Source organism: Caballeronia sp. INDeC2 (assembly GCF_023631325.1).
Lineage (GTDB): Bacteria > Pseudomonadota > Gammaproteobacteria > Burkholderiales > Burkholderiaceae > Caballeronia.
This window is the reverse complement of the sequence record NZ_JALQDG010000033.1, coordinates 55,946-112,158: the sequence shown is the minus strand read 5'-3', so window position 1 is coordinate 112,158 and position 56,213 is coordinate 55,946. Positions and strand designations below refer to the sequence as shown.

The 56,213-nt window shown below is 63.0% G+C and carries 53 protein-coding genes and 1 pseudogene (2 of these 54 running past the window's edge); 25 read left to right on the top strand and 29 right to left on the bottom strand.

The annotated features are described in order from the left end of the window. On the bottom strand, nt 1-1,129 hold the 5' portion of the coding sequence (locus tag NCS28_RS22475) for a porin (protein WP_250515983.1). Its footprint begins 26 nt before the window's first position; the window shows 1,129 of its 1,155 coding nt (coding positions 1-1,129); the start codon lies at nt 1,127-1,129; its stop codon lies beyond the left edge, outside the window. A gap of 395 nt (nt 1,130-1,524) precedes the next feature. On the opposite strand from NCS28_RS22475, the gene NCS28_RS22470 reads away from it, so the two are divergent. Then, the gene (locus NCS28_RS22470; RefSeq protein WP_250515982.1) at nt 1,525-2,142 is read left to right on the top strand and encodes a hypothetical protein; all 618 of its coding nucleotides are present in this window, start codon (nt 1,525-1,527) and stop codon (nt 2,140-2,142) included. A gap of 15 nt (nt 2,143-2,157) precedes the next feature. On the opposite strand, the gene NCS28_RS22465 is transcribed toward NCS28_RS22470, so the two are convergent. From NCS28_RS22465 to NCS28_RS22420, 10 genes are read right to left on the bottom strand one after another with little or no spacing between them, the layout of a single operon-like run. Next, nucleotides 2,158-3,189: a GlxA family transcriptional regulator gene (locus NCS28_RS22465; RefSeq protein WP_250515981.1), complete on the bottom strand. Its 1,032-nt coding sequence runs from the start codon at nt 3,187-3,189 to the stop codon at nt 2,158-2,160. Between the two features lie 3 nt (nt 3,190-3,192). Then, complete coding sequence (locus NCS28_RS22460; protein WP_250515980.1) at nt 3,193-4,524, bottom strand: MmgE/PrpD family protein; 1,332 nt, start codon at nt 4,522-4,524, stop codon at nt 3,193-3,195. 3 nt (nt 4,525-4,527) lie between these two features. Next, nucleotides 4,528-5,328 (bottom strand): crotonase/enoyl-CoA hydratase family protein, encoded by an 801-nt coding sequence (locus NCS28_RS22455; protein ID WP_250515979.1) that lies wholly within the window; start codon nt 5,326-5,328, stop codon nt 4,528-4,530. Beyond that, complete coding sequence (locus tag NCS28_RS22450; RefSeq protein ID WP_250515978.1) at nt 5,325-6,899, bottom strand: class I adenylate-forming enzyme family protein; 1,575 nt, start codon at nt 6,897-6,899, stop codon at nt 5,325-5,327. The genes NCS28_RS22455 and NCS28_RS22450 overlap by 4 nt, the downstream gene beginning before the upstream one ends. A gap of 15 nt (nt 6,900-6,914) precedes the next feature. Then, nucleotides 6,915-8,087: an acyl-CoA dehydrogenase family protein gene (locus NCS28_RS22445; RefSeq protein ID WP_250515977.1), complete on the bottom strand. Its 1,173-nt coding sequence runs from the start codon at nt 8,085-8,087 to the stop codon at nt 6,915-6,917. An 18-nt stretch (nt 8,088-8,105) separates the two neighbouring features. Further along, the gene (locus NCS28_RS22440) at nt 8,106-8,924 is read right to left on the bottom strand and encodes a nitrilase-related carbon-nitrogen hydrolase (protein WP_250515976.1); all 819 of its coding nucleotides are present in this window, start codon (nt 8,922-8,924) and stop codon (nt 8,106-8,108) included. A gap of 33 nt (nt 8,925-8,957) precedes the next feature. After that, nucleotides 8,958-9,842, bottom strand: coding sequence for a glycine betaine ABC transporter substrate-binding protein (locus NCS28_RS22435; RefSeq protein WP_250515975.1), 885 nt, complete (start codon nt 9,840-9,842; stop codon nt 8,958-8,960). Between the two features lie 46 nt (nt 9,843-9,888). Continuing rightward, nucleotides 9,889-10,593, bottom strand: a complete 705-nt coding sequence (locus NCS28_RS22430) for an ABC transporter permease (protein ID WP_250515974.1) — start codon at nt 10,591-10,593, stop codon at nt 9,889-9,891. Then, nucleotides 10,590-11,708, bottom strand: coding sequence for an ABC transporter ATP-binding protein (locus NCS28_RS22425; RefSeq protein ID WP_250515973.1), 1,119 nt, complete (start codon nt 11,706-11,708; stop codon nt 10,590-10,592). Before NCS28_RS22425 ends, NCS28_RS22430 begins: the two co-directional genes overlap by 4 nt. Before the next feature lie 3 nt (nt 11,709-11,711). Next, the gene (locus tag NCS28_RS22420) at nt 11,712-12,437 is read right to left on the bottom strand and encodes an ABC transporter permease (RefSeq protein WP_250515972.1); all 726 of its coding nucleotides are present in this window, start codon (nt 12,435-12,437) and stop codon (nt 11,712-11,714) included. Between the two features lie 84 nt (nt 12,438-12,521). Between NCS28_RS22420 and NCS28_RS22415 the strand changes: the two genes are divergently transcribed. The 3 genes from NCS28_RS22415 to NCS28_RS22405 all read left to right on the top strand — a co-directional run bounded on the left by NCS28_RS22415 (nt 12,522) and on the right by NCS28_RS22405 (nt 14,488). Next, complete coding sequence (locus NCS28_RS22415) at nt 12,522-12,968, top strand: hypothetical protein (RefSeq protein ID WP_250515971.1); 447 nt, start codon at nt 12,522-12,524, stop codon at nt 12,966-12,968. A gap of 93 nt (nt 12,969-13,061) precedes the next feature. Next, entirely contained in the window at nt 13,062-13,922 is an 861-nt protein-coding gene (locus NCS28_RS22410; RefSeq protein ID WP_250515970.1) for an oxidoreductase, read from the top strand. A 2-nt stretch (nt 13,923-13,924) separates the two neighbouring features. Further along, entirely contained in the window at nt 13,925-14,488 is a 564-nt protein-coding gene (locus NCS28_RS22405) for a M48 family metalloprotease (protein ID WP_250515969.1), read from the top strand. A 71-nt stretch (nt 14,489-14,559) separates the two neighbouring features. Here NCS28_RS22405 and NCS28_RS22400 read toward each other — a convergent pair whose 3' ends face one another. After that, complete coding sequence (locus NCS28_RS22400) at nt 14,560-14,739, bottom strand: hypothetical protein (RefSeq protein ID WP_250515968.1); 180 nt, start codon at nt 14,737-14,739, stop codon at nt 14,560-14,562. A 281-nt stretch (nt 14,740-15,020) separates the two neighbouring features. Between NCS28_RS22400 and NCS28_RS22395 the strand changes: the two genes are divergently transcribed. The 10 genes from NCS28_RS22395 to NCS28_RS22350 all read left to right on the top strand — a co-directional run bounded on the left by NCS28_RS22395 (nt 15,021) and on the right by NCS28_RS22350 (nt 24,049). After that, the gene (locus tag NCS28_RS22395; RefSeq protein ID WP_250515967.1) at nt 15,021-15,800 is read left to right on the top strand and encodes an acetoacetate decarboxylase; all 780 of its coding nucleotides are present in this window, start codon (nt 15,021-15,023) and stop codon (nt 15,798-15,800) included. A gap of 31 nt (nt 15,801-15,831) precedes the next feature. Next, nucleotides 15,832-16,614: a 3-hydroxybutyrate dehydrogenase gene (locus NCS28_RS22390; RefSeq protein WP_250515966.1), complete on the top strand. Its 783-nt coding sequence runs from the start codon at nt 15,832-15,834 to the stop codon at nt 16,612-16,614. A 9-nt stretch (nt 16,615-16,623) separates the two neighbouring features. Then, nucleotides 16,624-17,892 carry a patatin-like phospholipase family protein gene (locus NCS28_RS22385; RefSeq protein WP_250515965.1) on the top strand — a complete coding sequence of 423 codons (1,269 nt, stop codon included), beginning with the start codon at nt 16,624-16,626 and terminating at the stop codon, nt 17,890-17,892. A 55-nt stretch (nt 17,893-17,947) separates the two neighbouring features. Continuing rightward, nucleotides 17,948-18,328, top strand: a complete 381-nt coding sequence (locus NCS28_RS22380) for a VOC family protein (protein ID WP_250515964.1) — start codon at nt 17,948-17,950, stop codon at nt 18,326-18,328. A 205-nt stretch (nt 18,329-18,533) separates the two neighbouring features. After that, the gene (locus NCS28_RS22375) at nt 18,534-18,842 is read left to right on the top strand and encodes a DUF4148 domain-containing protein (protein ID WP_250515963.1); all 309 of its coding nucleotides are present in this window, start codon (nt 18,534-18,536) and stop codon (nt 18,840-18,842) included. Between the two features lie 270 nt (nt 18,843-19,112). After that, complete coding sequence (locus tag NCS28_RS22370) at nt 19,113-20,813, top strand: DNA-binding protein (RefSeq protein ID WP_250515962.1); 1,701 nt, start codon at nt 19,113-19,115, stop codon at nt 20,811-20,813. Between the two features lie 13 nt (nt 20,814-20,826). Continuing rightward, nucleotides 20,827-21,222 (top strand): SRPBCC family protein, encoded by a 396-nt coding sequence (locus NCS28_RS22365; protein WP_250515961.1) that lies wholly within the window; start codon nt 20,827-20,829, stop codon nt 21,220-21,222. A 74-nt stretch (nt 21,223-21,296) separates the two neighbouring features. Then, nucleotides 21,297-22,133, top strand: coding sequence for an AraC family transcriptional regulator (locus NCS28_RS22360; protein WP_250515960.1), 837 nt, complete (start codon nt 21,297-21,299; stop codon nt 22,131-22,133). A gap of 94 nt (nt 22,134-22,227) precedes the next feature. After that, complete coding sequence (locus NCS28_RS22355) at nt 22,228-22,617, top strand: cupin domain-containing protein (RefSeq protein WP_250515959.1); 390 nt, start codon at nt 22,228-22,230, stop codon at nt 22,615-22,617. 106 nt (nt 22,618-22,723) lie between these two features. Continuing rightward, nucleotides 22,724-24,049, top strand: a complete 1,326-nt coding sequence (locus NCS28_RS22350) for an NYN domain-containing protein (protein WP_250515958.1) — start codon at nt 22,724-22,726, stop codon at nt 24,047-24,049. Nucleotides 24,050-24,061: 12 nt separating this feature from the next. Here the strand turns inward: NCS28_RS22350 and NCS28_RS22345 are convergent, their stop codons facing one another. The 3 genes from NCS28_RS22345 to NCS28_RS22335 form a co-directional block, all read right to left on the bottom strand. After that, a complete protein-coding gene (locus NCS28_RS22345; RefSeq protein WP_250515957.1) occupies nt 24,062-25,471 on the bottom strand; it encodes an HdeD family acid-resistance protein in 1,410 nt (469 codons plus the stop codon). Between the two features lie 153 nt (nt 25,472-25,624). Further along, the gene (locus NCS28_RS22340; RefSeq protein ID WP_250515956.1) at nt 25,625-26,428 is read right to left on the bottom strand and encodes an alpha/beta hydrolase; all 804 of its coding nucleotides are present in this window, start codon (nt 26,426-26,428) and stop codon (nt 25,625-25,627) included. A gap of 49 nt (nt 26,429-26,477) precedes the next feature. Next, complete coding sequence (locus tag NCS28_RS22335; RefSeq protein WP_250515955.1) at nt 26,478-26,819, bottom strand: DUF4148 domain-containing protein; 342 nt, start codon at nt 26,817-26,819, stop codon at nt 26,478-26,480. A 475-nt stretch (nt 26,820-27,294) separates the two neighbouring features. On the opposite strand from NCS28_RS22335, the gene NCS28_RS22330 reads away from it, so the two are divergent. Both NCS28_RS22330 and NCS28_RS22325 read left to right on the top strand, forming a co-directional pair. Further along, entirely contained in the window at nt 27,295-28,221 is a 927-nt protein-coding gene (locus NCS28_RS22330) for a helix-turn-helix domain-containing protein (protein ID WP_250515954.1), read from the top strand. 39 nt (nt 28,222-28,260) lie between these two features. After that, complete coding sequence (locus tag NCS28_RS22325) at nt 28,261-28,638, top strand: DUF3331 domain-containing protein (RefSeq protein WP_250515953.1); 378 nt, start codon at nt 28,261-28,263, stop codon at nt 28,636-28,638. A gap of 73 nt (nt 28,639-28,711) precedes the next feature. Here the strand turns inward: NCS28_RS22325 and NCS28_RS22320 are convergent, their stop codons facing one another. Next, nucleotides 28,712-29,686, bottom strand: coding sequence for a cytochrome d ubiquinol oxidase subunit II (locus tag NCS28_RS22320; RefSeq protein WP_250515952.1), 975 nt, complete (start codon nt 29,684-29,686; stop codon nt 28,712-28,714). A 138-nt stretch (nt 29,687-29,824) separates the two neighbouring features. Between NCS28_RS22320 and NCS28_RS22315 the strand changes: the two genes are divergently transcribed. Further along, nucleotides 29,825-30,529: an FUSC family protein gene (locus NCS28_RS22315; RefSeq protein WP_250515951.1), complete on the top strand. Its 705-nt coding sequence runs from the start codon at nt 29,825-29,827 to the stop codon at nt 30,527-30,529. Nucleotides 30,530-30,534: 5 nt separating this feature from the next. Here NCS28_RS22315 and glcF read toward each other — a convergent pair whose 3' ends face one another. Genes glcF through glcD form a run of 3 tightly spaced genes read right to left on the bottom strand, consistent with a single transcriptional unit; the run spans nt 30,535 to nt 34,338 of the window. Then, nucleotides 30,535-31,752, bottom strand: a complete 1,218-nt coding sequence (gene glcF, locus NCS28_RS22310) for a glycolate oxidase subunit GlcF (protein WP_250515950.1) — start codon at nt 31,750-31,752, stop codon at nt 30,535-30,537. Nucleotides 31,753-31,771: 19 nt separating this feature from the next. After that, entirely contained in the window at nt 31,772-32,839 is a 1,068-nt protein-coding gene (glcE, locus tag NCS28_RS22305) for a glycolate oxidase subunit GlcE (protein WP_250515949.1), read from the bottom strand. Next, on the bottom strand, nt 32,839-34,338 hold the full coding sequence (gene glcD, locus NCS28_RS22300; RefSeq protein WP_250515948.1) for a glycolate oxidase subunit GlcD: 1,500 nt from the start codon (nt 34,336-34,338) through the stop codon (nt 32,839-32,841). Before glcD ends, glcE begins: the two co-directional genes overlap by 1 nt. A gap of 223 nt (nt 34,339-34,561) precedes the next feature. Between glcD and glcC the strand changes: the two genes are divergently transcribed. The 4 genes and pseudogenes from glcC to NCS28_RS22280 form a co-directional block, all read left to right on the top strand. Beyond that, nucleotides 34,562-35,323 (top strand): transcriptional regulator GlcC, encoded by a 762-nt coding sequence (glcC, locus tag NCS28_RS22295; protein WP_250515947.1) that lies wholly within the window; start codon nt 34,562-34,564, stop codon nt 35,321-35,323. A gap of 131 nt (nt 35,324-35,454) precedes the next feature. Continuing rightward, complete coding sequence (locus NCS28_RS22290; protein ID WP_250515946.1) at nt 35,455-36,576, top strand: MGDG synthase family glycosyltransferase; 1,122 nt, start codon at nt 35,455-35,457, stop codon at nt 36,574-36,576. Further along, nucleotides 36,573-37,082 (top strand): hypothetical protein, encoded by a 510-nt coding sequence (locus tag NCS28_RS22285; RefSeq protein ID WP_250515945.1) that lies wholly within the window; start codon nt 36,573-36,575, stop codon nt 37,080-37,082. Before NCS28_RS22290 ends, NCS28_RS22285 begins: the two co-directional genes overlap by 4 nt. Then, nucleotides 37,063-37,572: pseudogene (locus NCS28_RS22280) on the top strand (tyrosine-protein phosphatase); the annotation flags it as partial. The gene NCS28_RS22285 and the pseudogene NCS28_RS22280, both read left to right, overlap by 20 nt. 195 nt (nt 37,573-37,767) lie before the next feature. Here the strand turns inward: NCS28_RS22280 and NCS28_RS22275 are convergent. Genes NCS28_RS22275 through NCS28_RS22255 form a run of 5 tightly spaced genes read right to left on the bottom strand, consistent with a single transcriptional unit; the run spans nt 37,768 to nt 43,017 of the window. Beyond that, nucleotides 37,768-39,213 carry an efflux transporter outer membrane subunit gene (locus tag NCS28_RS22275; RefSeq protein ID WP_250515944.1) on the bottom strand — a complete coding sequence of 482 codons (1,446 nt, stop codon included), beginning with the start codon at nt 39,211-39,213 and terminating at the stop codon, nt 37,768-37,770. Further along, a complete protein-coding gene (locus tag NCS28_RS22270; RefSeq protein ID WP_250515943.1) occupies nt 39,210-40,163 on the bottom strand; it encodes an efflux RND transporter periplasmic adaptor subunit in 954 nt (317 codons plus the stop codon). Before NCS28_RS22270 ends, NCS28_RS22275 begins: the two co-directional genes overlap by 4 nt. Continuing rightward, nucleotides 40,160-40,369, bottom strand: a complete 210-nt coding sequence (locus NCS28_RS22265; protein ID WP_008348368.1) for a DUF1656 domain-containing protein — start codon at nt 40,367-40,369, stop codon at nt 40,160-40,162. Before NCS28_RS22265 ends, NCS28_RS22270 begins: the two co-directional genes overlap by 4 nt. 34 nt (nt 40,370-40,403) lie before the next feature. Then, on the bottom strand, nt 40,404-42,503 hold the full coding sequence (locus NCS28_RS22260; RefSeq protein ID WP_250515942.1) for an FUSC family protein: 2,100 nt from the start codon (nt 42,501-42,503) through the stop codon (nt 40,404-40,406). Between the two features lie 4 nt (nt 42,504-42,507). Further along, nucleotides 42,508-43,017 carry a MarR family winged helix-turn-helix transcriptional regulator gene (locus NCS28_RS22255; RefSeq protein ID WP_250515941.1) on the bottom strand — a complete coding sequence of 170 codons (510 nt, stop codon included), beginning with the start codon at nt 43,015-43,017 and terminating at the stop codon, nt 42,508-42,510. A 138-nt stretch (nt 43,018-43,155) separates the two neighbouring features. Here NCS28_RS22255 and NCS28_RS22250 point away from each other — a divergent pair, with 138 nt between their 5' ends. Continuing rightward, nucleotides 43,156-43,917 carry a YoaK family protein gene (locus NCS28_RS22250; protein ID WP_250515940.1) on the top strand — a complete coding sequence of 254 codons (762 nt, stop codon included), beginning with the start codon at nt 43,156-43,158 and terminating at the stop codon, nt 43,915-43,917. Between the two features lie 7 nt (nt 43,918-43,924). Here NCS28_RS22250 and NCS28_RS22245 read toward each other — a convergent pair whose 3' ends face one another. Continuing rightward, entirely contained in the window at nt 43,925-44,806 is an 882-nt protein-coding gene (locus NCS28_RS22245; RefSeq protein ID WP_284505529.1) for a LysR family transcriptional regulator, read from the bottom strand. A gap of 108 nt (nt 44,807-44,914) precedes the next feature. Here NCS28_RS22245 and ampC point away from each other — a divergent pair, with 108 nt between their 5' ends. Then, nucleotides 44,915-46,093, top strand: coding sequence for a class C beta-lactamase (gene ampC / locus NCS28_RS22240; RefSeq protein ID WP_250515938.1), 1,179 nt, complete (start codon nt 44,915-44,917; stop codon nt 46,091-46,093). Between the two features lie 7 nt (nt 46,094-46,100). Here ampC and NCS28_RS22235 read toward each other — a convergent pair whose 3' ends face one another. After that, complete coding sequence (locus tag NCS28_RS22235; protein ID WP_250515937.1) at nt 46,101-47,006, bottom strand: LysR family transcriptional regulator; 906 nt, start codon at nt 47,004-47,006, stop codon at nt 46,101-46,103. 103 nt (nt 47,007-47,109) lie between these two features. Here NCS28_RS22235 and NCS28_RS22230 point away from each other — a divergent pair, with 103 nt between their 5' ends. Both NCS28_RS22230 and NCS28_RS22225 read left to right on the top strand, forming a co-directional pair. Continuing rightward, entirely contained in the window at nt 47,110-50,646 is a 3,537-nt protein-coding gene (locus NCS28_RS22230; protein ID WP_250515936.1) for an indolepyruvate ferredoxin oxidoreductase family protein, read from the top strand. Between the two features lie 59 nt (nt 50,647-50,705). Then, nucleotides 50,706-51,641, top strand: coding sequence for a Gfo/Idh/MocA family protein (locus NCS28_RS22225; RefSeq protein WP_250515935.1), 936 nt, complete (start codon nt 50,706-50,708; stop codon nt 51,639-51,641). Here the strand turns inward: NCS28_RS22225 and NCS28_RS22220 are convergent. The 3 genes from NCS28_RS22220 to NCS28_RS22210 form a co-directional block, all read right to left on the bottom strand. Continuing rightward, nucleotides 51,638-54,103, bottom strand: a complete 2,466-nt coding sequence (locus tag NCS28_RS22220; RefSeq protein WP_250515934.1) for a glycosyl hydrolase 2 galactose-binding domain-containing protein — start codon at nt 54,101-54,103, stop codon at nt 51,638-51,640. The genes NCS28_RS22225 and NCS28_RS22220 overlap by 4 nt on opposite strands. A 70-nt stretch (nt 54,104-54,173) precedes the next feature. After that, complete coding sequence (locus NCS28_RS22215) at nt 54,174-55,172, bottom strand: DUF1839 family protein (protein WP_250515933.1); 999 nt, start codon at nt 55,170-55,172, stop codon at nt 54,174-54,176. Then, on the bottom strand, nt 55,169-56,213 hold the 3' portion of the coding sequence (locus tag NCS28_RS22210) for an amino acid--[acyl-carrier-protein] ligase (RefSeq protein ID WP_250515932.1). 23 nt of this gene lie beyond the right edge of the window; the window shows 1,045 of its 1,068 coding nt (coding positions 24-1,068); its start codon lies off the right edge, out of view; its stop codon occupies nt 55,169-55,171. Before NCS28_RS22210 ends, NCS28_RS22215 begins: the two co-directional genes overlap by 4 nt.

Here is a 56,213-nt window from a genome sequence, read left to right as displayed (position 1 = left end):
GCGTCACCAGCTGCGAATTCGCGCCCGCATTGCCGATGAACGACGACGACGAGCCGATCTCCGCCTGCACCGGCAGGCCGCGGTTGCTGCCCGACGCCTTCTGATACGCGCCGCTCAGATAGACATCGGTGCGCTTCGACAGCGCGTAATCCACCACGCCGTTGACCTGATGCCAGCGGCCGTCGAAGTTGCCGCTCAAATCGGAGAACGTATAGCCGATGCCCGCGCTCAATGCCGGCGTGAATGAGTACTTGCCGCCGATTTCGTAGTTGCTCAGCGTCGACGATCCGGTCGTGATCTGGTGGAACATCGTGTGCGTCCAGTTCGCCCAGATCACGGCGGCGGCGATCGAGTAACGCGCGCCGACGCCGAAGGTTTCGAGATCGTGCAGGCCGAGCGTGTTCACGTTGGCGATGCTCACGCTGAACGCCGGCGTCGCCGCGTTCGGATAGCGCAGCTTGGTATACGCCGCGCCGATGCCGAGCGGCCCTTGCGCGTAGTTCAAGCCGAAGCTGTACGCGCTCGACGAGCCTTGCACCGCGGTCGCGCCGGTTCCGGTCGTGGGCGAACCCGCGAAGTTCGTCGAGTTCGAGAAGCCGTACATTGCGCCGAACGTCAGGCCGTAGAAACTGGCGCTGCTGAACTTGACGGCGTTGTTGATGCGGCTCGACGTGAGCTGATCCAGATCGTTGATGTGATACGCGTAATTGCCCGCGGGCGTCTGGCTGCCCATCGTGTAGCCGCCGCCGAGATAGTCGGTCGAGAACGAGTATTGACGGCCGAACGTGAGCGAGCCGTATTCGTTCTTCGCAAGACCGACATACGCCTGACGGCCGAACAACGCGCCGCCTTGACCGAGCGTGCCGTCGCCGCTGTTGAAGCCGTTTTCGAGCACGAAGATCGCCTTGAGACCGCCGCCCAGATCTTCCGTGCCGCGCAGGCCCCAGCGGCTGCCTTGCGCGACGCCGTCGCCATACTTCACGACGCTGTCGTGGCCGCCGAGCACGGCGACCTTGTTCGCATACGTGATGCCGGCGTCGATGATCCCGTACAGCGTGACGCTGCTTTGCGCGTGCGCCGCGATGCCGAACATGCCCAATACCGCGGCCGCTACGATGTGCTTCTTCATTCTTCTTTTCCTTGGTGTTGTCCGCTCGACGCGGCCCGATTGCAAAACGGCGCGGCGCTTTTCGAAGCGCGAACGCGGCCATCCGGCTTCGCGAGACATCGCGAAGGTCGGTCGTGCGTGATGTTATTGACGCCGCTTCTTTCGACGGAAGCGGCAAGAGGTCCCACCGCGACGAAGCAGACAGAACGTCGCTTCTCGTTATAGCGATGCGAATATAACGCGTCGTCAGTAATTGGTAAATTTGCTTTACGACGTTTGTAGCATTTCGCCCACATTACGGTCATATGCGGACACGTCGCGCATGTCGTTACGTCCGCAACTAACTGTCTATGAATCACACCATCTTTATTCAGGCGCAAACATTGCACATCAAGGGGAAACGCAAAGGAGAAGCCATGCCCGAAAGCCGCCATCCGGACGCTTGCAGAATCGGCGTCGTTTTCATCGAAGCGCAATTGACGACGCTTTATGCCTACGCGAGCCTGCTGTCCGACTGGATCGAGCGCGGTGCGCCGCCGCCGGACTTTGCGAAGGCTCAGACATTACTCGCGCGCAAGCATTCGCATCCCGAAGCGCATACGCATAGCGAAGACGGCACGCCGACCAAAGGTTCGCCGCAGGAAGACGCGCTATCGTGGCCATCGTTCGACACTGCCGACAAGCGCATCGCGTTCGCGCTGATCGTTCCGTGCACGAATGCGATTCTCGCTGTCGCCGAATACTTCGATATTCGCCGGCTTTCCGCGTCGCGCGCGCCCGAAGTGCAATTCCTCATGCGTCTGCGCGATGCCGCCGTGAACGGCAACACCTTCAGCCTCGCCGCCGACGAATACAGACCGCACGCCGCTTATGCCGGGTTGATCGTCGATGACACGCTCGACGGCACGCTGCTTTTCAGCGATGGCGTGAGACCCGGCTTTATCGAATTCGGGGATACGGTCGGCTTGCTTCGCTATTTGACGAAGCTATTGAAGAGCATGCAATCGGCGATCAGTTCGGGCGATGCCGGATAACATCGCAATAACTTTTCAACGTGCCTCGCTCGCGGCGCGTTCCTGTCCGGGCGTCTTCGCAAAGCATTGCTTGTAGCATCGCCCGAGATGCGACGCGCTCGCGAACCCGCACTGCATCGCGACATCGAGTAAAGAAAGCGACGATTCGCGGATAAGCTTTTGCGCGGCCTTGAGCCGAAGCTCCAGATAAAACTGCGACGGCCGTACGTTGAAATGCTTGATCCACATACGCTCGAACGTGCGCGGTGAAATGCCTGCGAGCGATGCGATCGTCTTCATCGGAATGGGGCGCTCGATGTTCTGCTCCATCAGCGAGACCGCATGTACGATGCGGCGATCTTCCACGCCATAGCGCCATTGGATCGCCATCTTCTGGCTTTCCTGCGCGGTGCGCATGCGCGTGTGGATGAATTGATCGGCAACTTCCGCCGCCAGTTGATGCCCATGCTGACGCGCGATCAGATCGAGCATCATGTCGATGGCGGCGGTCCCGCCGCTGCATGTCATGCGATCGCCTTCGATGCAATAGAGATCGCGGCTTACGTCGAGCGTCGGAAATTCGTCGGCGAGTTCCTTGAGTGCTTCCCAGTGGATCGTGCAGCGGCGCTTGTCGAGCAATCCCGCGCGCGCGAGGATCATCGTGCCGAGACTGATGCCGCCGAGCGTCGATCCCTTCGCGGCATAGCGGCGCAGAAATTCGAAGACGCGCGCATTGCGATAGTTCGACACGCCGATGCTCGCGACGACGAACACATGACTCAATTCCGGCGATGAAGTGATCGCGAAGTCGGGCAACAGCGCGAAGCCCGAGCTCGACGAAACCGGCTCGCCGTCCGCGCTGATGAGGTGCCAGCTATAGAGCGCCTTGCCGCTCACGCGATTGGCCGCGCGCAATGGCTCGGTGACGGAGCTGAGCGCCATCATCGAGAAATGCGGGACGAGGAAGAAGCCCATGCGCTGCGTTTTCGTCTCTCCATCGACGATGGACGCGGGCGCGCGCGCAGCCTTGATCGAGCGTGTGGCCGGCGGGATGTCGTTCGCGTTCATGCGCTAGACGCGAATCGATCCGAGCACGAGATCGAGCAGGGGCGTCACGTCGTGAGCGTCGAGCATGTCGACGGTGCGCTCCAGTTCGCGCGCCATGTTCGCGCCGCATGCGGGCTCGGCGAAGGCGCGAAACTTGGCGCGGATCGTGTTTGCATCGAGCGGCAAGTCGGGATCGCCCAACGCTTGCGTCGCGCCGGAATCGAAACGCCTGCCATCCGTTAGTTCGATGTTCACTTCGGCGAAGCGCTCGCCAGGAAAACGCGATGTGTACTCCGCGCCTTCCTTGACGCGGATGATATGGCTCAGGCGAAGGACTTCCTGATCGCGAAGCGCATCGCCGTGAAGCGCGTCGAAGTTCACCGCGCCATGTTGCAACGCGACCGCAACGGGAAAGAGCAGACTGTATTGCGCCTCTTCGGTCGATGCCGGCGCGGCGTGCGCGAGCCGCGTCGCATGATGGAACGTGCGCACGTTCACCGCGCGAATCTGCTCGCTCGTGAAGCCGTGCTTCGACTTGAGCGCGAGCGCCGCATCGATGGCGGGATGCGCCCATCGGCAGACAGGTTGCGGTTTGAAGTATTGCTCCATGATGCGCCAGCGTTCGCTCAGATCGTTCCAAAGACTGCGGGTTTCGTCCTGTTCGATGGTCAGCGCGGGCGCGCCCGTGAAGCCGCGCTGCGCGAGAAACGCAGCGGAGAGGCCCGCCATGCAGCCCCAGCCGGAACCGTCCTTCACCATCGTCGGGTGATCGATGCAGCGCATCATCTGACTGCGTGGCCCGTGATACTCCGCGATGCCGAGCGCTTCGCGCGTTCGCCGCATATCGAGCGGCAGCACGCGCGCGGCGAGCGCCGCCGCAGCCAGGGCGTTCCATGCGCCCGACGTATGATAATCGCAGGCGCTCGCGTGCAACGCAATGCCCGCGCGCGTGCCGAGTTCATAGCCGAGCACGACGCATGCGAGGAACTCGCGGCCGCTCATGCCGGGCCGCATGTCGGCGAGCGCGAGCAGCGCGGGCAGTACGGTTACGCCGACATGGCCTTTGGTCTGCGCGTGACCGTCGTGGCCGTCGCAGCTATCGATGGTCATCGCGCCCGCGAGACCTGCGCCGATGGGGCTGGCGGCGCGTCCATCGAAAAGCATGCGCGAACGCAGCGCGCCGGGCGCGAAGAACTCGAAGGCGTGATCGCCCGCGATGCGCGACAGCTCGGTCTTTCGCCCCGCAAGCGCGACGCCGAGCAGGTCGAGCACGCATAGCTTGGCCTGTTCGATGACCCGCCCGGGCAGCACATCGAACGTCAGTTCATGAATGAACGCGATGGCGGATGTGCCCATCCATCAGTCTCCGGTATAGGAGGGCGCGCGGCGCTCGAACGTGGCGGCGATCGCTTCCCGATGATCCGCCGTGCGATGCGCAATGCCCTGAAACGCCGCCGACATCTCCAGCAGGCTCGGCAGGTCCATGCGTTGCCCTTCGCGCACGAGGCGCTTCGACATGCGCAGGATATCGGGCGCATTGCTCGCGATCTCGCGTGCGAGTGTGAGCGCCGTTTCCATCAACTCCGCATCGGGCACGACGCGCGATACGAGTCCCCAGGCCTCGGCGCGCTTCGCATCGATTGCCTTGCCGGTAAAGATCATTTCATTGGCGCGCGACAGGCCGATTGCCCGCGGCAACAGCCACGCGCCGCCATCGCCGGGAATGATGCCGACCTTCGCGAAACTCTCGGCAAACAAGGCGCTTTCGCCCGCGATGCGGATATCGCACATCAGCGCGAGATCGCAGCCGGCGCCGTGCGCGGGACCGTTGACGGCGGCGATGCACGGAACATCGAGTTCATGAAACGCGCGCGGAATGCGCTGAATGCCGCGCCGATAATTCTCGCGAATATGCGCCGACGTACCCGAAAACGTGCCGACTTCATCGCGCATGTGCTTGATGTTGCCGCCCGACGAGAACGCCGGACCCGCGCCCGTCAGCACGATCGCGCGCACGGACATGTCGCCTTGCGCACGCTCCAGGCATGCGATGATTGCATCGACGACTTCTTTTTCGGTGATGGCGTTGCGCGTTTCGGGGCGGTTCAACGTCATCGTGACGATATGGCCGTCCTGCTCGTACAGCACGGGGTCGCTCATTGCGGGACTCCTGAAAGCATGCTTTGATAAACGGCTCCGGCGAGTTCGTGACGCAGCACTTTGCCGCTCGGATTCAGCGGCAGCTTATCGACGAAGAAGACCTTCTTGGGCCGCTTGTAAGGCGCGAGATCGTCGCCGGATTTGCAGAACGCGACGACATCGTCTTCGGTCAGCGTCGACACGCTGCGCACGATAAAGGCGGTCACCGCTTGTCCCCACTTTTCGTCGGGTACTCCGATCACCGCGGCTTCCTGCACGCCGGGGCAGTGATACAGCACTTCCTCGATCTCGCGCGGATAGATGTTCTCGCCGCCCGACACGATCATGTCGTCGACGCGGCCTTGAAAGTGAAAATAACCCCCCTCGTCGATGCTGAAGAGATCGCCCGTATAAAGCCAACCGGATTTGAACTTCTTGTCGGTTTCGATGGGATTGTTCCAGTAGCCCGACGCAAGCTGCGGTCCCTTGACGATCAACTGGCCGACTTCACCCGCCGCAACGGTTTCATTCGGCGTCACGATGCGCTCGGGGTCATTGCGGATCACGCGACATGTGCTGATGAGCGTGGGCTTGCCGCACGAGCCGAGACAGGTGAGCGCATCGCGCGGATGCAGCAGCAGCGTGAGGCTCGCTTCGGTCATGCCATAGCCATTGAAGATGCTCGGGCAGAACTCGTCGATCACGCGCTGCATCGTCTTCGCGGGAATCGCCGCGCCGCCGGTGGTGATCATGCGCAGGCTGTGCGTATCGATCGACGCGAAATCCGGATGGAACAGCATGTCCTGAATCTGTGTGGGCACGGCGAAGAGCGTCGTGATGCCGTAATGCGCGATGGCCTTCAGCGTCGCGAGCGGTTCGTAGCGAGGCAGGATCACGTTATGCGCGCCGACCATCAGGTGCGGCACGAAATACGCCTGCATCCCGCCGACATGATAGAGCGGCGCGATATGCAAGGCCGAGTCCGTGCTCGTGAGGCTGTACTCCATCACGCAGTTCGTCGCGATGGACACGTCGTTGCCATGCGTATGTATTGCGCCCTTCGGCCGGCCCGTGGTGCCTGATGTATAGACGAGCGCGGAGATATCGTCGGGTTGGAGGTGCGGCAGCGGCGCATCGAATTGCTCCACGCGTGCGATCAGCGCTTCGAACGCGTGATGATGCGCGGGCATGTCGGCGCCATTATTCACGCAAACGTAGGTGCGCAGGTTCGGCAACGATTGCTCGATCTTCGCGACGACCGGCGACATCGAGTCGTCGTATATCAACGCGCGCGCGCCCGCATCGCGCAGTATGAACGCGGCTTCGTTGGCGGAGAGACGAAAGTTCATCGGCACCGCGATTACGCCGAGCAGTTGGCACGCCATGTAGGCGGTCGGTGTCGCGTCGGAGGTTTTTTGAAGAATCGCGACGCGGTCCATCTGGCGCACACCCAGATCGAAGAGCGCCTGCGCGAGACGCCGCACGCGCGCGCTCCACTGCGCATACGTGAGTGAAACGGCGCCGCAGGTCAGCGCGGGACGGTCCGGATATTTGGCGACCGTGTTTTCGAAAAGCGACGTGATCGTGAGCATGATGCGTGTTGCTCTCTAGAGAGTGATCCGGATGTCGGGAAGATCGCGTCCCGCGATCAGATACTTGGCGACTTCTGACGTGCCGCCGACGATGGTGAGCGCCCGCGCATCGCGATAGATCTGCTCGGCGCGGCCATATTCCTTCGTGATGCCGTCGCCGCCGAGAATCTGCACGGTCTCGTTGGCGCAATAGTTCGCTGTCTCGGTCGCGACGAGCTTGGCCATCGCGGCTTCCTTCATCAGCGCACGGCCGTCGGCGCCCGCGTCGTACATCTTCGTCGCGCGATAGGTAATCAGCTCCGATGCGTCGATGCGCCAGCTCATCTGCGCGATCTTGTCCCAGATGAGTTGCTTGCAGCCGAGCGCCTGACCAAAGGATTTGCGCGTTTGTGCGTGCGCGGTCGCAATGTCGAATGCGCTGCGTGCGACGCCGAGACCCGAGCCGCCGAGAATCGCGCGCTCGAAGTTGAACATGCCGCGCATGATGCGAAAGCCGCCGCCTTTTTCGCCGAGCAGATGATCGGCCGGCACGCGGCAATCGTCGAATCCGACTTCGCCCACGATGCAGCCGCGACGCCCCATGAACGTATAGTTGCGAGGGAAACTCATGCCTTTCGCGTTCTTTGGCACGGCGACAGCCGTCATGCCATCGCTCGTCAAGCCATAGACGATGTAGACATCCGCGACGGACGCATTCGAGATATACCGCTTGGAGCCGTTGATGACCCACTCGTTGCGCATCTCGTCGAAGTCGATGCGCGTCTCCATGCCCGCCGAATCGCTTCCGACGTTCGGCTCGGTCACGCAGATCGCGCCGATGGCCGTGCCTTCGAGAATCGGCGTGAGATAGGTGTCGCGCAGGCGCTCGCTCGCATGACGATGCAGCGGATACGCGCATGACAAAGCCGTCGCGATGGTCGTCTCGAACGCGTAGTTTATGTAGGACGCTTCTTCGGAAAGGATCGTCGCGTGCGTGAGGCCGGGGTGCGCGAGCTTGCCTTTGTACAGGTCGGGGAACATCAGCTTCAGATAGCCCGCCGCGCCGAGGGCGCGGACAACGTGCTTGACCGCATCCCAGCTCCGACGGTCTTCGATATCCGCGGCGCGCGGCAAAAGCTCGCGTTGCAGGAAGTCGCGGACTTCGGTGCGGAAGGCCCGGTCCGCATCGTCTAAAAGAAAATCGCGCATGATGTGCTTTATGTCGGTTCAGATTCGCTGCGCATAGATGCGCGCGTCGCGCACCGTCGGCAGAAGAAAGCGGGCGCGGCGGATCGCGTCGTAATCGAGCTCGCCCACGACGAGGCATTCCTCTTCGCCTTCCGCTTGTGCAATGGTCTTGCCGAAGGGATCGAGGATGCGCGAGCCGCCCCAGAAGGTCATCATTCCTTCCGTGCCGACGCGATTCGCCATGACGATCGGCACGCCGTACGTCAACGCATAGAAGCGCAGATTGATGTCCCATCCCGACGGGTTGTCGAAGCCTTCTCCGACGGCTTCGCGCGCGGAGCTGATCGGTGCGGCGAGCAGCGTGACGCCGTCGCACATGAGTCCGTGCACCACGGCCGGATTCCACAAGTCGTTGCAGATGGGCGTCGCGACGCGCCATGTGTCGTCGATCGGATAGCTCTCCGGCTTTCCGCCCGCGGCGAAGTACAAGCCGTCGCGCAGCTTGCCGTATGTCGCCAGCATCGTCTTTCGATGCACGTGAATCAGCTTGCCGTTCGCGACCGTCGCCTGGCTGTTGTAGAACTGCCCGCCTGGCGCTTCCTCGATGAAGCCGAACACCACGTGCATGTCCGAACTCGCTTCGGCGAGTTGGTGGATCGCGGGATCGTCGTGCTTCATCGCGAGACGCAATGCATCCTTGCCGCCGCTATGGCCGTGCAGCGAAAGCTCGGGAAAAACGAGCAGACGCACGCCGCGTTTCTTCGCATCGCCGATATGATCGATATGCCGCGCGAGATTCGCGTGCACGTCGCCGTATGCCGTATCGGTTTGCGCCGCGGCCACTTTGATCGTGGTCATGAGGTCGATCCTTTGTGTTTGCGCGGACGACGTTCAGATCAGCCCGGACTCTTTGAGGAACTGATTCGCGACATCGGAGAACGACTTCTTCTGCACGTCGACGCTCGCGTTCAGGCGGGCCATAGTGGGCGCGTCGAGCTTCGCGGACAGCGCATTGAGAAGCGGCCCGAGCGTGGGATTCGCATCGAGCGTCGCCTTGCGGACGACCGGCGTCAGCGCATACGACGGGAAGTAGCCCTTGTCGTCCTTAAGCAAGACGAAGTTGAACGCGGGCACGCGGCCGTCTGTTGCGAAGACGAGCGCCACATCCACCTGATGATCCTTGAGCGCCTGATACGTGAGACCCGTATCCATGCGTTTGACATCGCCCTGGCTGAACTCGAAACCGTATTGCTTCTGCAGCGGACGCAGGCCGTCAGGACGCGCATAGAACTCCGAGTTGCATGCAAACGTCAGTTCCTTGCCGCCCTTGATCGCCTTCGCGAGATCGCTCATCGTGACGATGCCGAGCTTCTTCGCTTCGTCCTGATTCATGGCGAACGCATACGTGTTGTTCGCCTTCGACGGATTCAGCCACACGAGGCCCTTGGCCGCATCGAGTTCCTTGACCTTCTTGTAGGTGTCCTCGGGCGAGAGGCGGTCATTGACCTTGTTGTAGGTGATGAGCGACGTGCCCGTGTATTCCCAGTACACATCGACTTGGCCGTTTTCCTGCGCCTGACGCAGCACGGCACTGCCCATGCCGTCTTTCTTGGTGACGGTGAAGCCCTTCGCTTCGAGATAGCGCGAGGTCATTTCGGCCATCAACTGCTGCTCGGTGAAGTTCTTGCCGCCGACCACCACCGACGCGGCGCTCGCGCAGACGCTTGCAAACATCGAAATAAGGATGCCGAACGATACGGCGAATAACGTTTTCATGGTCTCTCTCATCGTTGCGGAGTGGGTTGCGGAGTGGTTTGAGAAGTCAGGTTTGCGGATTCACGCCGCGCGACACCATCATGCGTTGCATCTGGCCGATGAACGCATCGGTCAATATCGCGAGCAGCGCCGTCGGAACGGCGCCCGCGAGCAGCATGCCGAAGTCGTTCAGATCGATGCCGGTGAAGATCAGTTCGCCGAGCCCGCCGCCGCCGATCAGAAACGCGAGCGGCGCCGTGCCGACCGTGATCGCCAATGCCGTGCGAATGCCCGCGAGGATCACATAGAGGGCGTTGGGAAGCTCGACGCGCCGGAGAATCTGCCACGGCGTCATGCCCATGCCGGTCGCGGCTTCAATCAGCGCGGGGGGCACCGCGCGCAAGCCTTCGTACGTGTTCAATGCGATGGGCAGCAGCGTCGCCACCCACAAGCCGAAGATCGCGGGCACGGCGCCGATGCCCATCACGCTCATCGCGAGTGCGAGCAGCGCGAGCTTCGGCACGGCCTGTCCCGCGTTGAGCGATTGCATCACGACGGCTGCGCCGCGTTTCTGCGAAGGACGGCTCAGATAGACGCCCGCCGGAATCGCGACGATGATCGCGAGCACGCCCGCCACGGCGACCATCATCATCATGTGCAGCCCTTGATAGACGATGTCGCTTCGATACTGGCCGATGCTCTCCCACCAGCTATCGGCATGCGCTTGCGTGCTCAGTGCGGCCAAGAGCGCGGCGGACAATACGCGTTTCATGCGTGCTCTCCCGCGGGCAGCTTCAGCATGTCGACGATGCGCTCCTGGCTCACATAGCCGACGAAGCGGCCGTCGTCATCGACAGTAGGCAGCCACGACGCGCCGTTCGCGAACATTGTCGATACGACGGTGCGAAGATCGTCCTTCTGACTCGCGGTGGCGCGAACGGGAAGCGCATGCGCCGCGGTGACCGGGCCTTCGACGTTCAGCAAGCGAGCGACCGTGAGACAGCCGTGCGGTTTGTCGGCGGCATCGACGAGGACGATCTGATCGACGCCGTGCTTCTCCATCATCGCCCGGGCGCGCGCGCTGTCCTCGCCGACGCGCACGAGGCATTCGCAGGCGGAAAGCGCATCGCGGGCGCGCAGCAGACGCAGACGCTTCAAGGCGCGATCCGTGCCGACGAAGCCCGCGATGAACGGCGTAGCAGGGCGCGCAAGAATGTTGTCCGGCGAATCGAATTGTTCGAGATGACCGTTGCGGAAGATCGCGATCTTGTCGGCCATCTTCACGGCTTCGTCGATGTCGTGGCTCACGAACATGATCGTCTTCTTCACCTGCTTCTGAATGCGCAGGAATTCGTCCTGAATCAGTTCGCGATTGATCGGATCGATAGCGCCGAACGGTTCATCCATCAACATGACGGGCGGATCGGTGGCGAGCGCGCGCGCCACGCCGACACGTTGCGCCTGTCCGCCCGACAGGTCCTTCGGATAGCGCGTGAGATAGGTCGCCGGATCGAGCGCGACGATCTCGAGCAACTCCGCCGCGCGGCGGCGCGCCTTCGCCTTGTCCCAGCCGAGCAGCGTCGGCACGACGCTGATGTTTTCCTCGACAGTCATGTTCGGAAAGAGCCCGATCTGCTGAATCACATAACCGATGCGGCGGCGCAAATCGACGACTTCGAACTCGTCCGTATCGCGCCCTTCGAGATAGATCTTGCCCGACGTGGGACGCACGAGACGATTGATCATCTTGAGCGTCGTGGTCTTGCCGCAGCCCGAGGGCCCGAGCAGCACGCAGATCTCGCCCGCGCCCACTTCCATGTTGATGCCGTCGACGACCGGGTTCGCCGCGCCGTCATATCGCTTTGTAAGGTTGGAGAGCTTGATCATGATTTATTGCGCGTGTCCGGTTTGTTTGCGGAAGCCCGTGATGGCGGTGAGGCGCAGCGCGAGGCGGGCGGCGCGCGAAGGTGCGCGTAGTCCCTTCGGCGTGAGCCAGCGCTGCACCCACGAGAGACCGATATCGGCGGCGATGGCGAGCACGCTGACCAGGATCGCGCCTGCGATCAACTGACGCGGATCCGACTGCGAGATGCCGCGGCTGATGAGCTTGCCGAGACCGCCCGCGCCGATATACGCCGCAATCGCCGCGATGCCCACGTTGATCACGACCGCCATGCGCACGCCGGCCATGATGATCGGCAGCGCGATGGGAATCTCGACCTTGCGCAGACGCTCGCCGGTCGTCATGCCCATGCCGCGCGCGGCTTCACGCAAGGCCGGATCGATGTTGGTGATCGCGGTGTAGGTGTTGCGCACGATCGGCAACTGCGAATAGAGGAAGAGCGCGATGACCGTCGGCAGAAAGCCGATGCCTTGGCCGATCACGGAAAGAATGGGGATCATGAGGCCGAACAGCGCGACCGAGGGAATCGTCATGATGATCGCCGCGACATACAGCACGATCTTCGCGAGGCGTTCGTTGATTGTGATCGCGATGCCGAGCGGAACGCCTGTCAGGATCGCGAGCCCGACGCCCACGCCGACGATCTCTATGTGCTCGCCGGTCATCCTGGCGATGCTCGCCAGGTTGTCCCAGATGAAGGCAAGGGTTTCCACTATGTCTCCTGAGCCCCTTCTTTGAAGAGCCGTATCTATGTTTGGGTTTTGCTTGGCCTAAACGATAGAGCGGAGTGGGGACACATGGCTACCATCGACCCGACATTGTTTGTCACGAAAACGCCATGGCGTGCGAGTGACTCTGTTTTGTACTTTCAAATCATATACATACGAAACTGCTTCGGCTGTACGGTCCGGTCACTGCAATACGGCGCGCGTCGAGCGCTTACGCGGCGCGCGGTTTGCTCATGTTCGATGACATCAACCTGTCATACGAAAATGGATCAATCGCTGAATTGCCTGAGGGAAAGAATCGCTAAGCAGATTGCTGAGCGCGAGGTGGCGCTCGCGTCCTTGCGCGACAGCGCGGATGCGGCAAGCACGACACACGATCGTGAGCGCATTCTTCTGACGCTTGCCGTGCTCGACGATGAACTCGCCGGCTGGAAGAAGATCGCTTTGCGCATCGAGCAGGCGGTCTTGCTGGAGCCGCGGAATCATCGCGCGATTCGCATGCCCGCGCTACGATAACTTCGCGTACTCGTCCTTCAATCCCGCAAATAAATGCGTGCGCATTCCGGTCAAGATGATCGGGATGCGCGCGTCTTTCATGGAGCTAACGCAATGTCCGCTTCCAAGAATAACAACGACACGCCCGTCTGGTTCATCACCGGCTGCTCGACCGGCTTTGGCCGCGAACTGGCCTGCGCCGTGATCGACAAGGGCTGGCGCGCAGTCGTCGCCGCGCGCGATCCGGCGAGCGTCACCGATATCGTCGAACGCGCTCGAGGCCGTGCAATCGCGGTGCGTCTCGACGTCACGCATGCCGATGAGATCAAGTCCGCAATCGACGATGCCTACGCCGCGTTCGATCATATCGACGTGCTCGTGAACAACGCGGGCTTCGGCTATCTATCGGCCGTCGAAGAAGGCGAGGATGAAGAAGTGCGCGCGATGTTCGAAGCGAACTTCTTCGGCGCGGCCGCGATGATCAGGGCCGTGCTGCCGAGCATGCGCGAGCGACGCTCGGGGCATGTCGTCAATATCACGTCGGTGGGAGGGCTCGTCGGCAATCCGGGCAGCGGTTATTACGCGGCGACCAAGTTCGCATTAGAGGGCCTGGGCGAAGCGCTTGCGCGCGAAACCGAAGGGCTCGGCATCAAGGTCACGGCGGTCGAGCCGGGTCCGTTCCGCACGGACTGGGCCGGCCGGTCGCTCAAGCAGACGCGCAAGCCGATCGACGATTACGCGCAGACGTCGGGCACCCGGCGCGCGGCCATCGCGGAGCGCAGCGGCAAGCAGCCGGGCGATCCGGCGCGCGCCGCGCAGGTCATCATCGAAGCGGTGACGTCGGCTGAGCCGCCGGGGCATCTCGTGCTCGGCGGTCCCGGACTCGAACTCGTGCGCGCCAAGCTGGCGAAGCTGAGCGCCGATATCGACGCGTGGCAAGCGCGCAGCGAGTGGACCGATCATCCGGGGCAATGATCATGAAGCGGCTTCGCGTGCAAGAAGAGCACATCGTCGCGCTCGTCGCCGCCGATGCCGCCGCGCTGCACGTCACGCCGCCGCATGTGCGCTTCGTCAAGCGGGGTGCCGGGCCTTGCTACGAAGCGTTGTTCAATCGCATCGAAGTCGATCGCGACACGCTGGCATTACCGGAGCCGTCGCTTGAAATCGTCGTTGCGCATGAAGTCGGGCACGCGACGCAACGCAGAACGATGCTGCTCGATTTCGCGTGGACGGTTCTTTCGGTGACGGCGCTGTTGTCGATACCATGCATCGTTTTCGCAACCTTGCCCGATGAAGAATTCTGGCGCGTGAGCGTGCCCGGACTCGGATTCGTGGCGGCGTACTTCGCGTGCGGAAGGCTCTGGCGCATTCGCGGTGCAAAACGCTCGGACGCCTTCGAACTCGATGCGGACGCGAAAGCCGCATCGCTTTGCGGCGCTGCATCCGCACTCGCGGCGCTCGAAGCGATGGCGACGCGCGGTCATATCGACAAGGCGCGACTCGATGCAATGCGCGCGCGTCTCGTTGCAAATGCGCGATAGATTCGCCGAGCCAAAAAAATGCACGGGCGTCCATAACGGACGCCCATGCATTTTTTATGAGCCGTGCCGCTTTATTGCGTCTGCGATGCAGGCGCCTGCGTCGACTTCTTGTGATGATGCTTCTGGCCTTTCTTGTGATACGCGGGCCGCGGCTTGTTGGCCGGATAGTCAGCCGCCGCGAACGACAGCGTCGGGGCTGCGAATGCCGCCAGCACCAGAAGCACGAGAGATTTCTTCAAGGACGTTTTCATTGGAGACTCGCTTGGAGGATGGCCTCAAAAGGGTAAAGCTGCGTTCATGCGACTGACAGACGGGCGGCAACCTCACGGTTTTCCGCTTCGGCGCCGCTGAGGCAACAGTATATTGCACAAAAAAGTGCAATTCATCAGTGGGGGTACATAACACTTTGACACAGCGGGATTTTTGTCGATTTGCACTGCTTCAATAGATGTGCATCGGCTGCCTGTGGTCCGCGACAAATGTCATCGACTGCATCTACTATCGTGCCTGTTCTCAACTCAGGGACGACCCAGTGAAAGAAGACGATATCCGCAGGCATGCCTTCGCCATGCCTGTGCACAATCCCGCTTACCCGCGTCCGCCGTTCCGCTTTCTCAATCGCGAGTACTTCATCATCTCTTACGAGACCGATCTCGACGCGTTGCGCGCCGTGGTCCCCGAGCCGCTCGAAGTCGATAACGGTCTCGTGCATTACGAATTCATTCGCATGCCGGATTCATCCGGCTTCGGCGATTACACGGAAAGCGGCCAGGTGATCTCCGTCATCGATCCGGACGGCAGGAAGGGCAGTTATACGCATGCGATGTATCTCGACGACGAAGGCCCGATCGCGGGCGGCCGCGAAATCTGGGGCTTTCCGAAGAAGCTCGCGGCGCCGCGTCTTTCCGTCGATGGCAAGGACACGCTGCTCGGCACGCTCGATTACGGCTCGCAGCGGATCGCGACGGGCACGATGGGCTACAAGTATCGTCCGCTCGATCTGGAAGCCGAGCGCAGCAAGCTCGCCGATACGCCGAACTATCTGCTGAAGGTGCTGCCGCATGTCGATGGCACCGCGCGCGTGTGCGAACTGGTCCGCTTCTTTCTGCGCGACGTGAGCGTGCTCGGTGCATGGGAAGGCCCGGCCGCGCTGGAACTGCATGCACATGCGCTCGCGCCCGTCGCGGATCTGCCGGTGCGAAAGGTGGTCGGCGCGCGGCATGTGATCGCGAATCTCACGCTCGATATCGGCGAAGTCGCTTATGACTATCTCGCGCCGCCGGATGAACTCAGGCTCGCGGTCAATCAATAACTTCGAAATCACTTCGGTAAGGAACAAGCACATGGCACTGCAAGGAAAAGTCGCGCTCGTCACGGGCGCAGCGAGCGGCATCGGCGAACAGACGGCGCGCAAGCTCGCGGCGGACGGCGCGGCGGTCGTCATCGCCGATCTGAATCTCGCGAATGCGCAGAAGGTTGCGGACAGCATCGTCGATGCGGGCGGCAAGGCGATCGCCGTATCGATGGACGTGACGAGCGAGGACGCGGTGAACGCCGGCATCGAAGAGACGGTGGCGAAGCTGGGCGGCATCGACGTGCTGGTATCGAACGCGGGCATTCAGATCGTCGCGCCGATCGAAGAGTACGCGTATGCCGACTGGAAGAAGATGCTCGCGATCCATCTCGACGGCGCGTTCCTCACGACGAAGGCAGCGATCAAGCACATGTACGCATCGGGCAAGGGCGGCTCGATCATCTACATGGGATCGGTGCATTCGCATGAGGCATCGAAACTGAAGTCGGCGTATGTCACGGCGAAGCATGGCTTGCTGGGTCTTGCGCGCGTCGTCGCGAAGGAAGGCGGGCCGCGCGGCGTGCGCGCCAATGTCGTGTGTCCTGGTTTCGTGCGCACGCCGCTCGTCGAGAAACAGATTCCCGAGCAGGCGAAGGCGCTCGGCATTTCGGAAGACGACGTCGTGAAGAACGTGATGCTGAAGGAAACGGTCGATGGCGAATTCACGACCGTCGCCGATGTCGCGAATACGGTCGCGTTCCTTGCGGGCTTCGAATCGAATGCGCTGACGGGGCAATCGGTCGTCGTGAGCCACGGCTGGTTCATGCAATAAGGAGGAACGATGCGCCGCAGTCAACGCAACACACTCACGCAGGCGAACCACGTCGCGCTGCCGGATTACGACGACGTCTGCCTCGTGCTGCAAGGCGGCGGCGCGCTCGGCTCGTATCAGGCCGGCGTGTTCGAAGGGCTCGCGGAAGTCGGCGTCGAACCGACGTGGACATCGGGTATTTCCATCGGCGCGTTGAATACCGCGATCATCGCGGGCAATGCGCCCGAGCATCGCGTGGCCGCGCTGCGCGGGTTCTGGAACACGATCTGCCAGCCCGCGGATCTGATCGGACATGTCGGCGCGTTTTTGCCCGCGGCGTTCGGCTTCGGCAATATCGGCCGCAAGTTTTCGAGTATGTGGGCGGCGGCGCGCGCGCTGACCGAAGGTCAAAGGGGCTTCTTTTCGCCGCGCGTGCATGTGCCCGAGATCGGACCGGCGACGAGGAGCAAGCGGCCGAGCGACGTGAGCTACTACGACACGTCCGCGTTGCGCGCGACGCTGCTGCAATTCGCCGATTTCGACCGTATCAACGATGGCGCCATGCGCGTGTCGGTGGGCGCGGTCAATGTGCGCACGGGCAATCTCGTCTACTTCGACAATACGAAGATGCGTCTCGCGCCCCAGCACTTCATGGCGTCGGGCGCGCTGCCGCCGGGTTTTCCTGCTGTCGAGATCGACGGCGAGTTCTATTGGGACGGCGGTCTCGTGTCGAACACGCCGTTGACGGAGATCATCCGCGAAAGCCAGCACAAGGACACGCTCGTGTTTCAGGTGGATTTATGGAGCGCGCGCGGCACGTTGCCGGGCGATTTTCTCGACGTGAGCGAACGCACGAAAGACATTCAGTATTCGAGCCGGACGCGCGCGATCACCGATTTCGTTTCGCATAACCAGAAGCATGCGCGGCTCATCAAGGAACTGCTGGAGCACGTTCCCGAGAAGACGCGGCGTTCGCATCCGCTGCTGCGCGAGGCGCAGAAAGTCGCGGATGGCGGCGCGGTGAACGTCGTGCATCTCATCTACAAGAACAAGTTCTTCGAAGGGCACTACAAGGACTACGAGTTCAGCAACGATACGATGGACGAGCACTGGGCGAGCGGGCTGGAGGATATCCGCCGCTCGTTCGCGCATCCGGAGTGGTTCGAGGTGCCGAGCCATGATCTGGGCTTCGTGACGCACGATGTGCATCGGTATGAGGCCGCGCCGCAAGCGACGGCTGAAATGCCGAAGGCGGTGTCGAAGAAGCTCGTCGATGTGGACGAGGTGGAAGGAGTTTGAAGCCGGCGCGGGATTCCATTACTCTGATTAGCCTTACGATGAACCGAGGCAAGCCATGACCGACTGGAAACCCGCGACCTACCCCTCCGTCAGCCCGTACCTCATCTGCGAGAACGCGGAATCGATCATCGCGTTTCTGCAAAGCGTCTTCGAAGCGGAACTGGTCCGCCGCGTCGACCGTCCCGATGGCTCGCTGATGCATGCCGAAGTGCGCATCGACGACAGCATCGTGATGATCGGCGGTGGCGCGACCGATCAGCAAGCGCCGGGGCCGCATATCCACGTCTATGTGCGCGACCCGCAGGCCGTCTACGACCGCGCCATGCAAAACGGCGCGCACAGCGTGCAAGCGCCCACGCGCAAACGTGCCGACGACGACTTCAGAGGCGGCTTTCGCGATGCCGCCGGCACGACGTGGTGGGTCGCTACGCAATGACTGACCGGCTGGCCGGCCGATCGCGCGCAAGCCTCTTTGTATCGCACTGTATCCGCACCGAACGCCGACACAAGGCGTTTCATAAACCGCGTTTTGCGAAACAAGCCAGATACGTCCGCCAGTTCAAATACCTCCAAGCCCGAACGATTCGCAACACAGCGCGGATCGACAAGACGGCCTTCCATCACAAACTCTGGAGGTAATCATGAAAGTCATTCAATCGCTCATCGTCGCTGCTGCTGTCGCGCTTCCGGCTCTCTCGTTCGCGCAGTCGAACCAGCCGATCACCCGTGCGGAAGTCCGCGCGCAACTCGTCGAGCTGCAAAAGGCCGGCTACAACCCGGCGAGCGACCAGACGCAGTATCCGCAAAACATCCAGGCCGCGCAGGCGCGCGTGGATGCCGCGAAGGGCGTGAGCGCATACGGCGCGCCGGCGAACGGCAGTGTCGCATCCGGCGCACGTTCGACCGATACGGCCGTCATCGGACTCGGCCCGGTTTTCGCCAAGCCGTAAGCGCGGTTCCAGCCGATTTCCAGCAGCCCGGACGGATCGCCGGTCCCGGGCTCGATGCGTTTCTGTGAATATCGTATTACGTTTCGAATTTACAGCCTCGTAAGCGATACACTCTCGCTGCAAAACCCTTTTTCGACGGCACATGGCGCGCTGCGCGATAGCGGACGCTGAAAATGGGTATCATCCCTTTCCGCGCCGGCGCGGATGCAGCCGAATGTAACAACGTATCGCAATTTCTTGAGTGCGACGCCACTGATTTTCGAGGCGCTTATGCCCACAGACGTAGACATCATCACCGACGAGCAGATCGCGTCTATCGCCGATCGCCTGACGCAAGAAGGCCGCAAGGTCTCCCCCGTGACCGTTTGGGCGGAGGCCGGCAACGGCTCGCTCGTCGCCATCGCGGCCGGCCTGCAGCGCTGGCGCGAGGCGCGTTCCCCGGACATGCCCCAGCAGCAGGCGCCGACCGGGCTGCCCGACGACCTCGCCGAGACGCTCGTGAACGTCGCACGGCGGCTTTGGACCGTCTCGCGCGACGAAACCGAACGGATGTCCGGCCAGCGCCTGTCCGCGGTGAGCCAGCGGCTATCGACCGCGCTCGCGGAGCGCGACGAGGCGCTCGCCGAGTTCCAGAAGACCGGCGACGAGGCCGCGAAAAACCGTCAGCAGATGATGGACATGCTGAGCGCGTTGCGGGCATCGGAAGAATCGGTCGCGCGCTTGCGTCAGGAGGCCGAAGCAGCCGCGGCGCGCGCGCAGAACGCTGAGACGCGCATCGAGGAAGCGGCGCAGCGCGCATCGGCGGAACAGGCGCAACTGGAAGCCGTGAAGGCGTCGCTCGAAGAAGAGCGGCGTGCCAGGGAGGCGCTGAACGCGGCGCTGTCGGCGAAAGACGAAGACATCGCGCGCATCGCGGAAGCGCTCGAACATGTGCGGCAGCAGCATGGCGAACTGCACGCGTCGCTCGCGGGCAAGGATGAAGAACTCGCGCGCATCGCCGACGAGCGCGAACAGGCGCGGCAGCAGCACGAGCAGTTGAGCGCATCGCTCGCGGGCAAGGACGGCGAGCTTGCGCTCATCGCGCAGGAACGCGACCGGGCGCGTCAGGATCACGCGGATCTGCATACGTTGATGGCGGGCAAGGACGACGAGCTTGCGCGCATCGCACAAGAGCGCGATCAGGCGCGTCAGCAGCATGAAGCGCTGAGCCTCGCATCGCAGGAAAAATCGGCTGAAGCCGAACGCTGGTCGCAGGACGCGAACGCGGCGCTCGCGCGCGCGCAGGCCGCCGAGGCGCAGGCGAGCGAAAGCCTCGCGCGCATCGCAGTCCTCGAAGCGGAGTTGAACGAAGTGCGCGGCGCGCTCGCGGCCGAGCGTGAGAGCGCGGCTGCGCGCAACGCGGAACTGGCGGCGCATCGCGATCACGCGGGCCGTGTCAGCGGCGAGCTGGACGAATCCCGCAAGCAGATCAGCGCGCTGATGGAAGAGAAAGCCGAGCAGGGCGCCGAACTGGCGCGCGTGTCGAACGATGTCAACGCGTTGCGCGAACGCGCCGAGTCCGCCGAGAAGAATGCGACCGATCTGGCGAAGCGCCTTGTCGAGAAGGAGCAGGGCGAGGAGTCGGAGCTCGCGTCGCTGCAGCGTCAGATTTCGGCGCAGGCCAAGGCGCACTCGAAGGCCTACGACGATCTTCGTGCGAACGCCGAGCAATGGGTCACGTACGCGAAGGACTTGCGCCAGCGTCTCGACGTGGCCAATGAAAAGATCCTTTTCATCGATGCCCGCAGCACCGGCGAAGTTGCGCTGATGCGCAGGCTCGCGGTCGAACTGGAGCGCCTGAAGCCGGATCACGAGCTCGTGTTCCGCGAGGCGCAGCAGAAGCTGATCGGGGACAAGATGGCGCAGCAGCTCGCGCAAAAGGGCTATCGCTACGATCCGGCCACCGCGGTGATGTCGAAGATCGACACGTGACCCTCATGTGACGATGCAGACGCAGACCCTCACCGTCACGATCGATCGCGACTGGCGCGAGCTCTACGACACGATCTGGCATCCCGACGTTTTCCCGACATGGGCGTCGGGACTCGCGCAGTCGACGCTCGAAGACTTGGGCAATCACTGGCGCGCACGCGGTCCCGAAGGCGACGTGACGATCCGCTTCACCGCTCACAACGCGTTCGGCGTGATGGATCATCGCGTCTGTCTGCCGAACGGTTGCGAGGTCTACGTGCCATTGCGCGTCTATCAGAACGGCGCGGGCGCCGAAGTGGCGCTCACGCTGTTCCGCCAGGCCGATATGTCCGACGAGAAATTCGCCGCCGACGCCGACTGGGTCCGCCGCGACCTTGCCGCGCTCGCCGCGCGATACGCCAAGCCCTGACTTTGGCACGGCTGCTTCCCGCATCGGCTAGTATTCGACATTGCTTTCAATGAAATGCCGGAGCGTCAGTCGAAATGAACGAGCGCACGAAGGGAACCGCGTCGGACTGGGTGAAGCGCGCCGAGCCGACGCAAGGCATCGAGCGCATCGAAGCCTGGTTCGGCGGCAAGGCGTACGGCCTGCACCGGCACGACACCTATGCGATCGGCCGCACGCTCGCGGGCGTGCAGAGCTTCAACTACCGGCGCTCGCTTCGTCATAGCGTGCGCGGCCAGACAATGGTCCTGCATCCCGACGAACTCCACGATGGACAAGCAGGCACCGGCGAAGGCTTCCGCTATCGTATGCTGTACGTCGATCCCGCGCTGATTCAGGCGATCCTCGGCGGCCGCGCGCTGCCGTTCATCGAAGGCGGCGTGACGACCGATGTGCGTGTCTCGCGCGCAACCGAAGCGCTGCTGCAGCGCACGGAAGGCGCGCTGCCGCCGCTCGAGCCGCTCGAACAGCACGACGCGCTCACCGAACTGGCATTCGCGCTCGCCCAAGCCGCCGGCGCGCGGCCGGCCTCCGAAAGCGGCGACTATGCGAGCGCCGCGCGCGCACGCGATTTTCTTCATGCGAATTGCGAACGCATCATCACGCTGGACGAACTGGAGCGCGTGACGGGCCGTGAGCGGTTCGGGCTGTCGCGCGATTTCCGCAAGTTCTACGGCACGAGCCCGTATCGCTATCTGACGATGCGCCGTCTCGATCTCGTGCGCCGTCTGATGCTCACCGGCATATCGCTCGCCGATGTCGCCGCTCATGCGGGCTTCGCCGATCAAAGCCACATGACGCGCCAGTTCACGCGCGCATTCGGCATGCCGCCCGCGCGCTGGCGGGCGATCGCCAGCGGCGCCGTGCCGCGCTGAAACGCGTTGGAGCGTGCACGATCGTTCAAGACGTGCACGGCGTGCGAGCGTTAGCCTCGGGCCTGGTTCATCGTCCAGGTCAAGGAGCTTCGCAATGATATCCACTCCCATCTCTCGCGGTCAGCGTATCGCGATCGATCCGCTCGACAAGGCGCGCAAGATCGAAGGCCACTGGCAGCAGCGCGTCATCGCCGAAATGAACGACTACCAGTTCAAGGTCGCGCGTCTCGAAGGCGATTTCATCTGGCATCGACATGCGGACACCGACGAGACTTTCATCGTCCTCGAAGGCGAATTGCGCATCGATTTCCGCGACGGCGCGATGCATCTGCGCGCGGGCGAAATCGGCATCGTGCCGAAGGGCGTCGAGCACAAACCGTATGCGGCGCGCGAGGTGAAGATCATGCTGATCGAGCCGCGCGGCGTCGTGAATACGGGCGAAGAGCACAACGAACGCACCGCGCCGAACGATCTGTGGATTTGATGCCCGCGTCGCCGTCACGGGCATGCGAGGCGAGTCATGAACGGCCATCGGGCCGACAAGCTATCATGTGCGCATTCGAAACATGCCGCACGGGCTGGAGAATCATATGGCTGGACCTCAGGAAAGCGTCAGCATGGCGTTGTTCTGCGACTTCGAGAACGTCGCGCTGGGCGTTCGCGACGCGAAGTACGAGAAATTCGATATCCGGCCGGTGCTCGAACGCCTGCTGCTGAAGGGAAGCATCGTCGTCAAGAAAGCCTATTGCGACTGGGATCGCTACAAGGGCTTCAAATCGGCGATGCATGAGGCCAGCTTCGAGATGATCGAGATTCCCCACGTGCGCCAGTCGGGCAAGAATTCGGCCGACATTCGCCTCGTCGTCGATGCGCTGGATCTCTGCTACACGAAATCGCACGTCGACACCTTCGTCATCATCAGCGGCGACTCCGACTTCTCGCCGCTCGTGTCGAAGTTGCGCGAGAACGCGAAGAAGGTTATCGGCGTGGGCGTGAAGCAGTCGACGTCCGACCTGCTCGTTGCGAACTGCGACGAGTTTATCTTCTACGACGACCTCGTGCGCGAGCAGCAACGCGCTATCGCCAAGCGCGAGCAGCGAGAATCGAAGCGCACGCCCGATGAAGAACGGCAGCCGAAGCAGGAAACGGAATCGCGCAAGTCGCAGGCCATCGCGATCACCGTCGAGACGTTCGAGGCGCTCGCATCGGAGCGCGGCGAGAGCGGCAAGATCTGGGCGTCGGTGTTGAAGAGCGCGATCAAGCGCCGCAAGCCGGGCTTCAGCGAAACGCAATATGGCTTCCGCGCGTTCGGCAATCTGCTCGACGAAGCGCAGTCGCGGGGTTTGCTGGAAGTCGGCCGCGACGATAAATCCGGCGCGTTCGTGTTTCGCTCCGCGCAGTCCGCTCAGGTCGCCGCGGTCGATGTGAGGCAAGCCGAAGCATCGCTCGTTCCGAAAGAACACGAAGGTTCGGGCAATAGCAGGCGCAGAGAGAAACGCAGTGCGCGGCAAGCGGCGCACGCAGCCGCGCAGGAACCCGTAGCGTTCGAGGAAGAAGCACCGGCGCCGGTCGTTCCGAAGGAACACGAAGGCTCGGCCAATAGCCGACGCAGAGAAAGACGAGGTGCAAGGAAAGCCGCGCACGTGGCCGCGCCGGAGGCCGCCGTGTTCGTGGAAGACGCGCCGACGCCGTTCGAACCGCAAGCCGAACCTGTACCCGAGCCTGCACCCGTACCCGCACCGAAGAAGCAGGCCGCACCGCGACGCGCGCGCAAGACGGCGACGAAGCAGAGCGATGCCGGCGTATCGGACGAAAGCGTTGCGAGCGCCGCCGAACCGGTCGCCGAAGCCAAAGCGGAGAAGCCGTCGCGCAAATCGCCTTCACGCGGCAGCCGATCGCGCAAGGCCGCCGAGTAACCCGGCATCGCGTCAACCGGCACGCCGCTGCGCCGTCACCGACGCCTCTTCTTGCGCGCGTGCCGCCGCATGTTCTTCAGCGCGCCAGCGTTGCCGCGAGCGATACATCGTCGCGACCGCGATGCGCGCCATCTTCACCCAGCCCGAGTGACGCGGGTCCGCGAGCATGCTGAGCGCGCGCGCATAGTCGAGCGTGAGGCCCGGTGTCCAGGCCATCGTCGCGGCGCGCTTGCGCACTTGCGCCGCGACCCATAGCTCGGGCGTCGTCATGATGCGCACGAGCGGCTTCCATCCGCCGCCCTTGCCCCACACGCGCGCCGACGCACCCTCGATCGCCGCTTCCAGCGCCCGCGCCACGGAACTCGAGCAGTTGCGGTAAGTGAGGTTATAAGTCGCGTCGCGTCGATACGTCTGCCAGAAGCGTGCAAGCCTCACCGGATCGTAATTGCGGATGCGCACCTGCTGTGTCGACGGACACCACGCCTTCGACTCGGACGCGTAGTCGGGCTGAAAGAGGCCGGGCACGTCGTTCTCGCGCGTCGCGCGCAGCGTGCGCGTGAATTCGTTCGGAGACCGATCTATCTCGACCGCGGGATACAGACTGATGTACACACCTTCGGGCGTTTCCAGCGCCGCGTGGCCCGTCGAGATGGTGCCGTTTCTGTCGACGGCGGCGATATAGCGATCGACGAGCAACTGCCGCTTCGGCTGCGACTTCGCCGTGCCGACCGGCGTCCATACATGCACGGTCAACGCGGCTTCATCGGGTGCGGGCGGGCCGTCGAAGACCGCGTCGGCGAATGACGGCGCTGCGGGCGTCGACGCTTCCTGCGCCGTCGTATCCGATTCGCTTTCGACGGCGGGATTCGCCGCCATGCGCCGCACGCGCGCCGCGAGCAGGATCATGTTCCAGCCGCCGAAGAAGAGGCCGAACGCGACGCAATAAGCGACCGTGCCCGCATAGTGATCGGGATAAGGCTGATAGAAGAAGATGGCGATGGCGATTTCGAGCATGCCGCCTGCGGTCGCGAGACGCCATCGGCGATAGCGGACCACGCGCGCGGAGACGATCTGCAACGCGCCATCGACGAGAAAGAGCGTGCCGAAGATGAGCGACAGCACGAAGTTGCCGTGCTCGCCGCCGAACAACACGAGCAGCGCCGAGAGGCAGAACGTCGTGCCTTTCACGTAACGCAGCTTGCGCTGGCCGCCCATGCCGGTCCATGCGACGGCGAGCGTGGCTAAGCCTTCGAGCAGCATCATCAGCGCGAAGGGCACGATGGGAAAGTAGAGCGAGCCGTCGAGCGCGTCGGTGAAGATAACGCCGCCGAGCACGATGCTGAGCAGCCCGAGCGTCATCACCGAGCGCCAGCGCGTCCGAAGATAGTCGACGCCGAGAAGAATCATCACGAGCCGAACCATCGTTCCTCCGTCTGATCATTCGATACTTCGTGCGGGACATGCGCGGCCACACACTTTATAAGGCATCGACGGGGAAAGCGGCAAGAACGGAAAACCGCAGACGAATGCGCACGGCCGCCGTGCCGGAACACGACAGCCGCGCGCTCACTTCACTTATTGCACCGCATGCTTCGCGGCATCTTCGATCACCGCCGCGACCTGCTGCGGCTTCGATTCATACACGGAATGGCTCGCGCCCGGAATGACCGTCACGTGGCTATGCGCGCGCGCGTAGTACCAGCGTTCGAGATCCGGATTGATGATCTTGTCGCTCCCCGCCACGATGCCCCAGCTCGGTTTCGACGTCCATGCCGCAGCCGTCAGCGGCGTGGTGAAGACTTGGGCCGACGTCAAAATCTGCGAGTGCGATTCGAACTGAGCTTGCCTGAGCGGCAGATCGGCGGCGAAGTCCTTCGGGAAGACGGCGGGATTCAGGTACGTGTAGCCATCCGCGGTCTTTTCGACGGCGCCCGTCTGCTTCGCGAGGAAGCTGGGCGTCTTCTTGCCGAGCGCGCCTTCGTCCTCGCCCACGTTCGGTGCATGCGCCGCGACATACACCAGCCCGGCGACGTTCGGATGCACGCCCGCTTCCGTGATGACCGACCCGCCATAGCTATGGCCGACGAGAATGGTCGGACCGTTCTGCAGGTCGAGCACGCGCTTGGTCGCGTCGACATCGCCTTCGAGCGAGGTCAGGGGCTCCTGTACCATCGTGACGCGGTAGCCGTCGCGGGTCAGGATGTCGTAGACCGGCTTCCATCCCGAGCCATCGACCCACGCGCCGTGAACGAGGACGATGTTTTGGACCGGCGCGTGGGCATCGGTGGCCGGGGTGGCATCCTGAGCCATTGCGCCGGTCGAGACGAACACACCGGCCGACAGCGCCAGCATCGACGCTGCTTGAAAGATTCGCTTCATGAAGGACTCCGCTTGTGCGAATGAGAGATCGTCGATCCAAACGCGCGGATCAGCTACCGAAGAACGGCTGGCAGAAGTCGATCGGCCCGACGCACGTGTTGTTCATCGACACATGCTTCGATGCGCTCGATGCGCTCGTGCCGGTTTGCACGCCGCCATAGGCCTGCGCTGCGCCGGCATGTTGCGCGGCGACTTTCGCTTCCGCCGCCTGAATGTCCGACGGGTAGTACGGATCGCTCGCGAGCGCCGGGTTATAGCCCGCCTTTTCGACGGCGACGAGATCGGCGCGGACCTGTGCACGTGTGACGGGACCGTTCGATTGCGCGAATGCGAGAGCGGGCGCAGCAAGCGTGGCGGCAACGAGGGTGAAGCTGACGAGGTACTTTTTCATGATCGACTCCTGGGTGGATGATTGCGTAGTTAATCCGGTATCCGAACTAAAGTTCGTCGTTCGGTTTCCCTTGCTAAGGCCGTTGGTCTGTGTTCGTGTCGCGACCTTGACGACAATGTATCGCCGCGAGCGCGCCTCGACTACACCTACGAAGGAGCGTGATTGCACCAACCATCGGTGCGTCGGCTAAACGTTCGCATGGCGTCTGCGCTGTCGGTCGAAGCGTCCGGCCGTATCGCATGACACGCCCGGATGAGCCGTCTCATGCGCGCGCATGAAGCACTCATACGAAGGTGTTAGCGCCTCGCCGGTACCGGCGCGTATCAAACCTTGATATAGGTTGACTCAACCATTCGGCGGCGTCGTCAACCGTATGTACGGCTAGGCGCGCGGTTTCCGTTTGATTAACTTGGAGTCGTCGCGATGCCGGTCGTCGATCGGCCGCACAGGCTTCTAGTCACGCAACGGAACCGTCATGAATCTCAATCTTCTTTCGCATACCCGGACGCCCGCGCGGCCGCCATTGATCGAACTGGAAGACCGATGGCGCAGCCCGGGCCCGGTCCGTTCCGCTCAACGGATCACGATGGCGCGCTGGCTGCATCACGGCGAGTCGCCGCTCGAAGTGTCCAACGACGGCAGCGGCACGTTTCACTGCATCAGCCTGAACTTGAAATGCGCGTCGCTGATCTTTCATCATGCGGGCCGCAAGCTGCTACACGGACGCGTGCCCGCGGGCGTCGTGCAGGTCACCGCGCCCGCGACACGCGTGAGCGCGGTGTTCCAGTCGGCGATGGACGTCCTGCATATCTTCGTGCCGCAGCAGGCCTTGGCGGAGTGCCACGAGGATCTCTTTCATCGTCCGCACGCGGGCGATATCGTCCTCGACGATCCCAAGCTGATCCGCGATCCGGCGCTCGAACGGCTCGGCCAGGCGCTCGCCGTGTGCAAGACCGAAGGCGCGGCGCTCGGCAGCATGTTCATCGATAGCGTCAGCCTCGCGATCGTGTCGCAGCTCGTCGCGCGTCATTTCTCCGCGCCCGTTGCGCGTGGCCGCGAGCCTTCGGCGTTGCCGCAATGGCGCATCAATCGCGTGTCCGAATTCGTCGATGCGCATCTCGCGGAGAACATCAGCCTTGCGGATATCGCGTCGAGCACGGGCCTCACGCGCATGCATTTCGCCGCGCAATTCCGTCGCGCGACGGGCATGAGACCGCACGAGTACCTGCTGCAAAAGCGCATCGACCGTGCTCAGGAGCTGCTGCGCACGTCGAGGCACAGCATTCTCGATGTCGCGCTCTGCTGCGGCTTTCGCTCGCAGGCGCATTTCACGACCGTCTTCAAGCGCCTCGTCGGCGCTACGCCGAAGCACTGGCAGACGAACACGCTCGACGCCGCATGAGCGGATCGACTCACGACACTCTTCGATAAGGAGCCGGACATGGCTGAAGCTGCAATCGCGCTCGATCCGTGGGCGCAAACGATCTTTCAATTGACGTCGCTCAATGACGGCGTGAGCTTCGACGCGCCGTTCACAAGTCATCCCTTCGCGCAAACGGGCGAGCGCCGCGTCACCGTAAAGCTGATCGAGCGTCCGTCGACCACGACGGCGACGATCGAATGGCGCGATTCGACGCGCTGCTGCTACGGCGATCAGGTGTGGCGTGCGATGCGCGCGCGCACCGCGGGCGTATGCGCGATGAGTGGCCGCGAGATCCGTCCAGGCGATTACGTGTACGGACCGAATCCGCGGCCGGTTCCGGGTAATGCGGGCGCGATGATTCTGGCGTCGGTGCTGGATCAGGCGACGCCGTTATGACTCGTCCACGTTGCACATAGAAGCACCGCCCACGAGGCGGTGTTTTGTTATGCGCGTCGCCTCGAACCATCGGCTATTCGCCCGCGAGCTTGCCGCGAAAGATGTGGTACTGGTAAAGGTCGTAGCCGATCATCACCGGAAACACGAGGCCGATGCCAATGAGCATGAACGCGAGCGTCGGCGCATCGGATGCGGCTTCGAGTATGCCGAGCTTGCCCGGAATGAAATCGGGGAACAGGCTGATCGCAAGGCCCGAGAACGAGATCACGAAGAGCGCCACCGACGCGCGGAACGGCCCGTTCGAACTGCCGAGATAGAGCGACGCCATGATGAACGCGAACGCGATCATCGAAGCAAAGCCGAGCGCGAACAGCACATGCATCACGGCCGGATGCGTCCAGCGCGCGTGACCGATATCGCTGGAGAACCACGTCGCGAGCGTGAGCAACGCCGCGGCGACCACGGTGAACATCGCGCTCAGCAGTGAGATGCGCCGCGCCCATTGTTCGATCATGCCCGAAGTCTTCTTGACGAGACATGTCGCGCCGAGCAGACAATATCCCGCGACCACACCGATCGCCGCAACGACGATGAACGCGAGCGCCGCCATGCCCGGCGCGAGACCCGTGAGCACCTTGCCGAGCACGACGCCTTGCGATAGCGCCGCCACGAGACTGCCGATACCGAACACCTTGTCCCACAGCGGCCCATGATCGACGCTATGGCGGAACTCGATCGCCGCGCCGCGCATGATCAATCCCGCGATGAGCGCCATGACGGGCAGATAAAGATGCTCCATCAAGAGCGCATAGGCCGCCGGAAACGCGCCGAAAAGCGCGCCACCCAGCACGACGAGCCACGTTTCGTTCGCGTCCCACACATGGCCGATCGATTGAACCATCACGTCGCGATCCGACGAATTGCGGCGAAAGAGAGTGAGGATGCCGACGCCGAGATCGAAGCCATCGGTGACGACATAGAAGACCAGCATCAAGCCGATCAGGCCGAACCAGGTATCGGCGAGCATCGTGTGAACAGCGCTATTCATGAGTCGAGCTCCAAAGGTCGGTAACCGCCGATCTTGGCGGGCGGCATGATGGTGAGATCGGGCCCGGCACGCAGCCAGCGCCGCGCGAGCACGAAGAACGTGACGAGCAATACGACATGGAACGCGAAGAACATCGCCATGCTCGGACTCGGCGCGTTTCTCGCGACACGCCCGAAGTTCACGGGCTTCGGCCTCAGCTTCTGCATCTTCTTCTGCATCCTTGGCGGACCCGATCGCGTTATCCGTTATGCACCGGAGCCGTTGCTCAACAACGGCATCGCGCTGACGTTGGCGATGCTCGCTTGCGCGGTTGCGTGTGGGTTCGTGTTTCCCGTAGAGAAGCCGTGGCGTGTCTCGGCGCTCATCCGCGACCTGCGTCGTCAGATCGATCTGACATGCGCCGCGCCGCTCGAAGACCTGAAGGAGATATTCCAGTCGGGCACGCATGACCTCGTCGCGCAAATTCGTGCGCTGCTGCCGCAGCCGGGCCCGCAGTATCGGGAGGCATTGTCGTGGATTCTCGTCGTGCTGGAGCTGGGTCACGCGTCGATCGACTTGCGGATCGAGAGCCGCGATGCGGAAGCGATTCGCATCGTGCACGGGGAGTGGCGCGCATCGACCGAAGCGACGATGCAGCGACTCACGACGCTGTTCGATGCGCCGTCGAAAGCGAATCGCGACGAGAGCATTCGTGCGATCGACAGACAAGTCGCAGAAGCGTTGGCCATGATCGACCCAATGGGTCACGCGACTCACGAGGTCGTACCGATGCGCCGGATGCTTGCACGCCTGCATTTCATGCGCAGCGTGCTGCTCGATCGCGAAGTGCTTCTTCAGACATGAACGCGCTATTGCATCGCGTCTTCCACCAGTTCGATCCAGTGACGCACGCCGGTGCGTCCCGCTCCCGCGAGATGCGTCTGACAGCCGATGTTCGCCGTGACGATCATCTCGGGCGCGCCGCTTTCGAGCGCATCCATCTTGCGGTCGCGAAGTTGCATCGATAGTTCGGGCTGCGTGATCGAGTAAGTGCCCGCCGAGCCGCAACACAGATGCGCATCGGGCACGGCGGTGAGGTCGTAGCCGAGACGCGTGAGGATTGCTTCCACTGCGCCGCCGAGCTTCTGCGCATGTTGCAGCGTGCAGGGACAATGAAACGCAATGCGGGGTCGCTCCGTTTGCATGAGCGCATGGAGCGGCTCCGCATTCAACACTTCAACGAGATCGCGCGCCAGTTCGCTCACGCGCGCTGCTTTGGCCGCGTAGTGCGGATCGTCGCGCAGCAGGTGACCGTATTCCTTGATGAACGCGCCGCAGCCGCTCGCGGTCTGCACGATCGCTTCCGCGCCCGCTTCGATCGCGGGCCACCATGCGTCGATATTGCGCCGCGCGCGCATCAGTCCCGCTTCCTGCGCGTTGAGGTGATAGTCGGTCGCACCGCAGCAACCCGCGCGGGGCGCATCGATCACGCTGATGCCGAGACGATCGAGCACGCGAGCCGTTGCCGCGTTGGTGTTCGGCGACAGGGAGGGCTGCACGCAGCCTTCGAGCATCAGCACGCGGCGCGTGTGACGAGCGGCGGGCCGCGACTTGGCCGCGATGGTCTTCGCGGGAATCTTCCGGCGCAGCGCGGCCGGCATCAACGGACGCGCGATACGGCCCGCTTTCAGAAGCGCGTCGAACACGACAGGGCGCGATATCACATGACGCAAGCCATTGCGCAACATGCGCTCGCGTGCGGGACGCGGCACGCGACGCTCCAGTTCCGCCCGGCCGATATCGAGCAACGCGTGATACGTGACCCCCGAAGGGCAGGTCGTTTCGCAATTGCGGCACGTGAGGCAGCGGTCCAGATGCAACTGCGTCTTTTCGGTCACAGGCTCGCCTTCGAGCATCTGCTTGATCAGATAGATGCGTCCGCGCGGACCGTCCAGCTCGTTGCCGAGCAATTGATATGTCGGGCACGTGGCATTGCAGAAGCCGCAATGCACGCACGAACGCAAGATGTCTTCGGCTTCGTTCGCGCGTGCGAGCGTTCTGGCTTCCTCGCTGAGATTCGTTTGCATGTCGATGCCTTCGATAACGTCAGTAGTCGGCGTACATCCGGCCGGGATTGAACACGCCGTGCGGATCGAGGCGTTGCTTCAGCTGCCGATGAAAGCGCATGAGCGGTGCGGCAAGCGGGTGAAACGGGTCGGCTGCGACGCCAGGCGCGAAGCATGTCGCGTGTCCGCCTGCCGCGCTCGCGATGCCGCGAACGACATCGGCGCTTGCATCGCTCCTGAGCCAGCGTTGCGCGCCGCCCCAGTCGAGCATCACCGCGCCGGGCATGTCGATGAGCGGCGTATCGTTCGGCAGGGACAGTCGCCAGAGCGGGCGTTCGTCGCTGAAGAAGGGCAGACGATGTTCGCTCAGATCGGTCCAGAACGCTGCGTCGAGATGTTCTCCGCCGATGCGATCCACCGCCGCACGCACCGAGCCCGCGCCGCCTTCGAGGCGCACATGCAGGCGGCCGTCGACCTGACATGCGCCGCTCACGGGCAATGCCGCCCTGCGCCATGAAGCGAGCTCGCGCATCGCCTCGCTCGTTTCGAGCGCGAGCGACAGACACCGCGTTTCACGCGGCTTCGGCAGCACTTTCAACGACACTTCGGTGATGAGCCCGAGACAGCCGAAGCTGCCGCTCATCAAACGCGACACGTCGTAACCGGCGACGTTCTTCATCACTTGCCCGCCGAAACGCAGATGCTTGCCTTCACCCGTCACGACGCGACAGCCGAGCACGAAGTCGCGCACGGAACCGGCCCACGGCCGGCGCGGACCCGACAATCCCGTTGCCACGACACCGCCGATGGTCGCGGTTCCATCGAAGCTCGGCGGCTCGCACGGCAGCATCTGGCCGGCTTCGTCGAGTATCGCGTTCAACTCGGCCATCGGCGTGCCCGCGCGCGCCGTGATGACGAGTTCGCTCGGGTCATAACTCACGATGCCGCGATGCGAGCGCGTGTCGATCTCGTCGCCTTGCACGGGCCGGCCGAGATGCGCCTTGCTGTCGCCGCCGCGGATACGCAGCGGCCGCTTGTGCGCGATTGCGCTTTGCACCTGATCGACGAGTCGCGCGCTGTCGTCGATGGAGATGAGGTCGCGTCGCATCAGAAGCGCTCCAGTTCGGGATGAGGCAACGCGCCGTGATGCACATGCATCGAGCCGAACTCGGCGCAGCGATGCAGCGTGGGCACGTTCTTGCCGGGATTCAGCAGCCCCGAAGGATCGAATGCGGCTTTCACGGCATGAAAGAACGTGAGTTCGTCGCTGTTGAACTGCGCGCACATTTGATTGATCTTCTCGCGGCCGACGCCATGCTCGCCCGTAATGCTGCCGCCCACTTCGACGCACAATTCCAGAATGCGCGCGCCGATCGCTTCGGCTCGGTCCATTTCGCCGGGCGCGTTGGCATCGAAGAGAATGAGCGGATGCATGTTGCCGTCGCCCGCATGGAACACGTTGGCGACGCGCAGCCCATATTCCACCGACAGATCCGCGATACCACGCAGCACGCGCGACAACTCGCGGCGCGGAATCGTGCCGTCCATGCAGTAGTAATCGGGCGAGATGCGGCCCACCGCCGGAAACGCGTTCTTGCGGCCCGCCCAGAAGCGCTGACGTTCCGCCTCGTTCGCGGCGAGGCGAATGTCCGTTGCGCCCGCCGTGCGCAGCAATGCTTCGACGCGTGCACAGTCTTCGGCGACATCGGATTCCGCGCCATCGACTTCGCATAACAGCAGCGCTTCTGCATCCACGGGATAGCCTGCGTGAATGAAGTCTTCGGCGGCGCGAATCGCGAGGTTGTCCATCATTTCGAGGCCGCCGGGGATCACGCCTGCCGCGATGATCTGCGCGACGGCGTCGCCGGCTTTCTCGATGTCGTCGAAGCTCGCGAGCAGCACCTTTGCGCTCTGCGGCTTCGTCAACAACTTGACGGTCACTTCTACCACGACGCCCAGCATGCCTTCTGAACCTGTGATGAGGGCGAGCAGATCGAAGCCGGGCGCATCGAGCGCTTCGGAGCCGAGCGTGAGACGTTCGCCGTCGATCGTCACGATCTCCACGCGAAGAATGTTATGGACGGTCAGCCCGTACTTGAGGCAATGCACGCCCCCCGCGTTTTCCGCGACATTGCCGCCGATCGAGCACGCGATCTGCGACGAAGGATCGGGCGCGTAGTAGAGGCCGTGCGGCGCGGCGGCCTGCGAGATCGCGAGATTGCGCACGCCGGGTTGCACGCGTGCGATGCAGGCTTGCGCGTCGATGTCGAGAATGCGATTGAAGCGCGACATCACGAGCAGGATGCCCTTTTCGAGCGGCAGCGCGCCGCCCGAGAGACCCGTGCCCGCGCCGCGCGCAACCACCGGCACGCCATGCGCGTTCGCATACTTGAGCAGCGTCTGAACCTCGTCGATGGTGCCGGGCAGTGCGACGAGCATCGGCGTGATGCGATAGGCGGAGAGGCCATCGCATTCGAAGGGACGCAGGTCTTCCTTCGCGTGCAGCAATTGCAGATCGGGAAGCAGCGCTTGCAGATCGCGCACGATCGCGGCTTTGTCGTGATCGGCGAGCGGCCCGTCGAGCCTTTCGTCATAGGCGTAGGTCATGCGGTGTCTCCTGTGGGGCGCGGGTTCGTGCCCACGTGTGCTTTGTGGCGATTCTTCCGGGTCTGCGACACTATGTCGATGGTTTTCCCGCTGGTATTACCAGTTTTTGCGAGGCATGGATTTCAAGCGAAGTGATCGGAAGTAAGCTATAAATAGCCAACGGAGAATGAACTGTCCGGCACATGGATCCGATTTTTTAGTGGTAATACCAGTGGTGGATGCGATGAATGAAGCAGAAAGCAAGCGGAAGCTCGCGGACGTGGTCGTCGAACGCATCGAGGCCTTGATCGTCGATGGGGTGTTGAAAGTCGGGCAGACGCTGCCGTCTGAGCGGCGGCTGACGGAGAAGCTCGGCGTCTCGCGCACGGCGCTACGCGAAGGGCTGAAGATTCTGCGGGCGAGAGGACTGATCGAGACTTCGCAAGGCAAGGGCTCGTTCGTCGCGAGGCTGACAGCAGAGCCAGCGCAGTCGCCGATGATGCATCTGCTCGGATCGCAACCGCGCACGCTTTACGACCTGCTGGAAGTGCGCGAGATGCTCGAAGCGGAGGCGGCGCGGCTTGCTGCATTGCGCGGCACGCAGGCCGATCACATCATGATCCGGCGTCGCTACGAAGAACTCGTCGCCGCCGATACCCATGACACCGATGCATCGACGCACGCGCGGCTCGATCACGCGTTTCATCTCGCGATTTGCGAGGCGTCGCACAATCCGGTGCTCGTGCATACGCTCGGCATGTTGAACGATCTGATGCTGAGCGCGGTCTTTGCATCGGTGAACAATCTCTATCATCGCGAGCCGCAGAAGCGGCAGATCGATCGACAACATGCGCGCCTGTACAACGCGGTGACCGGCAAGCTGCCGGAGCAGGCGCGCCGCGCGGCGAGTATGCATGTGAAAAGCGTGCGTGAGAGTCTCGCGGAGATCGAGCAGGAAGAAGAGCGCTTGGTGCGCTCGACGCTGAGGCTGGAGGGATGGGCGTAGAAGCGGGACTGCTTGCGTATCGATGGAATTGTGAAAATCGATGCGTCAGCGCATGGGGCGCATCAATGCGGCTATGATCGGGTCGAAATTGCAACGTCATCCTGATCGAACTCCCGCCCACGTCCATCTCCATGCCGAAGCTTCTCATTCTCAGCGTCAGCGCCGGCGCAGGCCACGTGCGCGCCGCCGAAGCGCTCTGCGCCTACGCGGCGGTTCATCCGGCGGGCGTGGAGGCCGTGCATCTCGATGTCATGGACTTCGTGCCCACGAGTTTCAAGGCGCTATACGCCGATTTCTATATCAAGCTCGTTTCCCATCAGCCGGCGCTCTGGAGTTATCTCTATCAAAAGACGGAGAATGCTTCGCCGCGATCGTTCGGCGAACGCTTGCGTCGCGCGGTCGAACGCCTGAATTGCCGCGCGCTCAAAGCCGAGATCGAGCGGCATGATGCCGATGCCATCATCTGCACGCATTTCCTGCCGGCGGAACTGCTGTCGCGTGAGCTTCGCCGTGGCAACCTGTGCAAGCCCGTATGGGTGCAGGTCACGGACTTCGATCTTCATCGCATGTGGGTCGTGCCGGGCATGCAAGGGTACTTTGCCGCCAATGACGAAGTCGCGTGGCGCATGAGCGAGCGTGGGCTGCCATCGTCGTCGATACGTGTGGGCGGAATCCCGATCATGCCTGCATTCAGCGAGCGGCGGGAACGCGCGGCATGCGCTGCCGAGATCGGTCTCGATCCCGAGCGACGCACGCTTCTCATGATGTCCGGCGGCGCCGGACTGGGCGCGCTAGACACGCTCGCCGCCCGGCTTCTCCGGATGGATGGCGACTTCCAGTTGATTGCCCTTGCGGGGCGAAACGAGGCCATGCTCGGCGCGTTGCGTCAACTGAGCGAGAGCTATCCGGGGCGCTTGCATGCGTCGGGCTTCACACCGAACGTCGAGCGCCTGATGGCGTGCTCCGACCTCGTCATCACGAAGCCAGGCGGTCTGACGACATCCGAATGCCTCGCGATGCATCTGCCGATGATCGTGAATGCGCCGATTCCCGGCCAGGAAGAACGCAACGCGGATTTTCTGCTCGAACAGGGCGTCGCACTGAAAGCCGTCGATGCGGTCGGACTGGAATACAGGGTGCGCGGCCTCTTGCGGGATCCATCGAAACTTGACGATATGCGGCGCAGAATCGCACCACTCGCACGGCCCCATGCCGGGCGTTTCGTGCTAGACACCGTGCTGGAGGCGATATGAAGGCACGTCGCTTTTTGCCGGGCGCACGCACGCTCGCGCTTGTCGCATGGATTGCGCTGTTGAGCTTCTTCTTCGCGAATGTCGAGATTCAGATCGAAGGAAGCGCGGGATGGGCTGCGAATCTGCCGACGTGGCGCATCGAACATCATTGGTTGCTCGATATCTTCTGGGGCGGCCGCCCGATGACGGGATATCACGCATGGGTCTTTCCGTTCGTCGCCTTATGTTTCCATTTGCCCGCGGTTTTCTTCGCGCGATGGTCCTGGCGCATCGAGGCGCGTATCGTCGCGTGCATCATGGCGTTCTGGCTCATCGAAGACTTTCTTTGGTTCGTCCTGAATCCTGCTTATGGCCTTGCACGCTTTGATCCGCATCATGTCGCGTGGCACAAACATTGGATCGCATTCGCTCCGACCGACTACTGGACGATGAGCGCGGCTGCGTGTGCGCTGTTCTTTGTATCGAGACGGCGTGATACGGCATCGGATGAAATCGCCGATGCGTAGAGTCTTCAGCGGGCTGTTCTATGGTGTGGGTGTGGCTGTCGCTTCGTGTGCTATCGCATCGATTGCTACAGGCGCGCTTGCACCGTCGCAAACGAAGCACACGGCAGTCGAAAGGCCGCTGAACTGGGCCGAACCGATGATCTTCACGGACGTCGATAACCTGCATCGCATCACGCCTTCGCTTTATCGCAGCGCGCAGATTTCGGCGAGCGACTTGCCGCAGTTGCGCGCGTTGGGCATCCGCAAGATCGTGAGCTTTCGTTCGTTTCATTCGGATGAAGATTTGCTCGCTGGAACGGGCATAGCGTTGCAGCGTATCCGGATCAATACGTGGAATATCCGCGACGAAGACATGATCACCGCGCTCAAGGCGCTGCACGACGTGAATCGCGATGGCCCGGTATTGATCCACTGCCAGCATGGGGCGGATCGCACGGGGCTCGTGTCCGCGCTGTATCGCGTCGTGTATCAAGGGTGGAGCAAACAGGCGGCGGAGGACGAATTGATGAACGGCGGATTCGGGTTCCATCCTGTCTGGGGAAATATCAGACGCTATCTCGAAGAGGTCGATGTCGAGCGGTTGAGGCGGCAGGTGGGGATCGGGGCGGGGCGGGGCGGGGGTGATGTGATTGACCGCGCGCTCGGCGAAGGCCGGACCGAAGCGGCACCACCATCCTCGCTCGCCTCATTTCCCCTTCGAATTCTGCGCAACCGCTTCGTCCGTTTGCCACCCTCCGCCGAGCGCGCGAAAGAGATTCACCTGATCGATCGCGACCTGTCCCTCGGCGGCCGCGACCTGCGCCGCAACGCCTGTCAATGTGCGCGTCGCATCGAGATCGTTGAGGAAAGATTCTCGGCCCGCGCGATACAGCCGGTTCGTTTCATCGGCCGATTCGATCGCCGACTTATACGCGGTGCGCAATGCATCGGCGCGCGTGGTGTCGGATGCATATGTGGCGAGGCTGCTCTGCGTCTCCTGCAGCGCCTTCAGCACGACGCCATCGAAACGTGCGAGCGCCCCGCCCGTCGCCGCTTCGGCCTGACGCACGCGGGCGCGTTGACCGTTGATCGGAAAGCTCCAGCTGATGAGCGGCCCGAACGCCCAGCGATTCGTATTCGCGCCGAACAGGTCTTCCACGACGCCGACCGATCCCACCGACGCCCCGAGACTCACCGATGGATACAACGCCGCCGTCGCAACGCCGATGCGCGCCGTCGATGAAGCGAGTTGCCGCTCGGCCTGACGCACGTCGGGGCGGCGCCTGAGCAGCGCCGCGCCATCGCCGACAGGAATCGGCGCGCGCAGCTTCGGCAGCCTCTTGCAGTTGAGCGCGGCTTTAGGCAAGTCGGAAGGCGCGCGCGCGAGCAGCATCGCGAGTTGATACTGCGCGACACGGCGGCGCGCGACGAAGCGCGGAATGTCGGCGGCGAGCGTGTCGGCCTGAGTCTGTCCGCGCGTGACTTCCGACTGATTGCCGCGGCCCGCGTCGCGCAGACGTTGCGAGAGCGTCACGCGCTGCTTCTGCAAACCAAGCGACTTCTGTGCGATCTCCAGTTCTTCGCCCGCCGAGCACGCTTCGACATACGCGCGCACGACGTCCGCGACCACCGCGACGCGGGCGAGGTCTTGCGCGGCTTCGACGGCCTCATCGTCCGCGTTCGCCGCTTCGACGCCGCGCTTCAGCTTGCCGAAGAGATCGATCTCGTAGGAAATGGAAAGTTCGAGCGCGCCTTCATTGACGACGGGAATCTTCTCCGTCAACAGATACTGCTCCGCCGATTCCTGCGCGCGCTGAAACGCCGCCGACGTCTTGCCCGAGAACCCGCCTTGCCGATTCGCGAATTCGACTTCGGCGCGCGAGCGTGCGAGATTCGCAGCGGCCACGCGAAGATCGGTGTTCGATGCAAGCGCCGCGGTCACGAGTTGATCGACGACGGGATCGTCATAAAGACGCCACCATTTGGCAGGCACTTCGCTTTGCGTGACGGGCGCGCGATCCACTCCGTCGATGGCCGCGTTCGCGTAAGGCGCGTTGATCGCGGCGTTATCGGGCAGCGAGTAATTCGGTCCGACAGTCGTGCAGCCAAAGAGCACGATGGCAGACGAAGCAGCGAGGACGAGCGCTTTCATTGCGAAGCGCCCGAAGTACTCGAAGTCGGCGCAGGCGCGGAAGCAGGCGACGTCTCCGAAGCTGCGCGCTTGCCGATCTTCGGCCCGATGCCGCGCACGGACACCGTCGCGGTGCGGCCCGCGATCATGCGAAAGTCCGCCGGAATTTCATCGAGCGTCACACGCACCGGAATACGTTGCGCGAGACGCACCCAGCTAAAAGCCGGATTCACGTTCGGCAGGAGACTCGCGCTTTGCTGACGATCGCGATCCTCGATCGCCGCGACGATGCTCTGCACGTGTCCGCGCAAGAGGCCGGGCTCGCCCATTACCTTGATATCGACAGGCTGGCCGATATCGATGCCGCCGAGCTTCGTTTCTTCGAAGTAACCATCGACGCGAAACGAATGCATGTCCACCACCGAGAGCACCGCGCGTCCCGCCGACACGAATTCGCCGACGCGCGGCGCACGATCGTTCAGATAACCGTCGACGGGACTGAGGATCTCCGTGCGTTGCAGATTGAGACGCGCCGTGTCGATCGCGACGTCGGCATCGGCGAGCGCGGCGGTCGCCTGCTCGACGCGCGAATGCGTTTCCTCGACCACTTCACGCGCGACGAGGTTGCCGAGCGCGCGATTGCGCGCATCTTCGCGGCGCGCCTGATCGAGCGTCGCACGGCGTTGCTGTGCGGTCGCTTGCGCGTTGCGCAGCGTGAGCGTGTAACGCGCCTGATCAATCACGAAGAGGACATCGCCTTTCTTGACCTGCTGATTGTCGACGACCTTCACATCGGTGATGAGACCGGACACGTCGGGCGCAACCTGAATCACGTCGGCGCGCACGTGACCGTCGCGGGTCCACGGCGCGAACATGTAGTAATCGACGAGCTTCCACAACACGACGCACGCAATCGCGACGACGATGAGCGTAAGCAGAATCTGTCCGAGAGAGAACCAGGTTTTTTTCACGAGATGAGCCGCTGCGAAACGATGACGACAACGCCCAGCACCAGAACATAGATGCCGAGATCGAAAATGGAACGGTGCCACACGAAGCGATAGAAGCCGACGCGCGCGAGCACGTTGCGGATCGCCAGATTCAAAAGATAGGCGATGAACATCAGCACGAGCACGGCGGGCACGAACACGCCGAGGATGTCGATTTCGCCGATCATGTGTGGCGTTCCGATGAAAGAGCAAGGGTGAAGATCATGCGGGCTCCTCGCGCGGCGCGCCGTTCGCAGTGCCGGGTTGCGTCTGCGTCGCGGGTGGATGCAGCGACAGCCGCATGCCGACGAGCGCATGCAGCGTATCGCGCAGCCACTTCTCCGCGACTACATCCTGCGACTGCGTGATCGCGCGTGACGTGACCTGCGCGCTCGTCGCATCGATGCTGCGAATGAGTTCGACAGGCACCGGCTGTCGCGTGCGGCGCGCGATGCAGAGTTCGAAGTAACGCCGCAATGCATCGAGCACGGCATCGACCGAGGTCTGCAGTTCGGCCGGTAGTTTGCGGCGCGTGCGGCGCAGATCCAGGGCGTTCAACGCGACGCGGAAGTCGCGAAAGCTTTCTATCGACGGATGCCGATGCGAATCAGTCGCGGCATGACGCGGCAAGAGTTGCATCAGCCGGTCGAGCATGCGCGCGTAGAGATCGCGCTGATCCTGAATGACTTCCGCAGCCGACGCGCTCACCACGATATCCGCCCACGCCGAACGCGTGAGCCGCGCGGCGGCGAGTTCCGCGCCGAAGGGACGCGTCATGCGCGTCCAGATGAACGCGAAGAGCAGGCCCGCGACGCCCGCGAGATTGCTGTTGATGAACACGAAGAAGTTCGCTTCATACGCGCTCTGAATGCTGATGAACGTCGCGGTATTGACCGCCGTGAGCATCGTAACGAGCGTGAAGCGCGGCTGCGGAATGAGCGTGCCGATGATGAGAAAGGGCACCGAGAAGATCAGCACGAGCATCGGGAAATCGTGCACATGTGGCAGCACGGCGAACACATACAGGCCGGCGAGCACGACGCTCATGCAGGTCGCGAGAAAGAACGTGAACACTTGCGGCGCGGGCTCGTCGAGCGCGGCGAAGAAACAGCACGCGACGGCGGCGAGCGTCACGGCTCCGGCGCCGTCGTTCCAGCCGGATTCGATCCACAGCGCGCAGGCGACGATGATCGCGCTCACCGCGACGCCCGTCGAAAAGAGCATCATGCCGCGATCGAAGAAGCGGGCCGTGCCGCCGAGCCGCCAGTGACGGAAGTGCGGACGCCATTCGCTCGTCTCGTTGAGAATCGCCGCACGGAGCGCGCGAATGTCCTGCCATACATCGATGACCTGGCCGAGACGCCACAACGCATTCGAGAGCAATGCGCCATCCGCGCTGGCCAATGCTTCGACGGATGGACGCATCGCCTGGATGCGTTCGCGCAGCGCATCGGGCGCGCGCTCGTCTTCGGCATTCTTCTGCGCGCCCGGCATCGGCGAGCCGACCCACGCGGCGACATCCTTCAATAGCCGTTCCAGTCCTTCGGGATGCGCGCCGTGTTTGTCGATCAATTCGATGAGCGGATCGGCCATCGAAGAAATCAGCGGCAGGAAGATCTGCATGCGGCCCTGCAACGCACGCGCGCGACGGATGATATCGGGCCGCGTGTGATCGTAGGTCAACTGGCTCAGCAGGAATTCGAGGCCGTTGACGGTTACCGCGAGCCGCTGCCGCGCCGCTGAAATCGATGCACCCGCGATATGTCCCGAGAGCGTCTCGCACGCATAGAACGCGGCGTCGCGAAACCATGCGTCCGTTCGTTCGATAAGCGTCGGCGCGAGCCTGCTTGGAAACACCGCGCTGCCGACGATGCTCGCCACCACGATGCCGAGCAGAATCTCTTCGGTGCGGGTGATGGCGAGATCGAAGACGGTGGTCGGATTCGTGACGGCGGGCAGTGCGATCAGCGGCAGCGTGTAGCCCGCGAGCAGAAAGACATAGCTGCGCGCGCTGCGATCGAACATGGAGAGATAGAGCAGCGTGCCGGTCCATAAGGCGACGATCACGCTGAAAAGAAAGGGCGATTCGACGAAGGGCGGCACGATCAGCACCGCGCCCGCCGCGCCGATCATCGTGCCGAGCGCGCGATACAGCGCCTTCGAGCGCGTTGCGCCGACGAACGGATTCGACACGATATAGACGGTCGCCATCGCCCAGTAAGGACGCGGCAATTCGAGCGCGAGGCCGATGTAAAGCGCGATCATCGCGGCGGCGAAGGTCTTGGCGGAAAAGAGCCACTCGCGCGCGGAAGGAAAGGACATGGCGCTATGCTCCGCGCTTCGCCGCCGAGCGGGCAGCCTTCGCGGTGTCGTCGAGCGCTTCGAGCGCGGCGAGCAGCTTTGCATCCGGCGACGCGCTGAATGCGTGGAGCACGCGCAGCGTCGTTTCGAGATCTTTTCGGCTCACGCCCTTCAGAAGCCGCGCGCGCAGCGTGACGAGACGCTCTTCCATAAGCGCGGTGACCGCGCGGCCTTCTTCCGTGAGCGTGATGGTGTTCGCGCGCTTGTCTTCAGGATCTTCGTCGCGTCGCACGAGGCCTGCCGCGCAAAGCTGATCGAGCAGACGCACGAGCGATGGCCCCTCGATGCCGACATGCTCCGCGAGCGTCACCTGACGCACCGCCTCGCCGAGCCGGTTCGCCGTGAGAAGCGGCACGGCGCATGCTTCCGACACGCCATACGAGGCGAGCACGCCGTGGCTCGTGCGACGCCAGCGTCGCGCGGCAAGCACGAGCGTGCTGCTCACGGAGCGGCGCAAAATGTCGAGGGTGGTCATGGGGCCGGATTATACGAGATGTTTATTCGTTAGCATGCTATCGACTTATGATTTTTCGGTCGACGTGCGCAGAAACGATCATCGGGCACGCAAATTGTCGTGCTATCTTTTCGGCTCGACCCTTCTGCCCGCGCCGCCATGCCGATCGCCTATCTCCGGGGCCTGACTTCGCCCAGCCGCACCGATTCCGCCAACCGGCGCCTGGGCTGCGCGCTCGCCTTCGTCGCGGGCGCGGCGAACGCGGGCGGCTTTCTCGCGGTGGGGCAATACACGTCGCACATGTCGGGACTCGTGTCGTCGATCGCGGATAACCTCGTGCTCGGCCAGGTGGCGCTCGTCTTTTCCGCAATCGGCGCGGTCGGCGCCTTTGTCAGCGGGGCCGCGACTTCGGCCGTGCTCATCAACTGGGGACGACAGCGGCGGGCGCATAGCGTGTTCGCCACGCCGCTTTTGCTCGAAGCCGCGCTTTTGCTCGTGTTCGGCATCCTCGGCGCGAATCTGGAGACGCATCGTGTGTGGGACGTGCCGTTGACCGTCGCGCTGCTGTGTTTCGTCATGGGCCTGCAAAACGCAATGATCACGAAAATCTCGAAGGCCGAGATTCGCACCACGCACGTGACCGGACTCGTCACCGACATCGGTATCGAAATCGGCAAGAGTCTGTACTGGAACCGCGGCATCGCGCGGCACGATGCCGGTTATGTGCGCGCGAATCACGGGCGTCTCTTGCTGCTGAGCTCGCTCTTTTCGATGTTCATTCTCGGCGGATTCGCGGGCGCGATCGGCTTCGCGCATCTCGGCTTTGCGACGACCGTGCCGCTTGCCGCGTTGCTGTTGCTGTTCTCGTCCGTGCCGCTCGCGGACGACTGGGCTGCGGGTAGGCGTCGCGCGCGGCGTTGAAGCCTCATCAAGGCGCTTCCGTAGCCTGCGCGACGATCCAGTCGCGAAAGAGCCGCATGCCGTGCGAAAGCTTTCGCGACTTGAGCCACGTGAGCCAGTAACCGCCGGTCTTCACTTCGATGTCGAACGGCTGCACGAGCAGCCCCGCCTGCAACTCGCGCACAAACATGCGCGGCGGCGCGAGCGCGACGCCCGCGCCTTGCACTGCCGCTTCCACCATGAGACGCGACGAATCGAAGACGGGGCCGTTCATTGTCCATGCATCGAGGCCGGCGGCGGCGAACCAGTCGGTCCAGTCGTCGGCGCGATAGGAACGCAGCAGCACTTCGTTCGCGAGATCGGAGGGTTTGGCGAGGCGGCGCGCGATATCGGGCGCGCATAACACGGCGAGCGGCGCATCGAGCAGCGGCGTGTTATGCGTCGCAGGCCAGATGCCCGTACCGAAGCGAATCGCGAAGTCGAGTCCTTCCGACGCCGGATCGACGAGATTGTTATGCGTTAAGAGCCGCAATTCGACGAACGGATGCGTCTCGCGAAACGCCTTCAGCCGGGGCATCAGCCAGCCGACCGCGAACGTACCGACAACGCCCACGGTCAGCACTTCATGAAAATGCCCGCCTTCGAATTGCTTGAGCACGGCTTCGATGCGTCCGAACGCATCGCTCAGCACGGGCAGGAGCGCGCGGCCTTCATCGGTGACGTTCAGGCCGCGCGGCAGGCGTCTGAAGAGCGGCGTGCCGAGCCGTTCCTCGAGCGCGCGCACTTGCTGGCTGACGGCGGCCTGCGTCACGTTCAGTTCCTGCGCGGCGCGCGTGAAGCTCAGATGCCGCGCGGACGCTTCGAACGCGCGCAGTGCATTCAGCGGAAGATGTGGGCGCATGGTTCGCATAAGATTTTCTATTGCGTGCGGCAAATTATCCTCGATTGTCGACGCGCGAAAAAGAGCGGATATTTCGCTTCGTTCCAATCATGCAAACCAGAACGAAGGATCAAGACGATGAAGTTACGTGCGTTACGTGCGTCGAGTCTTTTGGCGGCAGCCATATTTTCTTTTGGCGCGATGTCCTGCGCCGGGCTCGCAGCCGATAGCGATACCGCGAGAATCAAACAGACGGTCGATCGAACCATCAAGCCGCTGATGGCGCTGCATGGCATCGCGGGCATGGCGGTGGGCGTCGTCGTGGATGGCAAACCGTATGTATTCGACTACGGCGTGGCGTCGAAGGCGACGAATCAGCCCGTCACGCGCGATACGCTTTTCGAACTCGGCTCGGTGAGCAAGACGTTCACCGCAACGCTCGCTTCCTATGCGCAGATCGAAGGCGACCTTTCATTGAACGATGCGGTGAGCAAGCATCTTCCGTCGCTCGACGGCACGGCGTTCGGCAAGGTGACGTTGTTGAATCTCGGCACGCACACGCCAGGCGGCCTGCCGCTTCAAGTGCCCGACGAGATTCACGACGACGCGCAGCTCATGCAGTACTTCAGGACGTGGCGTCCGGCTCAGCCGCCCGGCACGATCCGCACTTATGCGAATCCGGGCATCGGCACGCTCGGGCTGATCACGGCGAAGAGCATGAACGAGGACTTCGATACGCTGATGCAAACGCGCCTTTTTCCCGCGCTCGGCTTGAAGCACAGCTTTATAGACGTGCCCGCTTCGAAGCAGCGCGACTACGCGCAAGGCTATGCGAAAGACGACGCGCCGATCCGCATGAAAGGCGGCGTGTTGTCCTCCGAAGCCTACGGCGTGAGATCGACGGCCGCCGACATGACACGCTTTTTGCAGATCAACATGAACATGGTCCGCATCGATCCTGCCTATCAGCGTGCCGTAGATGCCACGCATACGGGCTATTTCCAGGCGGGGCCAATGACGCAGGATCTCATCTGGGAGCAGTATCCATATCCGGCTGCGTTGCAGTCGCTGATCGACGGAAACGCAGCCGAAATGATCTTGAACGCAACACCCATCACGCGGATCGATCCGCCGCAAGCCCCGCGTGACGACGTGTGGATCAACAAGACCGGCTCGACCAACGGCTTCGGAAGCTATATCGCGTTCGTGCCGAAGGCGCGTGTGGGCATCGTGATGCTGGCGAACCGGAACATCCCGAACGAGGAGCGCGTGAAGGCCGCGTATGCGATCGTCACGTCGCTGGCCGGCGGACACTGAGGCATGATCAAGCACCGCACGCGTGAATCAGAAACTGCTGCACGGCGGTCGACGGCGCGCTCAACGTCGCGCCCTTGCGCCAGATCATGCCCGCTTCCATATGAGGAATGGCGTCGTTCACGGGCCGCGCCTCGATGCGCTTGCCTTCGAGCGACCACGGCCGAAACACCATATCCGACAGCACAGTGACGCCAAAGCCGTGCGCCACTAGTCCGCGCAGCGCCTCCATCGAACTCGTGCGAAACGCGATGTCCGGTTCGAGGCGCTTCTTGTGCCAATAGCGCATCGTGGATTGCTCGCCTTCATCGACGGTGATGAGAATGTAAGGATGCGCGGCGATGTCCTTCAGCGATACCGCCTGCTGCTGGGCGAGCGGATGCATCGGTGCGACCCACAACTGCCGGCGCGAACGCATCAACACCTGACTGTCGAAACGATTAGGCCGCTGCAGATTCGATAGCAGCACGACGCCGATATCGACATCGCCGTTCGCCACCGCCTCTTCGATCTGCGGCCGCTCCATGTCGCGCAGATCGAAATCGATGAACGGATACGTCGCACGAAAGCGCGCGAGCAATTCCGGCAAGAAATATCCGAGCACCGTATACGACGCCGCGATACGCGCGACGCCGCGCATGTCGTGCGCACGAAATGGCGGCATGTGCATCGCGTCGCGGGCGGCGTCGAGCACGCGGCGCGCGTGGTTATGAAAGTCCTGACCGTCGGGCGTCAGTGCGACGCCTTGCGGCAGGCGCTCGAAGAGCTTCGTGCCCAACGCGCTTTCGAGCGCGAGAACCGCGTTGGTTATCGCCGATTGCGATACGTGCTCGTTCGTCGCCGCCATCGAGAACTGACCGGTTTGCGCGGCGGCCACGAAGTAGCGCAATTGCCTGAGCGTGAGATCGAAGGCCATCTGATTTTCAGATACCAGAGTTGTTTATTCGTGATTTTACGATGTCGAACCGGCTTCCTATACTCGGCAAAAAACATATTTCCGAACCCGGAGACGAGCCCCGATGAACGCACCCGATCGCGCCGCGCTGGAAGCCGCAAACATTTCCCTCGACGATAAATACACGCTGGAGAAAGGCCGCGTCTATATCAGCGGCACACAGGCGCTCGTGCGTCTGCCGATGCTGCAAAAGGCGCGCGATCGCAAGGCCGGACTGAATACGGCGGGTTTCATTTCAGGCTATCGCGGCTCTCCGCTCGGCGCGCTCGATCAGTCGCTGTGGAAGGCGAAGCAGCATCTGAAGGACAACGACATCGTGTTCCAGCCGGGCGTGAACGAGGATCTCGCCGCGACGTCGATCTGGGGCACGCAGCAGGTCAATCTATGGCCGGGCGCGACGCGCGATGGCGTGTTCGGCATGTGGTACGGCAAGGGCCCGGGCGTCGACCGCACGGGCGACGTTTTCAAGCACGCGAATTCGGCAGGCACCGACAAGCACGGCGGCGTGCTCGTGCTCGCAGGCGACGATCACGCGGCGAAGTCGTCGTCGGTCGCGCATCAGTCGGATCATGCGTTCATCGCGGCGGGCATTCCGGTGCTGTATCCGTCGAACGTGCAGGAATATCTCGACTACGGCTTGCACGGCTGGGCGATGAGCCGTTACTCGGGCCTATGGGTCGCGATGAAATGCGTGACCGATGTGGTCGAATCCACCGCATCGATCGATCTCGATCCGGATCGCGTGGAGATCGTCACGCCGGCCGATTACGCGATGCCCGATGGCGGCCTCAACATCCGCTGGCCCGATTCGCCGCTCGCGCAAGAAGCGCGTCTGCTCGACGAGAAGTGGTACGCGGCGCTGGCCTACGTGCGCGCGAACAAGCTCAATCGCGTCGTGATCGATTCCGACAAGCCGCGCTTCGGCATCATCACCGCGGGCAAGGCGTATCTCGACGTGCGTCAGGCGCTCGTCGATCTGGGCCTCGACGATGAAACCTGCGCGCAGATCGGCCTTCGCGTGCTGAAAGTAGGCTGCGTATGGCCGCTCGATGCGCAGGACGCACGCGCATTCGCGACCGGTCTCGAAGAGATTCTCGTCGTCGAGGAGAAGCGGCAGATTCTCGAATATGCGCTGAAGGAAGAGCTATATAACTGGCGCGAGGACGTGCGTCCGCGCATCTACGGCAAGTTCGACGAACGGGACAACGAAGGCGGCGAATGGTCCGTGCCGCGCGGCGACTGGCTGTTGCCCGCGCACTATGAACTCTCGCCCGCGCTGATCGCGAAGGCCATCGCGCGGCGTCTTGCACGCGCCGATCTGCCCGCCGATGTGCGCGCCCGCATGCTCGCGCGTGTCGAGACCATCGAGGCGAAGGAGCGCGAGGCGATCAAGCCGCGTGTGGATGTCGAGCGCAAGCCGTGGTTCTGCTCGGGCTGTCCGCATAACACGTCGACACGCGTGCCCGAAGGTTCGCGCGCGCTCGCGGGCATCGGCTGCCATTACATGTCGATGTGGATGGACCGCAAGACGGAGACCTTCAGCCAGATGGGCGGCGAAGGCGTCGCGTGGATCGGCCAGATGCATTTCTCGGGCGACAAACACGTGTTCGTCAATCTCGGCGACGGCACGTATTTTCATTCGGGCTTGCTTGCGGTGCGCGCGGCGATCGCGGCGAACGCGAATATCACGTACAAGATACTTTATAACGATGCGGTAGCGATGACGGGCGGCCAACCTGTCGACGGCGTATTGACGGTGCCGCAGATCGCGCATCAGGTCTACGCGGAAGGCGCGAAGGGGATCGTCATCGTGACGGACGAGCCGCAGAAATACGATGCGAACGCTGCATTGCCAGAAGGCGTGAGTGTGCATCATCGCGATGAGCTCGATCGCATTCAGCGCGAGCTGCGCGATATTCAAGGCACGACCATCCTCATCTACGACCAGACATGCGCGACGGAAAAGCGCCGCCGTCGCAAGCGCGGCACGTATCCGGATCCCGCACGCCGGGCGTTCATCAACGATGCCGTGTGCGAAGGCTGTGGCGATTGTTCGGTGCAATCGAATTGCCTGTCCGTCGAGCCGATGGACACGCCGCTCGGCACGAAGCGCAAGATCAATCAGTCGTCGTGCAACAAGGACTTTTCTTGCGTGAAGGGCTTTTGCCCGAGCTTCGTTACGGCCGAAGGCGCGCAGGTTCGCAAGCCGAAAGCGGCAGGCGGCGCGAGGCCCGATTTCGATGCGTTGCCGATGCCGGCATTGCCTGCGTTGTCGAAGCCTTACGGCATCCTCGTGACGGGTGTCGGCGGAACGGGCGTCGTGACGATCGGCGGATTGATCGGCATGGCGGCGCATATCGAGCGCAAGGGCGTCACGGTGCTCGACATGGCCGGTCTCGCGCAGAAGGGCGGCGCGGTGTTGAGCCACGTGCAGATCGCGCCGGAGCCGCAGGCGTTGCATGCGACGCGCATCGCGACGGGCGAAGCGCGGCTCGTGATCGGCTGCGACGCGATCGTGTCGGCATCCAACGATGTGCTCTCGCGCACGCGGCATGGCATCACGCAGGCCGCGATCAACAGCGGCGCGACGCCGACCGCCGCATTCGTCACCGATGCGCAATGGACGTTTCCCACGGCGCAAACGGAGCAGGCGCTTTCGGACAGCATCGGAGCGGGCTGCGCGTTCATCGACGCCAACGCGCTCGCGCTAAAACTGATCGGCGATACGATCTATTCGAATCCGCTGTTGCTCGGCTTCGCATGGCAGAAGGGCTGGTTGCCCCTCGAGCTCGCAAGCCTCAAACGTGCGATCGAATTGAACGGCGTTGCTGTAGAGAAGAACTGGCTCGCGTTCGATTGGGGCCGATACGTTGCGCAACACGGCGCGGGCGGGCTGCTCAAATCCACGCAACATGCGATCGTCGTGAAGATGCCCGAGTCTCTCGACACCGTGATCGCAACGCGCGAGGCTTTCCTGACGGCGTATCAAAGCGAAGCGTATGCACGCTCGTATCGCAGCGTGATCGAGCGCATCCGCGAGAAGGAAAAGCCGCTGAACGCAAAGCTGCCGCTCACGCGCGCGGTCGCGGTGAATCTCGCGAAGCTCATGGCCTATAAGGACGAATACGAAGTCGCGCGTCTTTACGCCGATCCCGCGTATCTCGACAAGTTGCGCGAGCAGTTCGAAGGCGAACCTGGCCGCGATTACAAGCTGATGTTCCATCTCGCGCCGCCGCTCTTCGCGAAGCGCGACGAGCACGGTCATCTCGTGAAGAAGACGTTCGGCGCCTGGATGCTGCCCGCGTTCCGCGTGCTGGCGAAGATGAAGCGCTTGCGCGGCACATCGCTCGATGTGTTCGGCAAGACGGCCGAGCGCCGCACGGAGCGACGCATGATCGCGGATTACCTTGCGCTCGTCGATGAGCTCTGTTCGACGCTAGATGAAGATCGCTTCGACACGGCGCTGCAACTCGCGAAGCTACCCGATGAGATTCGTGGGTTCGGGCATGTGAAGGAGCGCAACGTGGCGGCGGTTGAGAAGAAGCGCGAGCGCCTGATCGAGCGTTATCGTGCGCGGGTGGAGATGGTTGCGACGGCCTGATCGGGGCGATAGGGTATCTTTACGCTCGGGGACACACTCGGAGCGAATGGAGACATCGCATGAAAGGCATTTACAAGCTCGCCGTGGTCGGCGTCGGCAAGATCGCGCGGGATCAGCACCTGCCCGCGATCGCCGCGCAGCCGGGATTCGAACTCGTCGCGTGCGCGAGCCGCAATGCGAGCGTCGATCGCGTGCGCAACTATCGGGATATCGACGCGCTGCTTGCCGCCGAGCCTTCGATCGACGCCGTATCGCTCTGCGCGCCGCCGCAAGTCCGATACGCGCAGGCGCTGGCCGCGCTCGAAGCGGGCAAGCACGTCATGCTGGAAAAGCCGCCGGGCGCGAGCGTAAGCGAAGTCGCGGCCTTGCAAGAGATCGCGCAGGCGCATGGTTGCACGCTGTTTGCATCGTGGCATTCGCGCGCGGCGAGTGCCGTCGAACCGGCCCGCGAATGGCTCGCGAAGGACGCGGGCGCGATTCGTTCCGTCGAGGTGCGCTGGAAGGAAGACGTGCGCCGCTGGCACCCGGGACAGCAATGGATCTGGGAACCGGGCGGGCTCGGCGTGTTCGATCCGGGCATCAACGCGCTGTCGATCGTCACGCGTGTCCTGCCGCATGAAATCGCGTTGCGCGGAGCCACGCTGACCACGCCGAGCGATACGTCCACGCCGATCGCGGCGGAACTCGATTGCGTCGCGACCAACGGCGCGCCGGTGCGCGCGGTGTTCGACTGGCGGCACGGGCCCGTCGAGGAATGGGATATCGACATCGACACGGACGCGGGCCGCCTCTCGATGCGCGAAGGCGGCAAGCGTCTGTCCATCGCGGGCAAGGAGATCGATCTCGGACGCGAGCGCGAATATCCCGCGTTATACGAGCAGTTTCACGCGCTCATTGAAACGAAGGCGAGCGATGTCGATGTGCGACCGCTGCGTCTCGTCGCCGATGCCTTTCTCAACGGACGGCGCGTCGAAACAGAAGCGTTCGGGCGCTAGGCGGCACGATATGCTGCGCTTCTTATCGCATTGATCGCGGACACATCGCCCTCGGGCGCGGCGTTCACGTTCGCGTGCCGCGCAACGAGTGGAATGCGCCGCGTGCTGCCCGGCGCGAGGTGGAACCAGTCGATGCGCGCGAAGTAGTTCGGATCGACAACATGTACCCAGCGCGCAAGCTGCGCCGTTTCGACGACGAGGCTCCAGCCTTCGTCGCCTTTCTCGACGCTCGCACTCAGGCCGATATCGCGACGCTCGCCGATCGACGGATCGGGGAAATGAAACGCTTCCGATAGCACGTCGCCCGTATCGATATCGCGCAAGACGACATGCGTTGCATCGTGCGCTCGCGGGCCGAAGCGGTATGCATACGTGATATCGAAAAACGCGCCGATCAGCGCATTCGACGACACGCGCTGCACGCTGCGCGCTTGCAACACGACATCGCATGAACCGCCCGCGACCTTGACCGCGCCTTCGCGCAGGCAACTCAATTCGACGCGCGCCCGGATCTCGCGCGCGGTCTCGTTGACGAGATGCACGTCGAGGCCGTCGAGTCCTTCATCGAGGATCAGCGCCTGCACCGGTTGCAGCACGCGCGCGAGCCCATGCAGCGCGCTCTTCGGCGCACCGAGCACGTCGATGACGCCCCAGCCCGCACCCGGGCGCACGTCGAGCAGATTCCATACGATGCCGCCCGCACACGTCGATCCTTCACGGCGCCACTCCGAGAACACCGCACCGATCACATCGGCTGCGACGGCGCGCGACAGCTCCAGATAGCGCTCGGGATTTTCATAGCGCAAACGCGGCACGTCCATGCGATAGAGCGTTTGCATGTAGTGCTCGCGCACGTCGTCGAAGTCCCATGCCGAGCCGGGATCGCGCGGCACGCCTGTTTTCCATCGCGGTTCATGCGCGCGCGGGTTCGGCATGGCGCGTAGCGCGACATCGTCGGGGACATTGGCGAACGCAAGACATTCCGATGCGAAGCGCACTTGCGCGCGGCGGACGTCGTCGAAGGAGCGCTGATACGCGGGCACGCCATAGTAATGCGTGATGCCGCCGCGCGTGCCGAACGGCATCGATACCGTATCGCCGGGCGCGGCGCTCGGCGAGTTCACGACGTAGGCGACATCGGGCCGTTGCATTGCGACTGCATTCGGCAAGAGCTCGTTGAAGAGGCGTTGCTGATACGCGTCGAAGGGAAGGCCGAGCATAGCCGCCTGCTGATGCACTTCGCTTCCTCCGCACAACACCGCGAGCGATGCAAAGCGGCGCGTGCGTGCGAGAAACTGTTCGGCTTCGCGTTGCACGCTGGCGTGAAAGGCTTCGTCGTCGGGATAGTCGAAGTTGGCGAACGCGAAGTCCTGCCACACGAGCACGCCGTGTTTGTCGGCGAGTTCGTAGAAGGTATCGGATTCGTAAAGCGTGATGCCGCTCACGCGAATGATATTGAGTCCCGCGTCGCGAATCAGCCGGAAGATGTGGTCGAGCTTTTCGCGCGGCGCATCGAGCGCAACGATATCCGCCGACGTCCAGCACGCGCCCCGCGCGAACACAGGCACGCCGTTCACGACGAGCTGAAAGCCCTTGTTATCCACGCCGCGATCGACTTCGATGGTGCGAAAGCCGACTTCGCCCAGTTCGATATCGCCGAGCTTCACGGCATAGCGCGACGGCTCGCCATGCGTATGCGGATACCACAAGCGCACGTCCGGCACGCGCACGCGGCCCGTCAACGTGTGCGCGTCCCGCCATTGCATCATGGCTTGCGCGTCACCGCATTCGATACGAACCGGCGCCTGTTCCTGCGCATGAAAGTAGCGCACGGTGACATCGAGCATGCCGTCGCTTCCATCGACGCTCGTGCGCATGTCCACATCGTCGATGCACGCGCGCGAATCGCCGATCAGTTCGATCGCGCGCCACGGTCCCGACGGTTGAATCGCCGGGCACCAGCCCGACATATGTCCGAGCAGGGTCGTGCGCACGTTGCGCAACGTGGCGGGTTGCGCGAGCTTCGGACGCCAGCGTGCGCGTCCGCGTTTGGCGGACAGCGCGGAAGCAATCGAGCGAAAGCACAGATGAAGCGTGTGCTCGCCATCGAGATCGACATCGAGATCGTGCGCGACGAACATCGAATCCGATTCGAGCAGCTTGCGATCGTCGAGCCATATCTCGGCGATGGTCGCAAGCCCGTTGAAGCGCATGCGCCGCTTGCCGTGCCCGCGCAACGTCACGCGATACCAGTGATCCGAATGCGCGAACGGCTGCGCGAGCGCTTCATCGTTGACGCCTCTCGCGCGCAAGGCGGACGCGATAGTGCCGGGCACGGGCGCGTCGATCCATTGCGTGAACGTATCGAGCGATGCGGGCGTCGCGCACGCACCTGCGGGCGTGCTCACGCACTGCCAGCCTTCGGAGAGACGCCGCGGCGCGTGCGCGGACAGGACGTGCATGTGCCTACCTCGTTGACGGGATTCGAAAGAACGACGCCGAAGCCGCGCGAGTTACCGCGCGGCCCGGCGTTCAGAGGAAGCGCGCGGCGAGCGGCTCGATAACCTTGTCATACGAAGCCTGCATCGAATCGAGGCAATCTTCGCACGGATCGATACGCGAGCGCATGCGGGCCCGCGCGAGACGGAACTGCATGACCATCGCTTCGCTGGCGATAGCCTGCGCGCTCGTCTGGATCTCGCCCGCGACGTTCACGCCGTGCCGGTTCAGCCAGCCGAGATACTTCGACAGCAGCTCGAAGTTCGAGCCGAGCTGACGCATCACGTTGAACGTGTAGAGGTGATAGTACGCGGGATCGCGTTCGAGCAACGCGCGCAAATGCTCGGGGAATGCAGCACGCCATTGCGCGACCGGGTTCGTCGCGGGACGATCCGCGAGTCGCAACGCGAGCAGTTCGACGGAGCGTTGCACCATCGCATCGCCTTCGAGCGGAGCACGCGCGCGCTTCACGAACTCGACGTACGGAAAGAGCGCGTGAACGTCGCTCGCGAGGCCGGGCATCAGACGGAACACGCCATCGTAGTCATCGCCCGACAACGCGAAATACCCCGCGTTATGGAAGTACGTGATGCGCTTCGCCTCCGTGTCGATGGCATCGATAGCGACGGTCGTCTTCGTATGCGTCTGCCGATATGCGGTCGCACGCGTATCGGGCAGATAGTACGAGTCCATTTCGACCACGACCATCTGCCCGCGACGCGTCTGTTCGCGCACGTGCGCTTCGAGCGTGTCGTAGATCGCGAGCTCTTGTGCCTGCAGGCCATAGAGCCGCGATATGTCGTCGAGCGAGAACTTCGGGAACGTGAACTGATCGCCCTCGAACGCCTGCGTCACCGTGAAGTTGAGCGCCGCATGCGGATCGCAGCCGTAGTGATGCAGCAGCTCGATCCACAAGTCGACATAACAGTTCGTCTCCAGCCATACGCGCTCTTCACGATGCAGCGCGTGCTGGCGGTACTCGCCGTGCGCGGACGTTTCGATCACGGCTTCTGCTGGCGAGCGTGCGTTCATGTCTGGCTTCCCAGATTCGCAAGGCCTGCTTCGATGAGCGGAGCCTTGTCGCCCCACAGCAACTGGCGAACTTTCTCGGGCCACGCCTTCACATCGAGTCCATGATGACGGAAGAGCGCGAGCGTCGTGCGCTCCATGCCGAAGCCGACGCATGCGGTATGCGCGACCTGATCGTCCGCCTGGCTGATGTGCCACAGCTCGCCGAAATGGTCCTGGTGATAGTTGAACGACAGGCAAGCGGTCGGACGATCGGGCGTCGCGACCGGCACGAGCAGTTCGAACTTGAGTTGCTGCGCGCGCTGGCTATCCGCAACGATCATGCCGCCGCGCCCGAAGAACGGATCGTTTGCGAGGTCGATCTCGAAGGGCAGTTCGAGCATATTCACGAGCAGCGAGCCGCGTTCGATCCACTTCTGACGGAACGCCATCACCTGTTCGGGGCTACCGACGCGAATGTACTCGCGCATGCGGAACATCTGCATGCGGCCCGGATCGATCGACGGCTCGTGACGGAAGCAGTACGAGAATGCATCGAAGGTCGCGCCGTCTTCGGCGAGCTTTCCGCGCTTTGCGACGAGCGGATAAATCGGATAGCATGCGGCCGGCGTGAGCACGAGGCGCGTGGGCTTTTGCTGATCCATCCATTCATCGGAACGCTCTTCTTCCTCGCCGATATGCACGACCTTGTCGAGCGCTTCGAGCAGGCGATGATGCCCGCGGTCGTTGCCCTGGAACGAATGAATCGTGCCCGCGAGATTCGGGAAGCTCTTCAGATACTCGCTGTCTTCGAAATCGCGGCGGCGCATCGCGGGCGGAAAGCGCAGCACTTCCGCGTGCTGGTCCGCGCCGAGCATCGTGATCGCCTGATTGAGGCGCTCGACGACGTCCTCGAACACTTCGCTGCGGCCATAGAGACCGTCTTCGCCAGTGTCGAGCAGAATGCCCGCTTCGATCAGGCGATCGCGCAAGGTCAAGTCCGATTTGTCGTACGGTGCCTGAGTCTCTTGTGATTGTGCTTGTGCTTCGGCCTGCATCATGGCG

What these genes read in the sequence shown, in the direction of transcription:
- NCS28_RS22470 (WP_250515982.1), top strand. Translation starts at nt 1,525, where the DNA reads ATGCCCGAAAGCCGCCATCCGGACGCTTGCAGAATCGGCGTCGTTTTC.
- NCS28_RS22465 (WP_250515981.1), bottom strand. Translation starts at nt 3,189, where the DNA reads ATGAACGCGAACGACATCCCGCCGGCCACACGCTCGATCAAGGCTGCG.
- NCS28_RS22460 (WP_250515980.1), bottom strand. Translation starts at nt 4,524, where the DNA reads ATGGGCACATCCGCCATCGCGTTCATTCATGAACTGACGTTCGATGTG.
- NCS28_RS22455 (WP_250515979.1), bottom strand. Translation starts at nt 5,328, where the DNA reads ATGAGCGACCCCGTGCTGTACGAGCAGGACGGCCATATCGTCACGATG.
- NCS28_RS22450 (WP_250515978.1), bottom strand. Translation starts at nt 6,899, where the DNA reads ATGCTCACGATCACGTCGCTTTTCGAAAACACGGTCGCCAAATATCCG.
- NCS28_RS22445 (WP_250515977.1), bottom strand. Translation starts at nt 8,087, where the DNA reads ATGCGCGATTTTCTTTTAGACGATGCGGACCGGGCCTTCCGCACCGAA.
- NCS28_RS22440 (WP_250515976.1), bottom strand. Translation starts at nt 8,924, where the DNA reads ATGACCACGATCAAAGTGGCCGCGGCGCAAACCGATACGGCATACGGC.
- NCS28_RS22435 (WP_250515975.1), bottom strand. Translation starts at nt 9,842, where the DNA reads ATGAAAACGTTATTCGCCGTATCGTTCGGCATCCTTATTTCGATGTTT.
- NCS28_RS22430 (WP_250515974.1), bottom strand. Translation starts at nt 10,593, where the DNA reads ATGAAACGCGTATTGTCCGCCGCGCTCTTGGCCGCACTGAGCACGCAA.
- NCS28_RS22425 (WP_250515973.1), bottom strand. Translation starts at nt 11,708, where the DNA reads ATGATCAAGCTCTCCAACCTTACAAAGCGATATGACGGCGCGGCGAAC.
- NCS28_RS22415 (WP_250515971.1), top strand. Translation starts at nt 12,522, where the DNA reads ATGGCTACCATCGACCCGACATTGTTTGTCACGAAAACGCCATGGCGT.
- NCS28_RS22410 (WP_250515970.1), top strand. Translation starts at nt 13,062, where the DNA reads ATGTCCGCTTCCAAGAATAACAACGACACGCCCGTCTGGTTCATCACC.
- NCS28_RS22405 (WP_250515969.1), top strand. Translation starts at nt 13,925, where the DNA reads ATGAAGCGGCTTCGCGTGCAAGAAGAGCACATCGTCGCGCTCGTCGCC.
- NCS28_RS22400 (WP_250515968.1), bottom strand. Translation starts at nt 14,739, where the DNA reads ATGAAAACGTCCTTGAAGAAATCTCTCGTGCTTCTGGTGCTGGCGGCA.
- NCS28_RS22390 (WP_250515966.1), top strand. Translation starts at nt 15,832, where the DNA reads ATGGCACTGCAAGGAAAAGTCGCGCTCGTCACGGGCGCAGCGAGCGGC.
- NCS28_RS22385 (WP_250515965.1), top strand. Translation starts at nt 16,624, where the DNA reads ATGCGCCGCAGTCAACGCAACACACTCACGCAGGCGAACCACGTCGCG.
- NCS28_RS22380 (WP_250515964.1), top strand. Translation starts at nt 17,948, where the DNA reads ATGACCGACTGGAAACCCGCGACCTACCCCTCCGTCAGCCCGTACCTC.
- NCS28_RS22375 (WP_250515963.1), top strand. Translation starts at nt 18,534, where the DNA reads ATGAAAGTCATTCAATCGCTCATCGTCGCTGCTGCTGTCGCGCTTCCG.
- NCS28_RS22370 (WP_250515962.1), top strand. Translation starts at nt 19,113, where the DNA reads ATGCCCACAGACGTAGACATCATCACCGACGAGCAGATCGCGTCTATC.
- NCS28_RS22365 (WP_250515961.1), top strand. Translation starts at nt 20,827, where the DNA reads ATGCAGACGCAGACCCTCACCGTCACGATCGATCGCGACTGGCGCGAG.
- NCS28_RS22360 (WP_250515960.1), top strand. Translation starts at nt 21,297, where the DNA reads ATGAACGAGCGCACGAAGGGAACCGCGTCGGACTGGGTGAAGCGCGCC.
- NCS28_RS22355 (WP_250515959.1), top strand. Translation starts at nt 22,228, where the DNA reads ATGATATCCACTCCCATCTCTCGCGGTCAGCGTATCGCGATCGATCCG.
- NCS28_RS22350 (WP_250515958.1), top strand. Translation starts at nt 22,724, where the DNA reads ATGGCTGGACCTCAGGAAAGCGTCAGCATGGCGTTGTTCTGCGACTTC.
- NCS28_RS22345 (WP_250515957.1), bottom strand. Translation starts at nt 25,471, where the DNA reads ATGGTTCGGCTCGTGATGATTCTTCTCGGCGTCGACTATCTTCGGACG.
- NCS28_RS22340 (WP_250515956.1), bottom strand. Translation starts at nt 26,428, where the DNA reads ATGAAGCGAATCTTTCAAGCAGCGTCGATGCTGGCGCTGTCGGCCGGT.
- NCS28_RS22335 (WP_250515955.1), bottom strand. Translation starts at nt 26,819, where the DNA reads ATGAAAAAGTACCTCGTCAGCTTCACCCTCGTTGCCGCCACGCTTGCT.
- NCS28_RS22330 (WP_250515954.1), top strand. Translation starts at nt 27,295, where the DNA reads ATGAATCTCAATCTTCTTTCGCATACCCGGACGCCCGCGCGGCCGCCA.
- NCS28_RS22325 (WP_250515953.1), top strand. Translation starts at nt 28,261, where the DNA reads ATGGCTGAAGCTGCAATCGCGCTCGATCCGTGGGCGCAAACGATCTTT.
- NCS28_RS22320 (WP_250515952.1), bottom strand. Translation starts at nt 29,686, where the DNA reads ATGAATAGCGCTGTTCACACGATGCTCGCCGATACCTGGTTCGGCCTG.
- NCS28_RS22315 (WP_250515951.1), top strand. Translation starts at nt 29,825, where the DNA reads ATGCTCGGACTCGGCGCGTTTCTCGCGACACGCCCGAAGTTCACGGGC.
- glcF (WP_250515950.1), bottom strand. Translation starts at nt 31,752, where the DNA reads ATGCAAACGAATCTCAGCGAGGAAGCCAGAACGCTCGCACGCGCGAAC.
- glcE (WP_250515949.1), bottom strand. Translation starts at nt 32,839, where the DNA reads ATGCGACGCGACCTCATCTCCATCGACGACAGCGCGCGACTCGTCGAT.
- glcD (WP_250515948.1), bottom strand. Translation starts at nt 34,338, where the DNA reads ATGACCTACGCCTATGACGAAAGGCTCGACGGGCCGCTCGCCGATCAC.
- glcC (WP_250515947.1), top strand. Translation starts at nt 34,562, where the DNA reads ATGAATGAAGCAGAAAGCAAGCGGAAGCTCGCGGACGTGGTCGTCGAA.
- NCS28_RS22290 (WP_250515946.1), top strand. Translation starts at nt 35,455, where the DNA reads ATGCCGAAGCTTCTCATTCTCAGCGTCAGCGCCGGCGCAGGCCACGTG.
- NCS28_RS22285 (WP_250515945.1), top strand. Translation starts at nt 36,573, where the DNA reads ATGAAGGCACGTCGCTTTTTGCCGGGCGCACGCACGCTCGCGCTTGTC.
- NCS28_RS22275 (WP_250515944.1), bottom strand. Translation starts at nt 39,213, where the DNA reads ATGAAAGCGCTCGTCCTCGCTGCTTCGTCTGCCATCGTGCTCTTTGGC.
- NCS28_RS22265 (WP_008348368.1), bottom strand. Translation starts at nt 40,369, where the DNA reads ATGATCGGCGAAATCGACATCCTCGGCGTGTTCGTGCCCGCCGTGCTC.
- NCS28_RS22260 (WP_250515942.1), bottom strand. Translation starts at nt 42,503, where the DNA reads ATGTCCTTTCCTTCCGCGCGCGAGTGGCTCTTTTCCGCCAAGACCTTC.
- NCS28_RS22255 (WP_250515941.1), bottom strand. Translation starts at nt 43,017, where the DNA reads ATGACCACCCTCGACATTTTGCGCCGCTCCGTGAGCAGCACGCTCGTG.
- NCS28_RS22250 (WP_250515940.1), top strand. Translation starts at nt 43,156, where the DNA reads ATGCCGATCGCCTATCTCCGGGGCCTGACTTCGCCCAGCCGCACCGAT.
- NCS28_RS22245 (WP_284505529.1), bottom strand. Translation starts at nt 44,806, where the DNA reads ATGCGAACCATGCGCCCACATCTTCCGCTGAATGCACTGCGCGCGTTC.
- ampC (WP_250515938.1), top strand. Translation starts at nt 44,915, where the DNA reads ATGAAGTTACGTGCGTTACGTGCGTCGAGTCTTTTGGCGGCAGCCATA.
- NCS28_RS22235 (WP_250515937.1), bottom strand. Translation starts at nt 47,006, where the DNA reads ATGGCCTTCGATCTCACGCTCAGGCAATTGCGCTACTTCGTGGCCGCC.
- NCS28_RS22230 (WP_250515936.1), top strand. Translation starts at nt 47,110, where the DNA reads ATGAACGCACCCGATCGCGCCGCGCTGGAAGCCGCAAACATTTCCCTC.
- NCS28_RS22225 (WP_250515935.1), top strand. Translation starts at nt 50,706, where the DNA reads ATGAAAGGCATTTACAAGCTCGCCGTGGTCGGCGTCGGCAAGATCGCG.
- NCS28_RS22220 (WP_250515934.1), bottom strand. Translation starts at nt 54,103, where the DNA reads ATGCACGTCCTGTCCGCGCACGCGCCGCGGCGTCTCTCCGAAGGCTGG.
- NCS28_RS22215 (WP_250515933.1), bottom strand. Translation starts at nt 55,172, where the DNA reads ATGAACGCACGCTCGCCAGCAGAAGCCGTGATCGAAACGTCCGCGCAC.